The following is a 56436-nucleotide window of genomic DNA, read 5'->3' as shown; positions in this document are numbered from 1 at the left end:
ACGCGTAAGGGGCGCGGCGTGGTCTCGACCAAGCCGGGGGTCAGGCTGACCCACGTGCGCGAAATCGCGCCCGAGCACGACCACGTGGCGGTGATCGGCGACAATCGCAAGCTGGTGATCTTCGCCCTGTCCGAAGTGCCGATCCTAGCCAAGGGGCAGGGCGTGACGCTGCAGCGCTACAAGGATGGCGGGATGGCCGACCTCGTCACGCTGAGGTTTGAGGATGGCCTCATCTGGACGATGGGCGGCGAGAGCGGGCGCGTGCGGGTGGAAAAGGACCTGCTACCTTGGAAGGTGGCGCGCGGTGCGGCCGGGCGGCTGCCACCCAACGGGTTTCCGAGGGACAACAAGTTCTGACTCGACCTTGTTCACAGGTCTGTTAAGCGCCCGCTTAATCGTTCGGTGATGGGAGAGAGATGATGGACAAGCCCCGCTATTCGCTCGAAGGCCGCGTTGCGCTGATCACGGGCGCGTCGTCGGGCCTTGGCGCGCGGTTTGCGCGTCTGTTCGCCGCGGCGGGCGCGGCGGTGGTGATCGGCGCGCGGCGGGCCGATAGGATCGCGGCGCTTGCGGCCGAGATCGAGGCGGGGGGCGGGCGCTGCCTTGCCGTGTCGATGGATGTGACCGATGAAGCCTCGATCATCGCCGCCTTCGATGCCGCCGAAGGGACCTTCGGCGCGCCTGACGTGGTCGTCGCCAACGCCGGTATTGCCGAGGCGGGGCGCTCGGTCGATCTTCCGGCCGACGCCATGCGCCGCGTGGTCGACACCAACTTCAACGGCGTCTGGCTGACCGCGCGCGAGGGCGCGCGGCGGATGATCAAGGCGGGATCGAAGGAAAGCCGGCGCGGGCGGATCATCCTGACCGGATCGATCACCGCCGAAATGACCGGCCAGGGCGATGCCGCCTATGCCGCGAGCAAGGCCGGCGTGGTCCACCTCGGCCGCCAGTTCGCACGCGAATGGGCGCGGCTGGGCATCAACGTCAACACCGTGCAGCCGGGCTACATCCGCACCGAGATCGACGGCGAATGGTTCGACAGCGAAGGCGGCGCCAAGCAGATCGCCAGCTGGCCGCGCCGCCGCCTGACCGACATCAGCGCGCTCGATGACCCGATGCTGTTCTTCGCCTCGGACGCATCGGAATACGTGACCGGTTCGCACATCACGGTGGACGACGGGCAGAGCTTGTAGGTCTGCGTTCTTTCACGACGGGGGCGATGCCAGCTTCTGCTGGCATGACGGTTATTGCCCTCGACCTCCCGCCAGCCCCGGCAGCGTTTCGGGCGTCAGCACTTGCGGCAGTTTCTGCGGCTCGCCCTTGGCCGGATACCACAAGTAAAGCGGAACGCCCGCGACGCCCTGCGCGGTGAGGAAGCGGGTGATCGCTTCGTCGCGGCGGGTCCAGTCTCCGACGAGGACGACGACGCCCGCCTTGGCGAAGGCGTCGCGGGTGGCCTCGCGCTCGATCGAGGTGCTTTCGTTGACCTTGCACGACAGGCACCAGTCGGCGGTGAAGTAGGCGAAGACCGGCTTGCCCGAGGCGCGGGCACGGGCCAGCACCTCCTCGCTGAAGGGCTGGGCGGCGAGCAGGCTGGCTTCGCGCGCGGTGGCCGGCTTGGCGGGCGGCAAGCCGACGATGCCGCCGATCGCGATCAGCGCTGCGATCGCGAACAGCAGGGCGACCGGCTTGCCCTTGCGCTGCGTGACGCCGACGGCGGCGAGCGCGCCCAGCAGCAGCACGGCGGTTCCGGCAAGCACGGCGAGGAAGGTCGGCCCGCCGACGCGCCAGGCGAGCCAGCCAAGGGCGAGGGCGGTGAAGCCCATCGGCACGGCCATGAAGCGGCGGAACTTTTCCATCCAGCCGCCGGGCCGGGGGAGCAGGCGGCGCAAGGGCGGGATGAAGCCGAGCGCGAGGAACGGCAAGGCGAGGCCGAGGCCGAGCGCGGCAAAGACGGCGAGCGCGGCCCAGGTCGGCAGCAGCAGCGCCGCGCCCATCGCCGCGGCCATGAACGGCCCGGTGCAGGGCGTGGCGACGAAGGCCGCAAGGAGCCCTGTGCCGAACGCGCCCATCGCGCCCGCGCCGCGCTCGACCGAGAGGCCCGGCAGTTCGTAGAGCCCGGCGAAGTTGGCGGTAATCGTGGCTGCCAGCAGCAGAAGCACGGCGACGACGCGCGGGTCCTGTAGCTGGAACGCCCAGCCGACCTGTTCGCCCGCCGCGCGCAGGGCCAGCATCGCCGCGCCCAGCGCGAGGCAGGCGAGGACGACGCCGGCGGTATAGGCGAGGCCTTCGCTGCGGGCGTGGGCGGAATTGCCGCGCGCGAGCGCCAAAGCCTTGAGGCTGAGGATCGGGAACACGCAGGGCATCACGTTGAGGATCAGCCCGCCCGCGAGCGCGCCGAGCACCGCGGCGATCAGCGCGGCGGCGGAGAAGGCGGGCGCAGCGGTTCCGGCAAGCGGCGCGCCGCCATCGGGCACCTGCCCTGCTTTGGCGGCGAGCGCGATGCCGCCGCGCCCTTCGCCGAGCGACAGCACGCCCGAAACCATCGTCGGCTGTTCGGCGCTCGGCACTTTGGCGCGGGCGAGGTCGACGATCAGCAGGTCGCCCTTGCGGCGGAAGGCTTGCGGCGCGGCGTAATCGACCAAGCCGTCGCCGTCGATGAAGAAGTGCGGGCGTTCGAGCGCGGCCGAGGCGGGGAAGGGGATGGCGAGACTGAGGCCCTTCGGCGTTACCGCGAAGGTCCCCGCCCGGTCGAGCGGGGCGGGCAGCGCGGCGCGCCAGGCGGAAAAGCGCGGATCGGAGGCGCCTTCGCCGACCGTGACGGCGCCCTGCAGGTCCGCCTGCTCGGGCACGCAGATCGCCTCGGTGCAGGCGAGCCATTGCGCCTTCGCGCTGATCGGCAGGGTGGTGCCCGGCTTTGCGTCGGCGGGAAGGGTCAGCGGCACGAGCACGGCGTAGGCGTGTTCGTAGACGTGGTTCATCAGCCCCTGCACCAGCAGCGTCTGCGGCACGGGATATTGCAGCTCGCCCGCCTTCGCGCCCTTGGGCAGCGTCCACTCGAGCGTCAGGCCGAGGCCGGCATCGCCGGGGTTGACCCAGTAGCCGTGCCAGCCCTTCTCGGGCTGCATCGCGATTGCCAGCAGGACTTCGCCGCCCGGCGCCGCCGGTTTTTCGGCTACGAGCGTTGCGGTGATGTGATTGGCCTGCGCGCTTGCCGGGATCGCCAGCGCGGCGAGCACGGCAAAAAGCGCGGCGAGCAACCGTGCGGTCACATTCGCGGTCAAATTATTGGGGCGCATGGACGAACTGGCCCTTCCGGCTGGTACGGCCCCTTGCGCCGTTCGGCCGGCGAGGCCACACCCCGCGCTTAAGGGTGCATTGAACGCGAGTCCAGTGCCGCCCATAGTGCAAGAGCCATAGGAATGCCTCCACGATGATCCGCTCGAAAGCCCTGCTCCTGCTTGCCGCCGCGATGTTGCCGCTGGGTGCGCACGCCAAGCCTGCGGCGCCCGCCAAGGCCGGTCCCGGCATGAGCCAGCCCGCGCCGCAGGTGCAGCCGATGGGCCCGGTCAAGGGGGCGCCGCGCCTGCTGGTGGCGATCGCGGTCGACCAGTTTTCGGCCGATCTGTTTGCGCAATATCGGAGCCATTTCACCGGCGGGCTCGCGCGGCTGGCTGGCGGCATGGCGTTTCCGGCGGGCTACCAGAGCCATGCCGCGACCGAGACCTGCCCCGGTCATTCGACGATCCTGACCGGCATGCATCCCGCGCGCACCGGGATCATCGCCAATACCTGGATCGACCAGTCGGTCGCACGGGGCAAGAAGGCGGTCTATTGCGCCGAGGACGAGACCAAGCAGGCGGCAGACCCCAAGGACTATGTCGCTTCGGCCGGGCACCTGCTGGTGCCGACGCTGGGCGAGCGGATGAAGGCGGTCTGGCCGACGAGCCGCAACGTCGCGGTCTCGGGCAAGGATCGTGGCGCGCTGATGATGGGCGGGCACGCGATCGACCAGGTCTACTGGTGGAAGGGCAAGGGCTTTGCGACGCTCGAGGGGCGCACGCTTGCGCCCGAGGCCTTGGCCGAGAACAGGAGCCTCGAAGGCGTGCTTGCGCAGGGCGCGCCCGGCTTTGCGCTGCCCGCATGGTGCGGCGCGCACGACCGGGCGATTGCGCTGGGCGGCGGCGCGCCGGCGAGCGGGGGCGTTGGCATCGCCAATTCGCTGACGGCGGCCGCGCCCGCGCCGACGCCGAGCGGGTTCAGCGTGGGCACCGGTCGCTTCGCGATGGCGGCGGGCGACGCCAATGCCTTCCGCGCCTCGCCCCGGCTCGACCGGGCGACGCTCGACCTTGCGACCGAGCTGGTCGACAGCATGAAGCTGGGCAAGGGCGCGGCCCCCGACATGCTTTCGGTGAGTCTGTCGGTGACCGACTTCGTCGGCCACGCCTATGGCACCGAGGGCGCGGAAATGTGCATCCAGATGCAGCAGCTCGACCTGGCGCTGGGCGATTTCTTCAAGGCGCTCGACGATCGCCACGTCGACTATGCGGTGGTGCTGACCGCCGACCATGGCGGCTTCGACCTGCCCGAGCGGCTGCGCGAACAGGCGCTGCCGGCGGCGCAGCGCGCGGCGGCCTCGCTGCTGCCCGACCAGATCTCCGCGGCAGTGGCGGCGAAGCTTGGCATGGAGGCCAAGGACCTGATCCTCGGCGACGGCGCGTTCGGCGACTTCTGGGTCAACAAGGCGGTGCCGGCCGACCAGAAGGCGAAGGTTGTCGAGGCGGCGAAGGCGGTGCTGATGGTGCAGCCGCAGGTCGAGGCGGTGTTCACCGCAAGCGAGCTCGCCGCCGCGCCCGCCCCCAAGGGCAGCCCCGAAACCTGGAGCCTGCTGGACCGCGCGCGCGCCTCGTACTACGCGCCGCTGTCGGGCGACTTCGTGGTGGTACTCAAGCGCGGCGTGGTGCCGGTGGTGCGGCCGATGCCGGGGATCGTGGCGACGCACGGTTCGGCGTGGGACTACGACCGGCGCGTGCCGATCCTGTTTTGGCGGGCCGGGATGACCCCGTTCGAGCAGCCGAACCCGGTCGAGACGGTGGATATCGCGCCGAGCCTTGCCGGATTGATCGGGCTCAAGGTACCCGAGGGTACTTTCGATGGACGGTGCCTCGATCTAGACGCCGGACCCGGCACGACCTGTGGAGCGACCAATTGAACGAACAGAAGGGTGAAGGTGCGGCGCGTGCCGACGTGATCATCCTCGGCGGCGGTCTCGTCGGCATGACGCTGGCGATCGGCCTCGCGCGGCACGGCTTGACCAGCGTAGTGGTCGACAGCTCGGACCCGGCGGCGACGACGGCGCAAGGGTTCGACGGCCGCGCCTCGGCGATCTCGACCGCGAGCTGGAACCTCTACACCAACCTCGGCATCGCCGAGGACCTGCGCGACAAGGGCTGCCCGATCGATGCGATCGCGGTGACCGACGCGATGAAGCCGGGGCGGATCGACTTCCGCCCCGAGGAAGGCGAAGGCTCGCTGGGGCGGATGTACGCGAACCGCGACTTGCGGATCGCGATGTACGCCGCCGCCGCGCGCGAGGAGGCGATCACCTTCATCACCAATGCCCGGGTCGAGACGCGCGAGCGGGGGCCGCACGGGGTGACGGTGACGCTGGCCGACGGCCAGGTGCTCAAGGGGAGCCTGCTGGTCGGCGCCGAAGGGCGGCAATCGCCGACGCGCGACGAGGCGGGCTTTGCCCCGGCGCGCTGGGACTATGGCCACCGCGCGATCATCAGCGGGCTGTGGCACGAAAAGCCGCACGACAACGTCGCCTGGGAAATCTTCTATCCGGCAGGACCGTTCGCGCTGCTGCCGCTGCTCGACGACGAGAACGGACGGCACCGCTCGGCGCTGGTCTGGACGGTGGCGGAGAAGGATGCCGCCGGCGTTTTGGCGCTGCCCGAGGGGGCGTTCCTGTCCGAAGTGGCGCGGCGGATGGACGGGATCTTCGGGCCGATCGAGCTCGCCAGCCCGCGCACGTCCTATCCGCTCAACTTCCACCATACCGCCAAGGTCGTGGCCGATCGGCTGGCGCTGGTCGGCGACGCCGCGCACGGGATGCATCCGATTGCGGGGCAGGGTCTCAATGTCGGCCTGCGCGACGTCGCCGCGCTGGTCGAGGTGCTGAGCGAAGGCGCGCGGCTGGGCCTCGAGCCGGGCGATGCGCAGCTGCTGGCGCGCTACGAGCGCTGGCGCGCACTCGATACCTTCATGGTGGCGGGCGCGACCGACGTGCTGACGCGGCTATTCGGTCTGCCCGGCCGCCTGCCTTCGGCGATCCGCCGCTTCGGCATGGCGGGGGTGCAGCGTAGCCCGACGCTCAAGCGCTTCTTCATGGACGAGGCGCGCGGCATGCGCGGCAAGCTGCCGGCGCTGCTCCAGGCCTGACGACGGACAGGTTTGGCTCAGGGCGTGGCGGTGCCCTGCGGAGCTGATGGTCCGGGCGCCGGCGTGGCAGCGGGGGGCGGCGTGGTCGCGGGCGTCGGCGCGGGCGCGGTGATCTGCACCGGCTCAGGCAGGGTCAGCGCGCTGGTTTCGAGCTGGTCGAGCGCGCGCTGGGTCATCACGTAGTCGCGCGCATGTGCAAGCCAGTCGATCGCGGCGTCGCGGCCCGGCATCCGTTCGACCTCGGCGATGGCGGCGTCGATGCGGCCCCCGGCGATGGCGTAGCGGGCGCGCTCGATGCGGTTTTCGGGCGTGGGCGAAGGGGTTTCGTCGTGGCGGATGACTACGAGCGACCCGATCTGGCGCTTGAGCCAGTCCCAGTTGCCTTCGTTCTGCCGGCCGCCGGAAAGGCGCGGGGCGATGCGTTCGAACTCCTCGTCGAGCGAGGCGAGGGTGACGGGCTTCTGGCTCGCCATCAGCAGGCGGTCGACTGCGCCGGGCTGGCTCTCACCGAAGCGCACGCGCAGCTGATTCTCGAGGTAGCCGAGCGGCGCGCCGCGTTCGACCGCGCGGCGCGCGGCGACGGCGAGCAGCAGCGCCTCGGCATGGCGCGCCTGGCCCGAGGCGGCGATCGCCTGCTGATTGAGTTCGACGAGGCGCTGTTCGAGCGCGGAAACTTTCGCTGCGGCCCCGGCGAGCGCGGCTTCGGTGGCGACGCGATCGGCGACGAGCTGGGCGCTCTGCGTCGGGGTCGGGCTGGTGGTGACGACAGGCCCTTGTCCATCGAGCGAGAGGTGGAGCCAGCCCTGCTTCCAGCCGAGCCACGAAGCGGCGGCGAGCACGCCGAGCAGCATGACCAGAACCAGCACTGCCACGAGCGCGCGGCTGCCGCGTCCCCGGCCGGCCGTCCGGGGCGTGCCCGGTTCGGGATACGTCGTGTCCTGCATGCGCCTTTTTTCTTGTTGGTGGCCCTACGGTCACACTGTCTGGCACATTTGCGCGGCCAGCGCCAGCAACGCATCGTCGGTTCTGGATGGCGCAATTTCAATGCTTTGCCAGCCTTTTCCCGCCTTTGTTGCGATTCGCGGGGCGAGACAGGCGAGCGAAACCCTGTCAGATGATAGTTTTAGGCGCGAGCATTCCGCGGCGAAATGGGCCGCCGCCTCGCCCGAATGGAGCGCGACCACGGCGCCGGCGGCGAGCGAAGCGGCGAGGTCGGGCGGCAGCGGCAGCGCGCGCGCGGCATAGACCACGCGAGTATCGACCTCGACACCCGGCGGGGGCATCAACGGCACGTTGCGCTCGCCCGCCAGCCGCAAGTAGCGCCCCGGCGGCAGCGCGGCGACGAGCGGCTCCATTCCGCCTTCGCCGATGCCGGCAACGGTGAAGCTCGCACCGCGCGCGGCGGCGGCGGTGGCTTCGCCGACGGCGTGGACCGGAAGCGCGCGCAATCCCGCCAGCCCGGCGCCGCCCAGCCGGAACAGCGCCGCGCTGCCTGCGAGCAGGGCGTCGAAGTCCGCCGCGGCCGCCAGCTCCCACGGTACCGGCGCCATCGCGAACAGCGGGTGGGCGTGGACGATCAGGCCCAGCGCGCGCGCCGCGTGCGCCGTCGCGGTGTTGCCCGGTTCGGGCCGCAGCACGACCAGCGGGCGCATCGGCCGATCAGCCCCCGGCCGGGCCGGAAAAATGGACGGTGATTGCGGCCGGCGCCTTGTCGAGCAGCGCGGCGGCGAGCGCGGCGGGTCCGGTGTCGTCGTCGATGGCGAAACGGGCGCTCGCCTCGACGCGTTCGGCGCCGTCGGGGCTGAACAGCGCCGCGCGCAAGCCGACCGCACCGTCCTCGACCCGGCTCAGCACCGCGATCGGGCTGTGGCAATTGCCGCCAAGCGCCGAGAGCAGCGCGCGTTCGGCGCGGATCGCGGCGTGGCTTTCGGCGTGGTCGATCGCTGCGAGCCAGCCGCGCACGTCGGCGCGCGCGGTCAGGCACTCGATCCCGATGGCGCCCTGCGCCGGGGCGGGCAGCCACTCGTCCTCGCCGAGGGGATGGCCGACGCCGGTTTCGCCGAGGCGCTGCAGCCCCGCAGCGGCAAGCAGGGTGACGTCGGCCTCGCCCGCCTGGAGCTTGGCGAGGCGCGTCGCGACATTGCCGCGAAAGGTCACCACCGACAGGTCGGGCCGGGCATGGAGTATCTGCGCGGCGCGGCGCGGCGCGCTGGTGCCGACGCGCGCGCCCGATGGGATCGCGGCGACAGTGGCTGCGCCGACCAGCACGTCGCGCACGTCGGCGCGCGGCAGCACCGCGGCGATGGTCAGCGTATCGGGCCGGATCGTCTCGACGTCCTTCATCGAATGGACCGCAAAGTCGATCGCGCCTTCGTGGAGCCAGGCGTCGAGTTCCTTGGTCCACAGCGCCTTGCCGCCGATTTCGGCGAGCGGGCGGTCCTGCACCTTGTCGCCGCTGGCGGTGAAGGGGACGAGCTCGACCAGCGACCGCTCCCACCCGTGCGCGGCGCAGAGCCGGTCGCGCGCTTCCTCCGCCTGCGCCATCGCCAGCGGCGAGCGGCGCGTGCCGAGCCGGAGCGGGCGTTCGGGGGCACGGGGGTGTGGTATCTGACCGTTCATGCCCGGTTGCCGTAACGCCGATTATCTCTAAGGGGAAGCGCTCCCATGGCACTGATCCTCGGCATCGAATCCTCCTGCGACGAAACCGCCGCCGCGGTGATCGACAGCAACGGCGAAACGCTCGCCGCGCGCATCGTGGCGCAGCGGATCGCCTCGCAGGACGAGATGCACCGGCCCTATGGCGGCGTGGTGCCCGAGATCGCGGCGCGCGCGCACGTCGAGGTGCTGGGGCCGATGATCGAGCAGGTCCTGGCCGATGCCGGACTGGCGCTCGACGACATCGACGCGATCGCCGCCACCGCCGGCCCCGGCCTGATCGGCGGGGTGATGGTCGGCCTGGTCACCGGCAAGGCGCTGGCGATGGCGGCGGACAAGCCGCTGATCGCGATCAACCATCTCGAAGGCCACGCGCTCTCGCCGCGCCTTGCCGAACCCGCGCTCGCCTATCCCTACCTGCTGCTGCTGGTTTCGGGCGGCCACTGCCAGATCCTGGAAGTGCGCGGTCTTGGCGATTATCGCCGGCTCGCCACCACGATCGACGATGCGCTGGGCGAGGCGTTTGACAAGACTGCCAAGATCCTCGGCCTCGGCTATCCCGGTGGCCCGGCGGTCGAACGGCTGGCGCGCGAGGGCGATCCCAAGGCCGTGCCATTGCCGCGCCCGCTGGTGGGCAGCGGCGAGCCGCACTTCTCGTTCGCCGGGCTCAAGAGCGCAGTGATGCGCGCCAAGCAGGCGGGCACGCATCGCGATGCCGACATCGCCGCCTCGTTCCAGCAGGCCGCGCTCGATTGCGTGATCGACCGGACCCGGATCGCGCTTGGCGCCTGCGGGCCAGTGACCGCACTGGTGGTGGCGGGCGGGGTCGCCGCCAATGCCGCGCTGCGCGGGGCGCTGGAGGAGTTGGCGTCAAGCGCAGGCCTGCCGCTGGTCGCGCCGCCGCCCAAGCTGTGCACAGATAATGCGGCCATGATCGGCTGGGCGGGGGCGGAACGCTTCGCAATGGGTTATAGCGAGGCGCTCGACGTGGCGGCGCGGCCGCGCTGGCCGCTCGATGCCAATGCCGCGCCGGTGCGCGGCGCAGGGGTGAAGGGATGAGCGAGGGCGCAGTTTCGGTCGGCGTGGTGGGCGCAGGCGCCTGGGGCACGGCACTTGCGCAGATGCTTGCCAGCGACGGGCGCGACGTGCTGCTCTGGGCGCGCGAGATCGAACTGGTGGCGGAGATCAACGAAGAGCGGCGCAACGGCCTGTTCCTGCCTTCGGCCGAACTCCATCCGACGATCCGCGCGACGGGCGACCTTGCCGAGTTGGCGCAAGTGCCGGTGCTGCTGATGGTGACACCGGCGCAGCATCTGGGCACGGTGCTTTCGGGCATCGGCCATCGCGGCGAGGGCGATCTGGTGCTGTGCTCGAAGGGGATCGAGGCGGCGACCGGGCGGCTGATGGCCGATGTCGCGCGCGATGCGGCGCCGGGCGCGAGCCTTGCCGTGCTGTCCGGCCCGACGTTCGCGCACGAGGTCGCCGCCGGGCTGCCGACGGCGGTGACGCTCGCCTGCGCCGGCGGCGAGGCGCAGTGGCGCAGGCTTTCGGCGGCGATCGCGCGGCCGACCTTCCGGCCCTATTATTCCGACGACGTTGCCGGGGCCGAGATCGGCGGCGCGGTCAAGAACGTGCTGGCGATCGCCTGCGGCGTGGTCGAAGGCCTGCGGCTGGGGCAGAACGCGCGCGCGGCGCTGATCAGCCGCGGCTTTGCCGAAATGCAGCGCTTCGGCCTTGCCATGGGCGCGCAGGCCGAGACGCTTTCGGGGCTGTCGGGTCTGGGGGACCTTGTGCTGACCTGTTCCTCGACCTCGAGCCGCAACTTCTCGCTCGGCAAGGCGCTGGGCGAAGGCGCGAGCGCGGCGGCGATCCTCGCCGACCGTGCGACCGTGGCCGAAGGCGCCTTCACCGCGCCGGTGCTCGCCGAGATCGCCCGCGCGCGCGGCGTGTCGATGCCGATCGTCGAAGCGGTGACGGCCTTGCTTGCGGGCAAGGCGCCGGCGCACGCGGTGGTGGCGCAGCTGCTGGCGCGACCGCTCAAGGCAGAAGCGCTGCTTGGCTGACGCCGCCGCCTTGCCATCGTCGCGCACCGCGGAGCAGCGGGATGCCGAGCAGCAGGACATCGCCGCGCTCGCCAAGGGCGGGCGCACGAACTTCTTCGGCTTCCTGCTGCGGCTGGGCGGTACCGCGCCGTTCCTGTTCATCGCCGGGCGGTTCTATGGGGTCGAGGCGCTGGGCCGCTATGCCTCGGCATTGGTGATCGTCGAACTGGTCAGCCAGGTCTGCAGCCTCGGCCAGCGGCGCGGGCTCGCCCAGCGCCTGGCCGAGGACGCGCGCGAGGAGACGCACAGCGTGGCCGACGCGATGACGCTGTCGCTGGTCGTCTCGCTGCTGGCGGCGGGGGCGCTCTATGCCTTCCCCGCGCCGATGTTCCCGAGCGGCGAATTCAACGCCTTCGACCGGCTGCTGCCTTTCGCGATCGTCACCAACACGCTGACCGACGTCGCCCTGGCGGCGCTCGCCTATCGCTACAACGTCGGCGCGACGGTGCGCGCGCGCTCGGTGGTCGAGCCGTGGACGCAGACGCTGGCGGCGGTGGGCTTCCTGTTCGTGCTGCCGGCGGGTGGCCTCGCGCTGTCCTATATTCTCGCCAAGCTCTGCGCGCTGGTCGTGGCGCTGGTGCCGCTGTTCCGCAGCTATGGCCGCCCGCGGCTGTGGAAGCCGAACATGCAGCGGCTGGCGCGCCTTGCCCTGACCTCGGCACCGCTCGCCGGAGCGGACATGATCGAATGGGGCACGCGCAAGCTCGACATCGCGCTGCTCGGCTTCTTCACTTCGCCGGTGGCGGTGGGGATCTACTACGCCGCGCAGCAGGTCGCGACGCTGCCGCAGAAGCTTAAGACCAGCTTCGAGCCGATCCTGGGGCCGGTGATCACGCGTAACCTCAAGGAGCGCAACTATGCCGCGATCGCCCAGCAGGTGTGCCAGGTGGGGTACTGGATCACTGCCGCGCAGGCGGGGATCGCGCTGGCGCTGGGAATTCCGGGCAAGGGCGTGATGGGCCTCGTCGGGCCGCAGTTCGTGGCGGGGACGGGCGCGCTCGCGCTGCTGCTCACCGCCGAAGTGGTCGCCGCGCCCGCCGTGGTGAGCGAGGCGGCGCTGATCTACATGGCGCGGATGAGGAACCTCTACATCAGCCTCGGCGCGATCGCTCTGCAAGGCGCGCTGACGGTGGCGCTGATGCTGCTGGCGCGCCAGGCGCAGGCAGGGCCGCTGCAGCAGGCCGAGGCGGCGGCGTTCGCTCTCGCGGTGGCGCTGGCGCTGTCCTCGCTGGTCAAGTCGAAGCTCCTCGCGCGCATTCTCGGCGCGAAGATCACCAACTTGCGCTGGCCGCTGGTCTGGGCGGCGGCGCCGGCGGCGCTGGTCGGCTTTGCCGTCAAGCTGCTGCCCGAATGGCTTGAACTGTCTCTCGGCATTCCTGCGATCCTGGGCGTCTACGGCTTCGTCATCTGGCGCTTCGGGTTCGGGCCGGAAGACCGGCTGTTGTTCCGCAAGCAGCGCGCTGTAGAGTGACGCGCTGAGCATTCTTTCGAGGGGCCTGCTGGCATGTTGCAGATGATCGAAGCCAACTGGATTGCCGTGACCGCGCTGGTGGTGCTGGTGCTGCTGGTCGCGTGGGCGGTGTGGGGGCGCAAGAAGCCTGCGCCCGAGAAGCGCGAGTATCGCGACGTGCTGTCCGAAGGTGCAGGCCCGGCGCAGCGCAACGCGGCGCTGATCGATGCGCCGCCCGCCGCCGCGATCCCGCCGATCGTGCCGACGCCCGCGGCCGGGCTCATGGCCGGCGTGGGCGAGATCGTGGCGCATGCCGCCGAAGAGGAAGTCGAGGCCGCGCCGGTCGCAGGGGCAATGCCGGCGGCGGGCGAGGCCGACGACCTCACGCGGATCAAGGGCATCGGTCCCAAGCTCAACGCGCGTCTCAAGGAACTGGGCGTGACCCGCTTTGCGCAGATCGCGGCGTGGAGCGAGGCGGACCTGGCGGGGATCGACGCGCAACTGGGCGCCTTCGCCGGTCGGCCCAAGCGCGACGCCTGGGTCGAGCAGGCGGCGCTGCTCGCAGGCGGCGACACCGGCGCCTACGAAGCGAAGTTCGGCAAGCTCTGACCTATTCGGCCGTTGGCGCGCCTGCCCCGGCGACCGGGGTTACAGGCGCGGCGGCGGCGGGGCTTGCCTTGCAGCGGCGCAGCACTTCGCGCATCGGCTCGCCTGCGGACACCTTGATCATGCCGCCGCCCGGCAGCGTGCCGTTGAAGGCGCTCTGGAACACGCCCGCGCCAGGATCACCGGGCGCTAGCGAGCCTTGCCAGAGATAGCCGCGCTGACCGGGGATGGCGGTCGCATCGACCGGAAGCCGCAGGATGCGCCCGCCGCCCTGCAGCGCGAACAGCGCCTGGGCGCCGACTTCGGCTGGCGAATGGCGCGTTACCAAGAGCAGGCCCGAACGGCACGCGACGGAGAGCAGCGGGGCCTCCCCGGTATAGCCGAAGGCGGCGGAGGCGCCGTCCGGCGTGGCGGCCCAGACGGGCTTCGCCTTGTCGTCGGCGCTGTGCAGCGGCGCGGTCTCGGCCTGCGGCATGGCAAGGCGCACGGCGGCGAGCGGAGCACTGTCGGCCGCGGGCGACGCGGCGGAACTGGAGCAACCGGCGAGGGCGAGGGCGGCGAGGGATGCCGCCGCCGGGCTCAGGAAGGTGACCGTGTGTCTCATCAAGCGGCTGCAGGGCGCTTCTGGACCGTGAGTTCAAAGCCGAGTGCATCAAGCACGGCGGTCAGAGTCTCAAGCGTGGGGTTACCTGTCTCTGACAGCGCTGCATAAAGCGCTTGGCGCCCAAGGCCGGTCTTGCGAGCGATTTCTGTCATGCCTCTGGAACGCGCCACGTCGCCGAGCGCGCTGGCAATGTGCCGCGCGTCGTTTCCCTCCATCGCGGCTTCCAGATAGCAGAGGATATCGTCCTCGGTTTCAAGGTGTCGGGCTGGATCAAACGGAACAACCTTCAATGCCATTGCCTGCTTCCCTAGCCAGTTCCTTCGCCATCGCGATGTCGCGCGCCTGCGAGGTCTTATCGCCGCCGTTCAGCAGGACGATGAGAATATCGCCCTGCCACATGTAATAAACCCTGTAGCCGGGGCCGAAATGCAGGCGCAACTCCTGCACGCCATCGCCAACAGATTTGCTGTCCCCTGGGTTTCCAGAAGCCAGCCGCTTTAGCCGGTCATCGATCCGAATCCGCGCCCTGCGATCGCGAAGTCCGTCGAGCCAATCGCGAAATCGTTCGGTCTGGAGGATTGTTGTATGTCCCTTATAAAGGACATTCGGAAATTCGTCAACCATCCGCGGCACTTCATGATGAGAGGCCCAACAGTGACGCCAATCCGCCTGACTGAAGAGGCCATTTGGATAGCCTCACCGCCCCCACTTGGTCTTCTGGCTTTTCCCGAACCGCGTCTTCCTTGTTCCCGGCTTGCCTTCGTTGCTGCGGCCCACGATCGGCGCCTTGCGGTCATCCTCGGGCAGGCCGAGTTCGGTCGCTTCGAGCTTGCGGATTTCGTCGCGCAGGCGGCCGGCTTCCTCGAATTCGAGGTCGGCGGCGGCGGCGCGCATCTTGCGTTCGAGTTCCTCAATGTAGGCGCGCAGGTTGTGACCGACGAGGTTGTTCGATCCTTCGGCGTCGATGTCGACCAGCACGCCGTCGCGGCTGGCGGTGTCGGCGACGATGTCGTGGATGTTGCGCTTGATGGTTTGCGGCGTGATGCCGTGGAGTTCGTTGTATTCCTGCTGCTTGGCGCGGCGGCGGTCGGTTTCGGCGATGGCGCGTTCCATGCTGCCGGTCATGCGGTCGGCATAGAGGATCACGCGGCCATCGACGTTGCGCGCGGCGCGGCCGATGGTCTGGATCAGCGAGGTTTCCGAGCGGAGGAAGCCTTCCTTGTCGGCATCGAGGATGCAGACGAGGCCGCATTCGGGAATGTCGAGCCCTTCGCGCAGCAGGTTGATGCCGACCAGCACGTCATAGACGCCAAGGCGCAGGTCGCGGATCAGTTCGATGCGCTCCAGCGTCTCGACGTCCGAATGCATGTAGCGGACCTTCAGCCCCGCTTCGTGCATGAACTCGGTCAGGTCCTCGGCCATGCGCTTGGTCAGCGTGGTGACGAGCGTGCGGTAGCCGTTCTGCGCAGTGAGGCGGCATTCGTTGATGCAGTCCTGTACCTGGTCCTCGACCGGGCGGATGAGAACCGGCGGATCGATCAGGCCGGTGGGGCGGATCACCTGTTCGGCGAAAACGCCGCCCGCCTGCTCCATCTCCCACTGCGCGGGCGTTGCCGAGACCGCGATGGTCTGCGGGCGCATCGCGTCCCATTCGTTGAAGCGCAGCGGGCGGTTGTCGATGCAGCTGGGCAGGCGGAAGCCATATTCGGCCAGCGTCAATTTGCGGCGGTGGTCGCCGCGCGCCATCGCGCCGACCTGCGGCACGGTCTGGTGGCTTTCGTCGATGAACAGCAGGCAGTTGTCGGGCAGGTATTCGAACAGCGTCGGCGGCGGCTCGCCCGGCAGGCGGCCGGTGAGGAAGCGGCTGTAGTTCTCGATCCCCGCGCACGACCCGGTGGCAGCGATCATCTCGAGGTCGAAGTTGGTGCGCTGTTCGAGCCGCTGGGCTTCGAGCAGGCGGCCTTCCTCGGTCAGTTCCTTCAATCGCTCGGTCAGTTCGAAGCGGATCGCCTCGGCCGCCTGCTTCATCGTGGGGCCGGGGGTGACATAGTGCGAATTGGCGTAGACGCGCACGTTCGACAGGCTGGTGCCGGCCTGGCCGGTCAAGGGATCGAATTCGACGATGCTCTCGATCTCGTCGCCGAAGAAGCTCACGCGCCAGGCGGTGTCGTCGTAGTGCGAAGGGAAGATTTCGAGGTTGTCGCCGCGCACGCGGAAGGTGCCGCGCTGGAAGGCGGCGTCGTTGCGCTTGTACTGCAGCGCGACGAGCTTGCGGACGATCTCGCCCTGGTCGACGCTGGTGCCGACTTTCAGGTCGAAGATCATCGCCGAATAGGTCTCGACCGAGCCGATGCCGTAGATGCACGAGACCGAGGCGACGATGATCACGTCGTCGCGTTCGAGCAGCGCGCGCGTGGCCGAATGGCGCATCCGGTCGATCGCCTCGTTGGTCGAGGATTCCTTCTCGATGTAGGTGTCCGAGCGGGGGACGTAGGCTTCGGGCTGGTAGTAGTCGTAGTACGAGACGAAGTACTCGACTGCGTTCTCGGGGAAGAAGCTCTTCATCTCGCCGTAGAGCTGCGCGGCGAGGATCTTGTTGGGGGCGAGGATCAGCGCCGGGCGCTGCAGTTCCTCGATCACCTTGGCCATCGTGAACGTCTTGCCCGAGCCGGTGACGCCGAGGAGCACCTGGGTCTTTTCCCCTTCGCGTGCCGAGGCGACGAGATCGGCGATGGCGGTCGGCTGGTCGCCCGCCGGCTGATAATCCGAAACGACCTTGAACGGCCGCCCGCCGTCCGATTTCTCGGGCCGCTGCGGCTTGTGGGGAACGAAGGTGCCGGAGGTGTCGGGCTCTTCCAGCCCGCGGCGGATGACGAGTTCGGCCATGCCACCGAGTATGGGTGTTCGGCTTGCGTTCCGCAATGGCGCTGCGCCGGTTCGCACCGCGCCCTGTCGGGCATCTTCGCATCCGAACCGGTAGCCGAGCGTTGAGGGAACTTGGGGACGGCGGCCCCGCGCCCGCCACGTCAGTCTCCGCAAGGATCCGGGAAGATGCGTGGCGAATTGAAGACGAATGCAGTGTTTTTGACACAAATATGAAACGAGATAGCGAATCTGGCGTTTCCCCCGCACCGAACCTACCAGCGGACCGATCATGGCACTGACGCAGCAACAGACCCCCTCGCTCAAGGCACCGTTCGACTGGCGTTCGCTGGGCGATCGCTTTTCGGTGCTGCGCGACGAGGCGCTGCGTCGGCGCGCGCTGGCGTTCGAACCCCGGCCGACCGATGCGCGCGGTCCGGCGCTTGCCCGTCTGCTGGCGGAACTCAAGACCCCGGTCGAACTGTGGCAGGCGCATCGCGCCGCGCGCGCGCAGCGCAAGCGCAGCGCGGCCGTGGCCGCCGCGGCCCGGCTGTCGCACCCGGTCATGCTGCTGCCGGGGTTCGGCACCCATGCCGCGCGGATGAAGACGCTGCGTCGCGCGCTCGAGGATTCCGGTCACCGCGTTTCCGACTGGGGGCTCGGCTTCAACTTCGGGCCGAGCGAGGAAAGCTTCGAGCGCCTGTGCGAACGGGTCTGCGCGATGGCGCGCAAGGAGGGCCAGCCGCTGGTGCTGGTGGGCTGGAGCCTGGGCGGCCTGTTCGCCCGCGAACTGGCGCATCGCCACCCCGAGGCGGTGGCGATGGTGGTGACGATGGGCTCGCCGTTCTCGGGGGATCGCCGCGCCAACAACGCCTGGCGCGCCTACCAGGCCATCGCCGGGCACAGCGTCGATGAGCCGCCGGTGGGCCATGCCTTCGCCGACAAGCCGCCGGTGCCGACGGTAGCGCTTTGGAGCGCGCGCGACGGCATCGTCTCGCCGCGCTCGGCCTGCGGGCGCAAGGGCGAGCGGGACATCGCCATCCCGCTTCGCTGCACGCACCTGGGCTTCGCCAGCCATCCCGACGTGGCGCGCACGCTGTGCGCGCTGGTCGACTGCATCTGAAGGCACCGCGCCGACTCGAAATCGTAAAATATCTCGCAGGTGCAGCATAGGCGCTTGCGGGACGCGGGAAGCTATGCAAGCTTCGGCGCCAATACGGGATGCGCCGATGAACAACTCCTCACCCTCGTCATACGACGAGATGGTCGATGCCGATGGGGCGGTGCGCCCCGCCTACGCCGGTTACCGCCAGTGGTTCGAGGAGCAGCCCCCCGATCTCCTGCGCCGCAAGGGCAGCGAAGCCGAAGCCTTCTTCCGGCGGACCGGCATCACCTTCAACGTCTATGGCAGCGAGGATGCCGAGGAGCGGCTGATTCCGTTCGACATGGTGCCGCGGATCATCACCGCGCAGCAATGGCGGAAGCTGTCGCGCGGGATCGAGCAGCGGGTGCGGGCGCTCAACGCGTTCCTCCACGATCTCTATCACCGGCAGGAAATCGTCAGGTCGGGCCGGCTGCCCGAGCGCCTGCTCAAGGGCAACGAGGCGTTCCTCGCGCAGATGGCGGGCTTCACCCCGCCGGGCGGGGTCTATACCCACATCGTCGGCATCGACCTTGTCCGCACCGGCGAGGACGAGTTCATGGTGCTCGAGGACAATGCGCGCACGCCGAGCGGGGTCTCGTACATGCTCGAGAACCGCGAGACGATGATGGCGATGTTCCCGGAGCTGTTCACCCGGGTGCGGGTGCGCGAGGTCTCGGACTATCCGCGTCGTTTGGCCCGCAGCCTTGCCGCCTGCGCACCGCCGGCGGCGCGCGGGCACAAGCCGGTGGTCGCGGTGCTGACGCCCGGCAGCTACAACTCGGCCTATTTCGAGCATGCCTTCCTCGCCGACCAGATGGGCGCCGAACTGGTCGAAGGGAGCGACCTGCGCGTCGAGAACGGGCGCATCGCGATGCGCACGACGCGCGGCTGGCAGCCGATCGACGTGATCTACCGGCGGGTCGACGACGAATATCTCGACCCGCTGACGTTCAACCCTTCGAGCGTGCTCGGCGTCGCCGGGATCATCGACGTCTATCGTGCGGGCGGCGTCACCATCGCCAACGCGCCGGGCACGGGCATCGCCGACGACAAGGCGATCTACAGCTTTATGCCCGAGATCGTCGAGTTCTACACCGGCGAAAAGCCGATCCTCAAGAACGTGCCCACCTGGCGCTGCAGCGAGCCCGAGGCGCTTAGATACGTGCTCGACAACCTCGCCGAGCTCGTCGTCAAGGAAGTCCATGGTTCGGGCGGCTATGGCATGCTGATCGGCCCGACCTCGTCACGCAAGGAGATCGCCGCCTTCGAGGCCAAGTTGCGTGCGCGGCCCGAGAACTACATCGCACAGCCGACGCTCGCGCTGTCGACGGTGCCGATCCTGACCAAGGCCGGCCTTGCGCCGCGCCATGTCGACCTCAGGCCCTTCGTGCTGGTCAGCCCGAATGGAATCGACATCACGCCCGGCGGGCTGACCCGCGTGGCGCTCAAGAAGGGATCGCTGGTGGTCAATTCCTCGCAGGGCGGCGGGACCAAGGACAGCTGGGTGCTGGACGACTGATATGCTGGGACGCTCCGCAAACGGCATCTTCTGGCTGTTCCGCTACCTCGAGCGCGCGGAGAACACCGCGCGGCTGATCGAGGCAGGCTTCCGCATGGCGCTGACGCGCGACACCCGCGACGCGCGAGATGAATGGCGTTCGGTCATCGTCACCTTGGGGCTTCAAGGCGCCTACGAGGCCAAGTTCGGCTTGGATTACGCAGGACCGCAGGTGTTCAACTTCGTGCTGCGCGACAAGGACAATCCCGGCAACGTGCTCGCGATGATCGAGCAGGCGCGGCACAATGCGAGGATGGTCCGCACCGGCATCACCCGCGAGGTGTGGGAGACCGTCAACGAAAGCTGGATGAAGCTCAAGGAACTGCTGGCGCGGCCGGTCACCGACGCGCGCCTGGGACTCGTCATCGACACCATTCGCCGCCAGTCGACCGAGGTGCGCGGCGCGATGGAAGGGACCATGCTGCGCAACGACATCTACAACTTCGCGCGCATGGGCACCTTCATCGAACGCGCCGACAACACCGCGCGCATCCTCGACGTGAAGTACTACGTGCTGCTGCCCTCGCTGTCCTATGTCGGCTCGAGCCTCGACAACGTGCAGTGGGAGAACGTGCTGCGCTCGCTCGCCGGCGAGCGCGCCTATCGCTGGCTCAACGCCGGCCGCATGGAAGCGCGCGGCATCGCCGAGTTCCTGATCCTCGACGGGCGCTTCCCGCGCAGCCTCGCGTTCTGTTACGCCAAGCTGCAGTCAAACCTTGCGCACCTCGCGCGCGAATACGGCGCGCACACGCCCGCGCACGACATCCTCGGCGCCGCGGTGGCGCGGCTCCAGGACGCCACGATCGAGGCGATCTTCGAGCAGGGCCTGCACCAATTCATCGGCGAGTTCATCGCCACGAACGGGCGGCTGGGCGCGCAGATCCAGCGCGACTACCGGTTCACCGAATAGGGGAAGGGGCCGCAACGATGCGCATCGCGATCGAGCACACCACGCACTACCACTTCTCGCACCCGCTCCAGAACGGGCTGCAGCGGCTGCGTCTGACCCCGCGCACGGGGGCAGGGCAAGTGGTCGACGCGTGGGCGGTCACCGCCGAGGGCGCGCGCGTCCAGCTCGAATACGACGACCACAACGCCAACCGCGTGACGCTGATCGCGTTCGAGCCGGGCACGCGCGAAGTCGCGATCCGTTGCACCGGCACGGTCGAGACCACCGACCAGGCCGGCATCGTCGGGCGCACTGCTGGCTATCTGCCGCGCTGGCACTTCCTCGAGCCGACGCCGCTGACCCAGGTCGGGCCGAAGGTCCGGGCGCTGGTGGCGCGGCTGGCGCCAGGCGACGACATGCTCGCGCGGCTCCACGCGCTGTCCGATCTCGTCGCCGACGCGGTAACCTACGAGCTGGGCCATACCGACGCGGCGACGAGCGCCGAGGCGGTGCTGGCAGCCGGGCACGGGGTGTGCCAGGACCACGCACACGTGTTCATCGCCGCCGCGCGTGCGCTCGGCGTGCCCGCGCGCTACGTTTCGGGCTACCTCCTGATGGACGACCGGGTCGACCAGGACGCGGGCCACGCCTGGGCCGAAGCCGAGGTCGAGGGGCTGGGCTGGGTCGGCTTCGACATCTCCAACCGCATCTGCCCCGATGCACGCTATGTCCGGGTGGCGACCGGGGCGGACTATCGCGACGCCGCGCCCGTGACCGGGATCCGGGTCGGCAGCAGCGACGAAACGTTGCAGGTCAGGCTTGCAGTCCAGCAGCAGCGTATGGAACAGTAAGTCCGAACGATGACAGCGCAGGCGGGAATCGGGCGAAAGCTCGGCCGCGCGCGTTTCGGACGACAGGGAACATCCGGGGAAAACAATGACCTATTGCGTGGGCATGGTGCTCGACAAGGGCCTCGTCCTGATGAGCGACACCCGCACCAATTCGGGCGTCGACAACATCTCGGTGTTCCGCAAGATGCATTCCTGGCAGGTCCCGGGCGAGCGCATCGTGACGATCCTGACCGCGGGCAACCTCGCCACCACGCAGGCGGTGATCAGCCAGCTCGAGGAACGCAACAAGGCGCCGAGCGAGCGGCGCCCGTCGATCCTCGAGGCGCCCACGATGTTTCAGGTGGCGACCCAGGTCGGTCGCCTGCTGCGCGACGTGATCGAGGGGCGGCAGGATTCGGGGATGCAGTCGGAAGGACCGCGCTTCACCGCCTCGATGATCGTCGCAGGCCAGATCCGCGACATGGAGCCGCGGCTGTTCCTGATCTACCCGGAAGGCAACTTCATCGAGGCGAGCTTCGACACGCCGTTCTTCCAGATCGGGGAGACCAAGTACGGCCGCCCGATCCTGCTGCGCGGCTACGACCCGGCGATGAGCTTCGAGGATGCGGTCAAGCTGCTGATGGTGAGCTTCGATTCCACGCTCGCGGCCAACCTCTCGGTGGGCTTGCCGCTCGACCTGATGGTGATCGAGCGGGATCGGTTCGAACCGCTCCACCAAAAGCGCATCCTGGCGAGCGATCCGTACTTCAAGTCGATCTCGTCAAGCTGGAGCGAGGCGCTGCGCAAGGCGTTCCATTCGCTGCCCGACTACACCTTCGCCGACGAGGCGGCAGCGGTCCGAACAATCGAATAAGTAGAATACCTTAGCCGAATCACTGAGCCCGATTGGTTAAGGGCCAAACCATACTTGGTAACCGCCGCGAGACCCGCCAAGGCGCATATCGGGGGTCATGGACCACGATCTTGCACCCTCGTCGCAAACGATAGCCGGGAACACAATCCGTTCCGGAGGAAAACCAGCTAAGGGAAAGCCTGTAGGAGCGACCGATAGGCTGCTGAATTCGTTTCGGAACGAAGCTAACACAAATGGCGCTTCGCGTCCGGACGGGGTCTTACTCTCGGGCATGGTCGAACGTGTCACACTCCACATCCTCGATAGCGACAGCGCCCGGCGTGCGCAGCTCGCCCGTCTCGCCTTTGCCGCGGGGCATCACGCCGAAATCTACGCCAACGCGGAGGAGCTGCTCGCGCACGCGCCGTCGAACGGCCTGGTGCTCGCGCACGACGAGCCGACGGGGCAGGGCATCGCCGCGCTGATCGCCGCGATGATGCGCGCCGGCCACTGGCTTCCGGTGATCGCGGTGGCCGAGACGCCCGAGACGCACGCGGTGGTCACCGCGATCAAGGCGGGGGCGCTCGATTACCTCGCGGTGCCGCAACAGATCGGGCCACTCAACGAAGCGGTTGCCCACGCCACCCGCGAGGCCGAGGCGCACCGCGCCCAGCGGGCCCGCGCCGCCGAAGCGCGCCAGCGCATCGCGCGCCTCAGCTTGCGCGAACGCGAAGTGCTCGATCGCCTGGCCGAAGGCTGCAGCAACAAGGCCATCGCCCGCGATCTCGATATCAGCCCGCGCACCGTCGAAATCCATCGCATGAAGATGATGGGCAAGCTCGGCGCGCGCCACGCGGCGGAGGCGGTTCGCCTGCGCATCGAGGCCGCGGGCCTGGGAGACGTCGCGGCGTGACGAAAGGACGAAGGCAGGCCGTATCGCAAAGCCGGTAACGCCCAGGAGGGTTGGGGCGCGGCAAGGCGCACAGGGGGTGCGCAACGGCCTGTTCGACCATACGTCACGCCGCGGCCCACCCGCCGCTGCGCCCGCCGACAGCGTGGTGCACGCAATGCCTTACCCCGTGCCCCCCGGGGTCGCAGGGAGCGGGTCGTCCGGATCGTCAGCCGGGCGGCCCGTTTCCGTTGCCGTTTCGGCATTGCCCTCGGCATTCGGCAGTGCCCACGGCTTTCGGGGTTGGCCGCAGCTTCCGGATTGGCCCACGGCTTGCGGGGTGCCAGGCGCCTTCGGCGTAGTCGCCGACATGCTGCGTGGCCTTACGGCCTACGGCGCTGCCCACAGGCATTAGAGGTCGCCTACGCCCCTTGGTTTGAGCTCGGCCTTTCGGACCTGCCTTTGGCTCGAGCCCTTGCCCTCGGGGTTGGACGTCGACCGCGGCCTTCGGCATCGACCCCAGGCCCTCGATAACCTTCTCCGCCTGCGCACTCCTGTCGGTTTTCCCGGTCGTCGGGAAATCGGATCGTTGCCGGGAGACCTGTCCACGCGGCCCTGCTTGCTGCGCTGTCGCCGCTCCTCCGCCAGCGGCGTCTTGCCGTTTGCACCTCGCGCCCCCGCGATCGCACGGCGGACGCGATGGTCGGATCCTTGCAGAGCCCGGGTGGTCGCATGGTGGGCCCGCCCGCTGCGTACCGGCCTTGCGGTCGCGTCGACGGCGGAGGCGCGCCGCGGCCAGCGCCGCGCCCCGCTCGGGGCTAGACGACGAAATCGTCGGCGTGGAGCACGTGCTGGCCGGTCAGGGTCAGCGTGATGTCCGCGACCCTGTCGCCATCGATGTCGACCTGGACTTGCGTGTCGGCGCCAGCCGCCTGGTATCGAAGTGCACCGACGATGCCGTTGAATCCCTGCGTGCCGATGAAGAGATAGTCGTCGCGCAAGCTCGCATCGTAAAGGTATTGGCTCGCGAACGCGATCTTGTCGGTGCCTTCGGTGAAGTCGCTGATGCGGATCGCGCTGGGCGACTTCACGCTGGTGATGATGAAGGTGTCCGCACCGGCGCCACCGATCAAGGTGTCGTTGCCGTAGATCTCGACCAGCTGGTCGTTCCCGGCCGCGCCCGACAGCGTCTCCTTGCCTGAGCTGCCGACGATCAGGTTGTCGAGCGCGTTGCCGGTAAGCGTGATTGCGGCGGCGGTGCTCGACATCAGCACCTCGATGTTGTCCGGCAAAGTCATCGACACTTCAGCGTAGACGACGTCCGTCCCGCCATCCTTGCCCTCGACCAACGTGTCGTCGCTCGAAGCGACGATGTAGGTGTCGTCGCCGCGGCCGCCGATCAGCGTGTCCTTGCCACCCTGTCCGTCGAGGTAGTCGTTGCCCGCGCCGCCGACGAGCCGATCGTCGCCGCCGCCGCCAAGCAGGCTGGTGCCGCTGTCGTTGGCGCTGAGCACGTTGCTCGCATCGTTGCCCGAAATGACGGTGTGGGCGGTTCCGGTGGCGCGCGCGTTCTCGACATTGGCGTAGAGGCCGAGGTCGAGGTCGAAGGCGGAGCGGATCGTGTCGATGCCGCCACCGGCCGCCTCGACGATCGTGGTCGTGCCGTATTGCCCGACCACGTAGGTGTCGTTCCCCGCGCCGCCTTCGAGCGTATCGTACCCGCCACCGCCGTCGAGGACGTTGGCTGCCGCATTGCCGGTGATGTGATTGTTCCCGGCATTGCCGGTGCCGTTGAGCGCCCTCGAGCCCACCAGCACAAGGTTCTCGACATTGGCGGCGAGCGTGGCCGAGACATTGGCGCGGACGGTGTCCATGCCGCCGTCGACGTTCTCGACCACCACATCGCCGAGCGAATCGACGATGTAGGTATCGTTGCCGGCCCCGCCGGTCATCGTGTCGGCGCCCGCCTTGCCGTCGAGCACGTTGTTGAAGGCGTTCCCCGTCAGCGAATTTGCTTTGTCGTTGCCGGTCGCCTTTAGCGCGTCGGCCGAATTGAGCAGCACGAGCTGCTCGACGTTGGCCGACAGCGTGTAGCTGATCCGCGCCGTAACCACGTCGACGCCTTCGCCCGCGGCTTCGGTGACGACATCGCCCAGGCTGTCGACGACGTAGGTATCGTTGCCGGCGCCGCCGCTCATCGCGTCGCGACCGGTCCCACCGTCGAGCCGGTCGTCGCCGGCCCCCCCAAGCAGCACGTCCGCGCCGGCGCCGCCCTCGAGTGTGTCGTTGCCGTCGAGACCGCTTAACGTGTTGACGCCGGCGTTGCCGACAAGGCGGTTGTTCCCGGCGTTGCCGGTGGCGTTGATGTTCGCCGAACCGGCGAGCGTGACATTCTCGATGAAGGCGGCGGTCAACACGTAGCTGGTGCGCAGCACGACGGTGTCGGTGCCGTCGCCGGCCGAAGTTTCCTCGACGACGTCGCCGGCATTGTCGATGACATAAGTGTCGTCGCCCGGGCCGCCGCGCATCACGTCCGCGCCCGCGCCGCCATCGAGCAGGTCGTTGCCCGCGCCGCCGTCGAGCGTGTCATTGCCTTCGTTGCCGAACAGCCGGTCGGCGCCGCCGCGCCCGGTCAGCACGTTGGCGGCAACGTTGCCGACAAGGTCGTTGGCGGCGCTGTTGCCACCGGCGTCGATCGCGGCGTGGCCGCGCAGCACGATCCGCTCGACATTGGCGGGCAGCGTCGTCAGCGAAGTCGCGGTGACGATCGTGTCGAAGCCCGCGTTGGCGTCTTCGATCACCGTGTCGCCCGCGGTGACGTAATAGGTGTCGTCGCCGAGCTTGCCGGCGAAGCGGTCGGCTCCGGCAGTGCCCTTGAACACCTCGTCGCGCAGGCTGAGGTCGATCAGCGTGAGATCGTAGGCGGCATTGGGCGACTGATCGAGCGTGGTGAGATACTTGCCATCGGGAGAGACCAGCAGGTTGCTGCCAAGCGAGCCGTAGAACGATTCGCCGGTCTGAACCGTGAAGTGCTCGACCAGCGACCAGTCGGCGAGCGAATATTCGCTGATCGTGCCGTCGGTGAAATAGACGAAGGCGTTCTTGCCGGCGCTGTCGACGTCGATGCCGGCGATCGGTTGGCCCAGGTAGACGTCCTTCTGCCACTTAAGGTCGAGCCCGTAGACCTTGACCGTGCCGTAGTAGATGAACTGCAGCGCCAAGCCGGCCGCCTCGCTCACCGCGACCGAGCCCCAGTTGAAGCCGGAGATGCCGCCCTGATAGTTGTCGCCTGCGGCTACAACGGCGCCGCGCCGGGCATCGTAGAGGAACAGCGGTCCATCGCTGATGCCGGGTTCGGCAAGGAGCGTCAGGTTGCCGTCGCGCACCATCGTGGCGCTGTTGCTGTAAGAGACGGCGCCCTTCACGTCGGAGAATGTCCCGGTGGCGAGATCGAGCAACTGAGCGTTCTGCTTGTTTCCGCCCGTGACTAGCACATGCCCGGCATCGACCACCTGAATGTCGCTGAAGTCGCCGCCGTTTTCGATCGCGTAGGTCTTGATTGCGCCGGTCGCGACAGTGATGGCGTCGACCATGCCGTCGGAGCTGGCGGGATAGCCCTTGAAGGCGAACAGCGTCTTGCCATCGTCGCTGACGGTGATCGCCTTGTAGTTGCGGCCGGCATCGATCGACTTGACCAGGCTATGCGTCGCAAGATCGTAGATCTGGATCGTGCCGTCGGTGGTGGTTGCAAATGCGCGCGATCCGTCGGCGCTCATTGCCACGTCACGGACGTTATTGCCGCCGAGCTGAAACGTCCCGACTGCGTCCTTACCCACATAATTTGCCATTAACTTGCCCCCAGATCGCGAAATTTGGCCGCGGAGGACGAGGGGTAAAGCGTTATACGCGGAATTAAAGGCGAATTCTCAGGTCGGCGTCGGAAGGGTGTCCAGTTCGAGCGATGCCGCCGTCGTCATTCATCGAAGGGGCATCCCCCCAGCAGCGGGCTGGGGAGGGGGCTAACGACAAAACGCCTTCGTCCCGCCCACTTCCAGATGCAGGTGGTCATGGTGCGCGGCGTTGTAGTCCGGGCTGAGCACGGTGCCGAAGCGCTTGCAGCCGCTGTCGCGCACGGTGCGCAGGAAGGCGCGGATCTGGGGCGAGGGGCTGTTCCAGTCGCGCAGCACGGTGATCCGGCGGCCGTCGGCCAGCAGGAAGCCGCCGATGTCGATCGCGTTGGCGGTGGCGTGGGCGGACATGCGCGTGGTGCCGGCGACGGTGCGGCAGCTGTAGCTGCCCATCGTCTCGATCCGGGCGAGCGGGCTGCCGAGGATCTGCCGGGCGGCGCGGTCGACCCCGAAGCGCGCCCAGCCCGACAGCGTGTTGGCCGCCGTGCAGGTGACCGGTCCGAGGTTCGAGAGCGGCAGCCGTGCCGTGTCGCTGCGAAGGTAGGTGAGCCGCACGGTGCCGAGTGTTGCGCAGCCGGCGCCGTAGTACTGGTCGGGCAGCGGCGTGAAGGCGGCGTCGCTGCGGCCGAGGTTGGCGAGGCACTGGCGCTGGTCGGGGCTGGGGGCGATCGTCTCCATCGCGCTGCGCGAAGGGCGGCGCTGCGGCGCCTCCGGCGCGCCGACGCAGCCGGCAAGGCCGAACGCGAGCGACAGTGCGGCGAGCGGGTGCAGAGGACGCAACCTGACCGTCGCGCAAGCGGCGCGGTCGATCCGGGGTGCGCGTCGCGACGAGCCGTCCATGGCGATTCGCTGGCCTCTCCCTGCCGTTCCTGTCCACCCCGATCCGCCGGGCGAAAATAAACTCGCGACGAGGCGAAGCGCGGCGCGCTGCGGCTTTGCGTGCCGCCGCGCGTAGAATCGCACATGCCCTTGCGGTTGACAACGCCGGCGTCGCCGTTAGGGCGGCCGACGGGCCACGCGGTCCCAACGCCGCGCGTGCTCTCTGCAAGGAGAGACTACATGACTGAGCTTACCGCCGCCAAGCCGGCCACGACGCCCCTGCGTCCCTTCTTCTCGTCCGGTCCCTGCGCTAAGCCGCCGGGCTACGCTCCCGAAAAACTCGCCACCGAATCGCTCGGCCGCTCGCATCGCGCCAAGATCGGCAAGGCGCGCCTGCAGTACTGCATCGATCTGATGCGCGAAGTGCTCCAGCTGCCCGACACGCACCGCATCGGTATCGTGCCGGGCTCCGACACCGGCGCCTTTGAAATGGCGATGTGGACGATGCTCGGCGCCCGCGGCGTCACTGCGCTCGCCTGGGAAAGCTTCGGCGAGGGCTGGGTCACCGACGCGGTAAAGCAGCTCAAGCTCGAACCCACCGTGGTGCGCGCCGACTACGGCCAGCTTCCCGATCTCGACAAGGTCGACTGGTCGGACGACGTGCTGTTTACCTGGAACGGCACAACCTCGGGCGTGCGCGTTCCCGATGGCGAATGGATCCCGGCCGACCGCCAGGGCCTGTCGTTCGCCGACGCGACCAGCGCCGTGTTCGCCTACGATATTCCGTGGGACAAGATCGATGTCGCCACCTTCTCCTGGCAGAAGGTGCTGGGCGGCGAAGGCGGCCACGGCGTGCTGATCCTCGGTCCCCGCGCGGTCGAGCGGCTTGAAAGCTACACGCCCGCCTGGCCGCTGCCCAAGGTGTTCCGCCTCGTTTCCAAGGGCAAGCTCGCCGAGGGCGTGTTCAAGGGCGAGACGATCAACACCCCCTCGATGCTGGCGGTGGAAGACGCGATCTTCGCGCTCGAATGGGCCAAGGGCCTCGGCGGTCTCGAAGGCCTCAAGGCGCGCTGCACCGCCAACGCCCACGCGCTCGACAAAATCGTCGCCGAACGCGCCTGGCTCGGCCACCTCGCGCAGGACAGCGGCACCCGCTCGAAGACCTCGGTCTGCCTCACCGTCGAAGGCGCGGATGCCGACTTCATCAAGAAGTTCGCCGCCCTGCTCGAGAAGGAAGGGGCCGCGTTCGACGTCGCCGGCTACCGCGATGCCCCGCCGGGCCTGCGTATCTGGTGCGGTGCGACGGTCAACGTCGAGGACATCGAGGCCCTCGGCCCCTGGCTCGACTGGGCCTACGCCGAGACCAAGACCGCGCTCGCGGCTGCCTGATCCAGCTTATCACTTGGCGTCACCCCGGACTGGATCCGGGGTCCCGCTTCCTTTTCTCCACCCGCGCAAGCAAGCGGGATCCCGGGTCAAGCCCGGGATGACGAAGGACACATGACATGACCAAGACCCCCCAGAAGCCTCGGGTTCTCATTTCCGACAAGATGGACCCCAACGCCGCCCGCATCTTCACCGAGATGGGCTGCGACGTCGACGTGATCACCGGCGAAACGCCGGAACAGCTCGCCGCACGCATTGGCGAATACGATGGCCTTGCTATCCGTTCGTCGACCAAGGTGACCAAGGACATCCTCGCCGCCGCCAAGAACCTCAAGGTGATCGGCCGCGCCGGCATCGGTGTCGACAACGTCGATATCCCGGCGGCTTCGGCGCAGGGCGTGGTGGTGATGAACACCCCGTTCGGCAATTCCATCACCACCGCCGAACATGCCATCGCCATGATCTTCGCCCTCGCGCGCCAGATCCCCGAAGCCAACGCGCAGACCCAGGCGGGGCTGTGGCCGAAGAACGGCTTCATGGGCGTCGAGGTCACCGGCAAGACGCTGGGCCTGATCGGCGCGGGCAATATCGGCTCGATCGTCGCCACCCGCGCGCTCGGCCTCAAGATGAAGGTCGTCGCCTACGATCCGTTCCTCACCCCCGAACGCGCGATCGAGATGGGCGTCGAAAAGGCCGATCTCGACACGCTGCTGGCCAAGGCCGACTTCATCACGCTGCACACCCCGCTGACGGCGGAAACGCGCAACATCCTCAGCCGCGAAAACATCGCCAAGACCAAGAAGGGCGTGCGCATCGTCAACTGCGCGCGTGGCGGCCTGATCGATGAAGCCGCGTTGAAGGATGCGCTGGATTCGGGCCAGGTGGCCGGGGCCGCGCTCGACGTGTTCGAAACCGAACCCGCCAAGGAATCGCCGCTGTTCGGCACGCCGAACTTCATCTGCACGCCGCACCTGGGCGCGTCGACCACCGAAGCGCAGGTCAACGTTGCGCTGCAGGTGGCTGAGCAGATGGCCGAATACCTGACCACCGGCGGCGTGACTAACGCGCTCAACATGCCGAGCCTGTCGGCCGAGGAAGCGCCCAAGCTCAAGCCGTACATGGCGCTCGCCGAAAAGCTCGGCAAGCTGGTCGGCCAGCTGGCGCACGACAACCTGACCAAGATCGCGATCGAGGTCGAAGGCGCCGCCGCGCAGCTCAACCAGAAGCCGATCACCGCCGCCGTGCTTGCAGGGCTGATGAGCCAGTATTCGCAGTCGGTGAACATGGTCAACGCACCGTTCCTCGCCAAGGAGCGCGGGCTCGACGTCCGTGAAGTGCGCCACGACCGCGAAGGCGAGTACCGCACGCTGGTGCGCGTCACCGTCGGCACCGCCGCGGGCGACCGCTCGGTTGCGGGCACGCTGTTCGGCAACGGCCAGCCGCGCCTCGTCGAGATCTTCGGCATCGGCATCGAGGCCGACCTCGACGGTGACATGCTCTACATCGTCAACACCGACGCGCCCGGCTTCATCGGCCGCATCGGCACGCTGCTGGGGCAGAACGGCACCAACATCGGCACCTTCCACCTCGGCCGTCGCACCGCCGGCGGCGAGGCGGTGCTGCTGCTCTCGCTCGACAGCCCGGTCGCGCCCGAGGTGCTCAAGCAGGCTGCCGAGATCGAGGGCGTGCGCACGGTCAAGGCGCTGAAGTTCGTCTGAGCGCAGCCAAGTCCCGATCCGCTCGCATCCGCCTTCGACTTTGGCGGGGCGAGCGGGTAGGGGGCGATTCGCGATGACCGACGATACCGACCTGCTGCCCGAGGGGCTCGAGGACCGCCTGCCGCGCGAAGCGGCGACGACGACGCGGGCGATGCGCGCGATCCAGGACGTGATGCACGGCTACGGCTACGACCGCGTGCTGCCGCCGATGATCGAGTTCGAGAAAAGCCTCGCTTCGCGCATGGCGGGCATCCAGAGCCGGCGCATGTTCCGCTTCGTCGATCCGTCGAGCCTGCGGATGATGGCGCTGCGCAGCGACTTTACCCCGCAGATCGGCCGCATCGCGCAAGGACGCCTTGCCGGCGCGGCGCGGCCGCTGCGGCTGATGTATGCAGGCCAGGTGCTGACGATCAAGGGCGACGGGCTGGACCCGGCGCGCGAGAAGCTGCAGTGCGGGGCCGAACTGGTCGGCAGCGACAATGTCGCGGCGGCCATCGAGATCCTGACCGTGGCGATCGAGGCGCTGCAGGCGGCGGGCGCGAGGGGGGTCAGCGTCGATTTCACGCTGCCCGATCTGGTCGACACGCTGGCCGAGAAAGCCTTTCCGCTCGCGCCCGCGCACGTCGAGGCGGTGCGGCGCGAGCTCGATACCAAGGATGCCGGCGGTCTGCGCGATGCAGGCGGCGAGGCCTACGTTCCGCTGATCTATGCGACCGGCGACTTCGACAGCGCGATCGAGAAGCTGGCCGCCATCGACGCCGGCGGCGCGCTGGCGAGCCGCATCGCCGCGCTGCGTGAAATCGCCGCCGCCATCGCTCCGACCGGCGCGCGCCTGACGCTCGATCCGAGCGAGCGCCATGGCTTTGAATACCAGAGCTGGTTCGGCTTCACGCTCTATGCCGACGGCGTGCGCGGACTGTTGGGCCGGGGCGGCACCTACCGCATCGGCGCCGATGGTCGTGGCGGCGAGGTCGCGACCGGCTTCTCGCTCTATCCCGATCCGCTGATCGGACTCCTCGCCGAAAGCGAAGAACAGGGCGACAAGGTGTTCCTCCCGCTCGGCCACGATCGCGCGGCAGCGGCGCGACTGCGCGGCATCGGCTGGCGCACGGCGGCGGCGCTGAGCGACGCGGACAGCGCCGAAGCGATGGGCTGCACCCACGTGCTCGACGGCAGCGAGGTCGTGCCGCTCGGTTGAGGGGCGCCGCATCGTTCGATTTTTCCGTAGGCTTTCCCGCGATTTGTCCGACTGGCGACAAGGTCGATGCGCTGGCATCACCTTCGTCGACCGGCGGGCATCCATCCGCTGCGGGGAAGACCAAGGAAATCGAGACATGACCGATCTTGCCGACAAGAAAGTCCTCGTGCTCGGCGGCAGCCGGGGCATCGGTGCCGCCATCGTCCGCCGCTTCGTCGCAGGGGGGGCGAAAGTGTCGTTCACCTACTCCGGCTCCGAAGCCGCCGCGCTCGCTGTTGCGGCCGAGACCGGCACGCAAGCGATCAAGGCCGACAGCGCCGACCGCGACGCGCTGGTCGCGACCGTGGCGGCTGCGGGCGCGCTCGACGTGATCGTGATCAACGCAGGCGTCGCGCTGATGGGCGATCCGCTGACGCTCGATCCCGATGCGGTCGACCGGATGATCGACATCAACGTGCGCGCGCCCTACCACGCCGCGGTCGAAGCGGCGCGGCAGATGAACGACGGCGGCCGGATCATCGTGATCGGCTCGGTCAACGGCGACCGCATCCCGTTCCCGGGCGTGACCGCCTACACCATGACCAAGTCGGCGATGCAGGGCATGGTCCGCGGCCTTGCCCGCGACTTCGGTCCGCGCGGCATCACCGTGAACGTGATCCAGCCGGGGCCGACAGACAGCGACATGAACCCCGCCGACGGTCCGATGGCCGACTTCATGCACACGACGATGGCGATCAAGCGCCACGCCCGCGCCGACGAGATCGCGGAATACGCGGCCTATCTCGCCGGCCCCCACGCCGACATGATCACCGGCGCGCTGCAGACCATCGACGGCGGCTTCGGCGCCTGACCCTTCGCGCGGCGGATGTCGGCCAATCGGCATCCGCCGCGCGTCGCGCCTCATTGGCGCAGCGCATCGACGGTCGGTTCGATGCGCCGGCTGGCGGACAAGCACAGCCACGCCTTGACTTGTGCCTCCCTCTCACCCTAACGCGCGCACCGCACATCGGGTGCGCCGCTTGCGTGCCCTGTATCCCGTCCGTACCGCCGAGTCCTGTCGAAGGGCGCTACCGGAACCACCTTGGCAGGGTGGAGGAGTATATTCATGGCCAGCGTTACCGTGATCGGCGCCCAGTGGGGCGATGAGGGCAAGGGCAAGATCGTCGACTGGCTGGCAAGCCGCGCCGACGCGGTGGTCCGCTTCCAGGGCGGGCACAATGCCGGCCACACGCTGGTGGTGGGCGAGCAGGTCTACAAGCTCTCCCTCCTGCCGTCGGGCATCGTTACCGGCACGCTGTCGATCATCGGCAACGGCGTGGTGCTCGATCCCTGGGCGCTCAAGGCCGAGTTCGACAAGCTCACCGGCCAGGGCGTGACGATCAACGCCGACAATTTCGCGATCGCCGACAACTGCCCGCTGATCCTGCCGCTGCACCGCGATCTGGACGGTCTGCGCGAACAGGCGGCGGGTTCGGGCAAGATCGGCACGACCGGCCGCGGCATCGGCCCGGCTTACGAAGACAAGGTCGGCCGCCGCGCGATCCGCGTGTGCGACCTCGCGCACCTCGATGCGCTGGACAGCCAACTCGACCGCCTGTGCGCGCACCACGACGCGCTGCGCGCAGGCTTCGGCCAGCCGCCGGTCGACCGCGCGGCGCTGCTCGCCGATCTGGCCGAGATCGCACCCTTCGTGCTGCAGTTCGCCCAGCCGGTGTGGAAGCGGCTGAACAAGGTGCGCAAGGCCGGCGCGCGCATCTTGTTCGAAGGCGCGCAGGGCGTGCTGCTCGATGTCGACCACGGCACCTATCCGTTCGTCACCAGCTCGAACACCGTCTCGGGCACCGCAGCCTCGGGTTCGGGCCTTGGCCCCAACGCCACCGGTTTCGTGCTCGGCATCGTCAAGGCCTATACCACCCGCGTGGGCTCAGGCCCGTTCCCGACCGAGCTGGAGGACGAAACCGGCCAGCGCCTCGGCGAACGCGGGCACGAGTTCGGCACCGTGACCGGGCGCAAGCGCCGGTGCGGCTGGTTCGATGCGGTGCTGGTCCGTCAGTCCTGCGCGATTTCCGGCGTGACCGGCATTGCCCTCACCAAGCTCGACGTGCTCGACGGGTTCGACAAAGTGAAGATCTGCACCGGCTACCGCCTGCGCGGAAAGGTGCTCGACTATTTCCCGAGCCACGCCGCCGACCAGGCCGCTGTCGAGCCGATCTACGAGGAAATGGACGGCTGGCAGGGCACCACCGCCGGCGCGCGCTCGTGGGCGGACCTTCCGGCGCAGGCGATCAAGTACATCCAGCGCGTGCAGGAACTGATCGAAACGCCGGTCGCGCTGGTCTCGACCAGCCCCGAGCGCGAGGATACCATCCTCGTGCGCGATCCTTTCGTCGACTGAGACGCGCCATGCGCCGCGGCCTGGTCCTGATCGGGTCGGCGGCGGCATGGCTTGCCGCGATTGCCCCCGGCTGCGCCGCGCAGGACGGCGATGCCCCTGTCGCCGCCTCGATCCTCGTCGAGAAGGCGGCGCGGCGGCTGACGCTGTTCGATGCCGCGGGAAGGACCTTGCGCGTCTATCGCGGGATCGCGCTCGGCGGCGCACCGGTGGGGCCGAAGCGCTTCGAGGGCGACAGGCGCACGCCCGAGGGGCGCTATGTGATCGACTATGGCAATCCCGACAGCGCCTATCACCTCTCGCTGCGCCTGTCCTATCCCGATTCGGCCGACGAGGCCCGCGCCGCGGCTGCGGGACGAAGTGCGGGCGGCCTCGTCTTCCTGCATGGCCAGCCCAATGGCTACGGAAAGACCCGTATCGCGGGCGACTGGACCGATGGCTGCATCGCCTTAAGTAACGCCGAAATCGACGAAATATGGAGCATGGTGGCTGACGGAACGCCGATCGAAATCCGACCTTGATCCATTATCGAGATATCGCCGATTGAACCCGGCCCCGTGTTCCCGTGATGTTCGCTTAAGGGGTACTACGGAGGGACTGCGTTCATGGGAGATTCGGCCGCACCGTTCGATCATAGTTTCGCGGCCGGGTCCGGTCCGGAGCGACGCGCCGGGGCGCCGGCGGTATCGATCTTCGCCGACCGCGGCTACCTGCGCGCCGAAATGGCCGAGGACGCGGCCGCGGCAGGATTGCGCGTGGCGCAAACCGGACCGCTCGAGCGGTTGCTGGCTGACGCGCCGGGCGGCGGGGGCGGGACGGGCGCGGTGGCGTCCGCCGAACTGGTACTGGTCGACTGTCCGATGGCCGAAGGTGCGCAGCTCGCTGCGTTGTCGAAGCTCGATCTCGATGCGGCGCGGACCGGCGCGGCGCTGGTGGTGTCGACCAGCATGGGCTCGCTTGACGATGTGTTCGGCTGCCTCGACCAGTCCGACGCACAGATCCTCGTCAGTCCGAGCCGGGCGGAGCGGGTCATCGCGCTGGGTCAGGTGCTCGCGCGCGCCGGGGCGCGGGTGCGCGAACTGTCCGAGGAGGACCGGCTTTCGCTGCTGCGGCTGACCGACCAGGTGACGCAGATCGCCCAGAAGCTTGAGGCGCTGTCCTCGGGCCAGCACGTGCTGTCGCCGAGTTCGACCGTCTTCCGCTTCGACGCGGCGGGTGATTTGGGCGAGGGCGGTGCCGAGCGGCTTGGCGATCGCCTGGTCAAGCCGCCGCGCCCGCCGATGCCCGATCCGCGCCTGGTGCGCCGGATCATCCGTCATCGCCAGGCGCGGGCGCGGTTCCTGCCGGCCGACCTCTTCGCCGATCCGGCATGGGACATGCTGCTCGACCTAACTGCCGCGCGCGAGGAACATACCCGTGTCTCGGTCACGTCGCTGTGCATCGCCTCGGGGGTGCCGCCCACGACCGCGCTGCGCTGGATCGGACAGATGACCGAAGCTGGGCTGCTGCAGCGCCTGGAAGACGAAACCGACCGTCGCCGCGCGTTCATCACACTTACCGAAAAGGCGGCCGATGCGATCGCGCGCTACTTCGCCGAAGTGCTCTCGCCGGCATCGGCGGCGGCGGCAGTGGTCTGAAGGGGCGAGAGACGAACGACGCGCGCTGCCGGAGGCGGGTCGACGAGCCGAGGTTCAGACCGGCGGCACGAGGACGTTGCGTTGGCCCTTTGACCTCGGCCTTGGATCTTGGCCTTGAACCCTGGCTTCGAAAACGTGGCGGTTCAAGGTCCGGTGGTCGAGTCGCTGACACGGGGATGCTGCAGCTTCATCGCCGTACTGCCGCAGCAAGGACGGCTCCTGCCGGGGGGACCGGCGCGGGCGCTTGCAAGGGCGGAGCACACCCGGGGGGGGGGCCGGACTTGGTGGGCGGTGACGGGCTCGAACCGCCGACCCTCTCGGTGTAAACGAGATGCTCTACCAACTGAGCTAACCGCCCGGACGCCCGGGAGGCGCGGTATTGCGCGGTTTTCCGGCGCGGGTCAAGGGTTCGTAAGGTGAGAACAGAGGCAGAAATTAGCAAGGAAATGGCATCTGGAGTGCGTGGAGTCCCGAAATAGTCCCGAACCTCAAAACGGGTTGGAACCAAGGAATTCCGCAGAGTTGGGGACGGAGAGCGTTGCAACTAGCGGCTTGATTGTCAGCCCAGCCTTCGCCGGGCATCTTACGCTGCTAGGCTCTCTCAAGGGGGCGGGATTTGTGCCAGGCAAAAAGTGTTTTGGTTGCATGGTGTTGCGCAAGCGCATGCGATGAAGCGTTTTCGCGCTCGAAGCGCTTGCTACACGATGTCGCAGAATGAAGCGTCCCAGGTTGGCGGGCCGGCGACCTGGCTGTTTATCTTCTTAATTGGGTCAAGGCTTGCTCGGCGCCTTCAAAACGGGCTTTGTCTGTGAACAGCTGCTTCGCTACCACGACGCAATTCTCTTCCATTGCATCCATGTGGTCGGCCATGCATATGACAACAGTCAGGCCGAGGAACGCTTCGGTTGAAGTCATTCTGGGGCCTTAGGGGTGGCCTGTGCCAACACCAGAGCAGATAGCGCGTCAGACGATTGATCGTCTCCTGTCGGCTGCCGGCTGGATATTGCAGGATCGCGACGCCTTTGACCGCACCGCATCTCTCGGTGTGGCGGTGCGTGAGTTTCCGCTGACCTCGGGTTACTGCGATTATCTACTCTTTGTGGATGGCAAGGCGGCTGGTGTCATCGAAGCCAAGCCGTCTGGCGTGACGCTGAGCGGCGTTGCCGAGCAATCGGACAAATACATGGGCGCTCTCCCGCAGCACCTGGCGCGGTGGGATGATATGTTGCTTTACGACTACGAGAGCACCGGGGACGAGACCTTCTTCCGCAACCTGCGCGATCCGAAGCCTCGCTCGCGTCGGTTGTTCGCGTTCCATCGCCCGGAGACACTGCGCGAATGGCTGATGCAGCCGAAGACGTTGCGGGCGGCCTTGCGCGACATGCCGGTGCTCGACAAGACCGGCCTGCGTGACTGCCAGGTTGAAGCTATCGAGGGGCTGGAGAAGTCGCTTGCCGAAGATAAGCCGCGCGCGCTGATCCAGCTTGCGACGGGCGCCGGCAAGACCTTCACCGCGTGTTCCTTCTCCTACCGCCTGATCAAGGAAGCCGGGGCGAAGCGCATCCTGTTCCTGGTCGATCGCAACAACCTCGGCGATCAGACGCTGAAGGAGTTCCAGAACTTCCATCCTCCTGGTGCTGCCAACCGCTTTACCGACACCTATATCGTGCAGCACCTTCATTCCTCCCGGCTCGATCCCGACGCGAAGGTTGTGATCACCACGATCCAGCGGCTCTACGCGATGCTACGCGGGAAGGAGCTTGCGCCCGAGGACGAAGAGCAATCGGGCTTCGAGAAGTGGTCGGCGGACGCCGCAAGTCAGCCCCCGATCGAATACAACCCCGACATCCCGATCGAGACCTTCGACTTCATCGTCACCGACGAATGCCATCGCTCCATCTACGGTCTTTGGCGGCAGGTGCTGGAATACTTCGACGCCTCGATCATCGGCCTCACCGCCACGCCGTCCAAGCACACGCTCGGCTTCTTCAACCAGAACCTCGTCGCCGAATACCCCTACGAGCGCTCGGTCGCCGACGGCGTCAACGTGGGCTACGAGGTCTACCGCATCCGCACCCGCGTGACCGAGCAGGGCGGGACGGTTGAGGGCGACGGCGAGTTCCAGGTGCCGGTCCGGGACAAGCGCACGCGCAAGGTGCGTTACGAGAGCCTCGACGCAGACATGGACTATACCGGGCAGGACCTGGACCGATCTGTGGTCAACCCGAACCAGATCCGCACCGTGTTGCAGACCTACCGGGACCGGGTGTTCACCGAGCTGTTCACCGACCGCAGCGGCGATTGGCTACCCAAGACGCTGATCTTCGCCAAGGACGACGCCCACGCCGAGGAGATCGTCACGATCGCGCGCGAGGTGTTCGGCGAGGGCAACGACTTCGCCAAGAAGATCACCTACCGCAACACCGGCGAGGACCCGAAGGCGCTGATCAAGGCGTTCCGCGTCGATCCTTTCCCGCGTATCGCAGTGACGGTCGACATGATCGCTACCGGCACCGACATCAAGCCGGTCGAAGTGCTGATCTTCATGCGCGACGTGAAATCTGAAGGCTACTACGAGCAGATGAAGGGCCGCGGGGTGCGCACCATCCCCGATGCGGACCTGCGCGCGGTGACGCCGGACGCCAAGACCAAGACCCGCTTCGTGCTGATCGACGCCGTGGGCGTGTCGGAAACCAAGAAGAATGTCAGCCAGCCGCTGGAGCGAAAGCGCACGGTCAGCTTCGAGGCGCTGCTCGAACAGATCGCCATGGGCCGGCGCGACGAGGATGCGCTGTCCTCGCTTGCGGCGCGCCTCGCCGCGCTCGATCGCAAGCTGGGCGATGCCGACCGCATGCGCGTTGCGGAACTGACGGGCGGCAGGACGCCGCGCGATCTCGCCAATGCCCTGCTCGATGCGATCGATGTCGACAAGCAGCAGGCGAGGGTGCGCGAGGAGCATGGTCCCTTCGCCACGGCCGAGCAGGAAGCCGCTGTGGTTTCGGCGATGACGGAGTCTGCCTGTGTGCCGTTCGACAAGCCTGCGGTGCGCACGGCGCTGAAGGACATCAAGGCCAGGACCGACGTGGTGATCGACGAGGTGACCACCGACGAAGTGCTGAGCGCAGGGTTCGACGCCAAGCGGGCGCAGGAGACGGTGACCAGCTTCAGGACTTTCATCGAGGAGCACCGGGACGAGCTGACCGCCTTGCAGATCCTCTACAACCAGCCGGTCGGCAGGCAGCGGTTGACCTATGCCCAGATTCGCGAGCTGGTGCAGCGGATGACCGACGCGCCGCCTTACCTGACGACGGCGACGGTGTGGCAGGCTTACAAGCGGCTCGATGCAGCCAAAGTGCGTGGCGCGCCTGTGGATGAACAGCTTACCGAGGTTGTCAGCCTCGTGCGTTTCGCGTTGGGGCAGGCGGATGCGCTGGAGCCTTTCGCCAGCGTGGTGGAACAGCGCTTCAACCTGTGGCTGGGGCGCGAGAAGAAGGCGGGGCGCGACTATACGGCCGAGCAGGAAGGCTGGCTGCGAGCCATCGCCGCCTTCATCGCCGCCAACGCCGAGATTGCGCCCGCAGATTTTCAGGAGGTGCCGAGCTTGGCCGACCAGGGTGGATTGCTGAAGGCGCGACCGCTGTTCGCGCCGCGCTTCGACGAGATGCTGGACGACTTGCAGACGGCGCTGGTGGCGTGATGACGGCTATTGCGCGGGAGTTACCTAAAGGCTGGATTGCAGTAACTTTGGAGGACGTGTGCCTTAAGATCACTGACGGCTCTCACAATCCTCCCGCTAAACAGCCCCACGGTCGCGCCATGTTGAGCGCGGTGAATATCTTCAACAACCAGATCAGTTTCGATCAGGTGCGCCTCATAACGCCCGATGATTTCGAGCGCGAAGATCGTCGGACAGAGGTCTCACCAGGCGATGTTCTCCTGACCATCGTTGGGTCGATAGGTCGGGTGGCTACCGTCCCCGCGACGGTGGAGAGATTCACGCTTCAGCGGAGCGTGGCGGTTTTGAAGCCTCATCACATACATTCTCGATTCCTAATGTATCAGATCGAGAGCAGCAGGCCGCAGGGATACCTCCGCGACAATGCGAAAGGGACCGCCCAAAAGGGGGTCTATCTTCGCACACTGGCGGCGATGCCCGTCGATCTGCCCCCCCTCGCCGAGCAGGAGCGCATCGTCGAGAAGATCGAGACGCTGTTCGCCGAGATCGACAAGGGCGAAGAGGCGCTGCGCGCGGTGCGCAAGCTGCTGGCACGCTATCGCCAGTCGGTGCTGAAAGCCGCCGTCACTGGCGCCCTCACCGCCGACTGGCGCGCCGCCAACGGCCAGCCCGCCGAAACCGGCCAGGACCTCCTTACCCGCATCCTCAAGCACCGCCGCGTAACGTGGCAAGGCCGTGGACGCTATGTGGAGCCGGTCGAGCCTGACACCCGCGATTTGCCTGAACTGCCCGACGGATGGGTCTGGGCGAGCCTCGCGCAGCTCACGCACATCAAGGGCGGCGTGACCGTGGACAAGAAGCATGAGCCGAACGATCCGGTCACGCTACCCTACCTGCGCGTTGCCAATGTGCAGAATGGCTATCTAGATCTCACCGAGATCAAGGACATCACGGTTGAGCGCGACCGGGCCGAGCAATGCCGTTTGAAGCCCGGCGATATCCTGATGAACGAGGGCGGTGACCGCGATAAACTGGGGCGAGGCTGGGTCTGGTCGGGCGAACTTGACCCCTGCATCCATCAAAATCACGTTTTTCGCGCCCGCCCAGTGCTGACCGAACTGAACTCGCGCTTCATCTCATATTACGCGAACGCATTTGGACAGCCGTTCTTCATGACCAAAGGCAAGCAGTCGGTGAATCTGGCGTCTATTAGCCTCACGGCGATTTCGGGTTTGCCGATCCCCTTGCCACCCATCGACGAGCAGAATGAACTGGTCGCCCGAATTGAGGAGGTCATCGACCAGATCGTCCACGGGACCGAAGCATGCAGCATGGAACTCGCCCGCTCCGCCGCCCTGCGCCAATCCATCCTCAGGCAAGCCTTCGCGGGCAAGCTCGTGCCGCAGGACCCGGCCGACGAACCCGCTGCAGACCTCCTCGCGCGCATCCGCGCGTCGCAAGCCGCCGCGCCCAAGCGCGCCCGCACGAAAGTCTTGGCATGAGCGACCTGAAACTGTTTCACACACGGGGCGGCGTGCTGTGCGAGCTGGAAAGCTCGTCCGCGCCGCTGGAAAAGGCGCTCCAGACGCGGTTCGAGACCAACCTCGAAACGCTGCTCGGCGTGCGCTTCCTCGCCAGTGAATATGTGACCAGTCACGGCGGGCGCATGGACACGCTGGGGATCGACGAGAACGGCTATCCCGTGATCATCGAATACTGGCTGATGGACCACCGCGGTGATTTCGAACTGCTGGTGCGCGACCGCTATGGCAAGGAAGTCGCCGACCAGATCGAATGGAGCGCCCCGCGCCTGATCTGCATCGCCGCCGACTTCACCAAATACGACGAGCACGCGGTCAAGCAGATGGGCCGCAACATCGAGCTGATCCGCTACCGCAAGTTCGGCGAGGATCTTCTGCTGCTGGAACTGCTGACGGCCGTCTCGGCAGCGTCGGGCGCCAAGGCTCCTAACGCGCCTTCGAAGGCGCTCAGCGGCGCTGGGAACGGCTATAAGACGGTAACCGAATATCTGGCCGACGCGGCGCCCGCGCTCGCCAACCTCCATGCCGATGTCGAGACCTATCTGCTGGGGCTGGCCGACGACGTGACCAAGAAGGTGACGCGGTTCTACCTCGCCTACCGTCGGATCAAGAATTTCGCCTGCGTCGAGGTGCGGCCGACGCTGGGGCAGCTCAAGGTGTTCCTCAAAATCGATCCCGATAGCGTCGAACTGCACGAAGGGTTCTCGCGCGATGTGCGCAAGATCGGCCATTTCGGCACCGGCGACCTCGAGCTGACGCTTGGCTCCTACGACGACTTCGAGCGCGCCAAGCCGTTGATCCTGCGCTCGTATGAGGAATCCTGATGAGCAACGAACAACTCGTCGCCAAGGTCTGGAACTATGCGCACGTGCTGCGCGACCAGGGCATCTCGTATGGCGACTATGTCGAGCAGATCACCTTCCTGCTGTTCCTCAAGATGGATCAGGAGCGGGCCGACCTGCTGGGCGAGGGCTCGTCGATCCCAGCGGAATGGAGCTGGTCGCGGCTCGCCGGCAAGGACGGTGACGCGCTTGAACTGCATTATCGCCACACGCTCGAGGCGCTGGCCAAGGCCGACGGCCTGATCGGAACGATCTTCCGCAAGGCGCAGAACAAGCTTTCTGACCCCGCAAAGCTCAAGCGCGTGGTCAGCCTGATCGACAAGGAAGGTCCGTGGATCGGCCACAGCGTCGACGTGAAGGGCGAGATCTACGAGGGCCTGCTCGAGCGCAACGCTTCGGAGGTGAAGTCCGGCGCGGGGCAATACTTCACGCCGCGCCCCGTCATCAATGCGATCGTGCGCTGCGTCGATCCCAGGATCGGCGAGACGGTGTGCGACCCCGCGTGTGGCACCGGCGGCTTCCTGCTCAGCGCCTATGACCACATGAAGAGCCAGAGCCAGGATCGCGATCGGCTGCGCCACCTGCGGCACCACTCGCTGCGCGGCTTCGACATTGTCGACGAGGTTGTGCGGCTGTGCGCGATGAACCTCTACCTTCATGGCGTGGGCAACGAGAGCAGTCCGGTCGAGCAGGCGGATGCTCTGGCGGGCGACAACGGCGAGCGTTTCGACGTCGTGATCGCCAACCCGCCGTTCGGCAAGAAGTCGAGCTACCGGGTGGTCGGCGAGGATGGTTCGGTCGAGACCGAGCGCGAGACCTACGAGCGCGAGGACTTCAAGTTCACCACCTCGAACAAGCAACTCAACTTCCTCCAGCACATCATGACGATCCTGGAGACAAATGGTCGCGCAGGTGTGGTGCTGCCCGACAACGTGCTGTTCGAGGCCAATCGCGCTGGCGAGGGCATCCGCAAGCGCCTGCTCGAGGGGTTCAATTTCCACACGCTGCTGCGCCTGCCGACGGGGATCTGGTATAGCCCCGGCGTGAAGGCGAACGTGCTCTTCTTCGACAAGCGCCCCGCATCGCGGGAAGCGCAGACGAAGGAGCTGTGGGTCTATGACTATCGCACCAACGTCCACAAGACGCTCAAGACCAAACGCCTGACCGCAACCGACCTCGATGACTTCGTTGCGTGCTACCACAAGCGCGAAGAGACCGATCGCTTCCGGCGCTTCAGCTATGACGAGCTTGTCGCGCGCGACAAGCTTAACCTCGACATCTTCTGGCTAAAGGACGACAGCCTTGAGGACATCGACAGCCTGCCGGAACCCGAGATCCTTGCGCAGGAGATCGCCGACAACCTCGCCGCTGCGCTGGAGCACTTTCGGGGGGTGAGCGAGGAACTGGCACCGATGGACGGGGAGGGCTGACGGGCCGGCGGGGTAGCGCCTGAACGGCAGCCGCCCCACAAGCCACGTGAAGGCAAGGGCTGCAAGACGTCTGGTGCGACAGCCTCGTCCTGCGTGGCTGTTGATCTTGATCGCGGCGACCACACACATGTGCTTACAGTCACGGCCATCTTGACCTCCTACCAGCTATCCGCGGCTTCGCGATGGTATAGAAATTCGATAAACTGCCCAAACGTCCCTATACATTCGGCGGTCGGTCAGTTTGCGGGAAAGAGGGCCACCCGCTTTGCATCGAGAATCGCGCCGAAGGCATCGGCAACGGCGCGGCGATCGATCAGATCGACCTTCCACGGCAGTGCGGATTCATCGAAAGCTTCCGCCAGCGCAGCCATCAGTTCGAGCGAGAGCGCAGCCGGCCCCTCCAGCACGAGATCGAGGTCCGACCAAGGCTTGGGCGTGCCGCCGGCACGGCTGCCGAATACGTCGACACGGACGCCGGGAGGCAGGTGCGCCTTCAAGATCGTGCGGACTTGCTCCAGCTCGCTTTCGGAGAGCGCCAGAGTGGAGGTCACGCCTGCGCCTCGAGCCGTTCCAGCAAGCCTCGCGCCTCGTTGAGGAACGCCGGGATCCCTTCGACGACCTGCACCGCCTTTGCCTCGTCATAGGTGTGCGAGGTGATGTTGCGCATTTCACGGAAGGTGCGCCAATCGGCCCATTCGCCTGCGACAAGCCCTTGTTCGACGCCGGTGCGGATCAGCGCGGGGAAGGTCATCCGGTCGACCTCCTCGGGGTTCGCAGCGCCCTGCTCGAGGGCCCGGCGCAGCATCTTGTGTGCCAGATCGTAGGTGAACTCGAACCGCTGGATCAGCCCGTCACGGATCTGCCCGTCGGAGACGTCCATGCGATAGCGAGAAAGACCTTCGTCCAACCGCGCAACGGCATTGGCAAGCGGGGTAAAGTCCAGCGGCATGGACCGCTGTTGCCACCATTGCACCTGCACTGGCAAGCACTGCGCGATCGTGGTTTCGTCGGACGTCACCCGTCTGGCATGCCGAGCAACACCCAGAGGCGCGCGATGCGTCCATCGACGATCTCGGCCGTATCGAAGCCGTGGACCATGGCTGGGTTCTCCGGCGTTCCGGCGTGCCAGCGCAGGGTGGCCATGCCGTGATGTCCAAGCGCTGCTCCATCCGGCACGAAAGCGAAGTCTGGGCCAAACCTGTCGAGGAGCTGGCCCGCGACATTTGCGATCGCCGCGCGGCCTTCGACGATCGTTCCCGGCTCGAACATCAAGGGGTTGTCGATATAGAGCCGCGCCACAGCCTCTGCGCGCAGCCTAGCGTTGCGCTGGTTGAAGACGTCCTGCAGGTTTACGCGGAGCAGGCGGTCGTAGTCGGGCTCGGCGATCGGTTGCTTGGTCATCGGTTCGTTCCTTCTGAAGAACAATGGTCGTCAGCCGAAGCGGACGAGGTTCTGGGCAGGCAGCGGACCGCCGGGGAACTCGGCAAGGCGCGCGCCGACCGCGAGCGCACCGAGATCGATACCGGCAAAGCCGAGACGCTCGATGGTCGCCGCGACGTCGGCCTTTGCTCCGGCATCGTCGCCCGAATAGAACAGCACGCGCCTCCCGCCTTCGGCTTGCGGGTCGCCAGCAAGGAGTTCGGCCTGGAGATGGTTGAACGCCTTCACGAGACGGGCGCCACGCGCCAGGCCGGCGACGATCTCGGAGGACGGCACGCCGCCGAGGTCGAACGGCTTGAACAGCGGCGCCTCGATGGGATTGTTGGTGTCGACGACGATGCGTCCGTTGAAGTCGGGGAGCGTTGCGAACAGCTCGGCCAGGCGCGACCAGTTGACCGCGACGAACACGATCTTCTTTTGCGCCGCTTCGGCGACCGTTCCTGCAGCGATGGTGTCGCCGAGCTCTGCGACGAGCGGCTCAAGGCTCTCGGGCCCGCGGCTGTTGGCGATGGTTGCGGAGATGCCGCTCCTTGCGAGCGCGCGTGCGATGGCAGTGCCGATCTGGCCTGCGCCGATGATGCCAATGCTGGTCATGGATCTTCTCCTCGTCTCGAGCCGGAATGGCTTGGTGACGAGGGATATGCGCTTGTCGGTCATCGACGATTAGACGCAAATTGCTTGCTTCATCTTCAACTGTGAGTTGAAGATGAAGCTATGGAGACGCTGGCTAATCTTGAATCGTTCGTGCGCAGCGCAGAGCTCGGCAGCTTCTCCGCAGCGGCCCGCAGGCTCGCGTTGACGCCTGCTGCGGTCAGCCGCAACGTGGCGATGCTCGAGCGCAACCTTGGCGTGCGACTGTTCCAGCGTTCGACCCGCAAGCTGACGCTGACTGAAACAGGCGAGGCGTTCCACCTGTCGATTGCCGAGAACCTCGCCGAACTGAAGGATGCGATCGCCGCCGCGGCATCTTCGGATAGCGAACCGGCAGGAGTGCTTCGGGTTAGCCTGCCGCCGACGTTCGGCATGCTGCACATCCTGCCGCTGCTGCCCGCCTTCATCGCTCGTTATCCCCGTGTGCAGCCCGAATGGCACTTCGAGAGCCGGCCGGCCGACATCATCGCAGAGGGATACGATGCGGCGATCGGGGGAGGCTTCGACCTTGCGCCGGGGATCGTCGCGCGCAGCCTTGCGCCCGCCCACATCATCGCCGTGGCATCGCCTGCCTACATGAAGGGCCGCCGCATCCCGGATCGGCCGGAACACCTTGGCGAGCTCGATGGCATCGTCATGCGCTCGCTGCAATCGGGCAGGACCCGGCACTGGGCGATGCGCAATGTCCGGGGAGAGGAGATGCCGGCGCCGCTTCGGGAGACGGTCGTATTCAACGATCCTGCCGCCATGCGACAGGGCGCGCTGCTGGGGCTTGGCGTGGCGATGCTGGCGGTGCCCGATGTCGTAGCCGATCTCGAGGCCGGCGCTCTGGTGCGGCTGGTCCCGCGCTGGTATGCCGACGCCGGAGCGATCTCGATCTACTTCGCGTCCCGGACACTGCTACCCGCCAAGACGCGCGTCTTCGTCGACTGGGTGGCAGACGCCTTCCGCACCGCGCGCCTTGCCGAACGCTTCGCCGGCAGCCTGGGTTGATGCGTGAGGGCGGCCCCGGACAGGGGTGGGAAGCCGATGGAGCCTCTGGGTGACGGCGGCATCGCCCGGAGGCACGGAACGCCGTAAGCCATTGACGATGCAAAATTTCAGCCAACGGGGGAGTATGCTCTAAAATGCCCTCAGAGCCTCGCTGAACGCCGCTGCAAGGTTCTGGCTACCCGAGTTCCCCTCGGCCCCGCATTGTCGCTCTGGGTGCCCTTCCAGGGCATTCTGGGAAGTTTGCAGCCGCGAAGTCCACTCGAGCTCCGATCAGGGCGCGCTTCTCCAGCGCATGCCGGAATCAGCGCGCTTCGCTTGAACGCCGCGGACTTCTCTTTTCCGGGGTCCGAACTTTACTGAACCGAGCGCAGCTCTGTTTCTCGAACGAAGTGAGAGAAACCAAGATTATAGAATCTATAAATAATATATATAAATAACAAGATTCTAACGCGTGCGGGCGTAGCGTGCGCCTGCGGGCATGCCTGCGCGTTGCATGTCTTGTAGGATCACGTCAAGCATCATTCCGCGGCGGGCAGCCCGAAGGGCCTGAGGGGGGCGAGAACGCCATCAGCGGTCGTCCAGTTGGTCGCGCGAGAGTTGTCGAGTGGGCGGTGGTCCTTGCGCACCGTTTCGACCTAGAAGTGCGCCGCCAGGTTGGGCCGCCAACGCAGTCGAGGGTGGCTGCGCTCCAGAGTGATTTCCGACCTCGGCGGATAGGCAGCATCGGGATGGAGTTACGCGCCGACCCTTGGACTTCTCGGTTCTGGCGCGTGAAGTTATGCGGCTGATTTTCTTGAATTATCGGATAACTTCCCACCCGACATGCATGCACATCGCTGTCATGGTGACCGCATCAACAATCACTAGAGGTCACCATGAACACCAAGATCTTCGAATTCAACACGCGATCGCTGCCAAAGCCGCTCACGGTCTGCGCGAGCAACTTCGATCAGGCATCGGAATTGTATGGTTTGTGGTCGCAGACGCATGCCCCGTTCCTCGAGCTCGGCGAGGCGGAGGCAAAGGTCTCGACGTGGCAGGCGATGATGGACGTGAACCCGCAGCTTGCTGACGCAGCGCGGTCGGGGCTTGTCGGGGTCGCATATTGGGTTGGTCATCGCGAGGGCTGGCGCATTGCACCGGCAGACGCGGAGCCCGCCGGGATCATCTTCCCGCTCGAACCACCCATGAAATGCTTCGTCTTCCAGGACGACGACATGGGTGAACTGCTGATCATCGCCGAGGCTCGCCGGGGAGCGTTGCTCGCCTACGAGTTTTACATCGACGACCTTCCGGGATGGAAGAACGCGATGTGCGCGATCACTGAGATCTCGCCGTGGCTGCTCACCGGCCCGAAGGTCCGTCTGCGCGAGCTGATGGACGCAGGTTGGGATGGCGTCGGCGTTCCGGGTGAGAACGGCGAGTGGACCATCATCCCGTTCGAGGAGTTCGCTAAGCGCAGCGGGGGCTGACGCAGCTTCACGTGGCGCGGTGGATGGCTGGACTGCACCCCTGCGCCACGTGCCTGCCGGCGGCCTTCTAGTGTCCATTTATGGCGCCGCAGCCGTATCACCCCGCGATTCGCGAGCATAAACGCTTGGCCAACACGGCCTGCGCTTCGCTTAGCCGGTCTCCCGCGACAAGATCGTCCCAATATTCTCGACCTTGCCGACGCAAACTGCAGGCTGCGCCTAGCACGCAATCTACCGCCTCAGCAGGATGTAGAGCGCCACGGCAATAATCATGGCGGCGAAGATCGTGCGTCCGGTGCGGGGATCACGGGCGAGACGCCGGGCGAGCGGTGTCGCAATCAGGGTGCCGAGCGCTCCGCCGACAACAAGCGCGCCGAACAGCGGCCAGGAGACATCCCCAGATGCACCATAATAGGCGCTCGTCGCCGCGCCGAAAAGCGCGACCGACAACAGGGATGATGCGCCAGCGTTTGCGAGCGTCATTCCCGTCGCAGCCATGAGGCCGGGTGCGATGAGGAAGCCGCCGCCGATCCCGAAGAACCCGGCAGCGAGGCCGGTCAGGAAGCCGAGCGGCGCGAGTTTTGGCACCATCGCGCCTGTCAGGTGGACCGCAGGATCGCCGTTGGACCGTTTTGGTCGCAACATCGAAAGTGCGATGGCGATCATTGCGGCGGCGAACCAGGTGAGCAGCGCGCGCCCGTCGACCTGCTTGGCCAGGTGCGCGCCCACCAGCGAACCCGTCACGCCGGTAAGCGCGAAGACGACGGCGCAAGGCCATTTGACCCGTCCTGCGCGCGCCTGAGCGGCGAGGCCGGTCGCGGCGTTTACGGCAACGGCCGCAGCCGAAGTCCCGATGGCGAGGTGAATATCGGTCAGCCCCACGACATAGATCAGCCATGGCGTCGCCAGCACCGACCCGCCCCCGCCGAACAGGGTCAGCAGCAGCCCGACGATTGCACCACCTGCGCTGGCCAGCAGAAGCGTCGCCGTGTCCATGGCTCAGGACGCCACGCTGCGATTCCACGGCGCGAGGCTGAGCACACGCGCCATGCCGCAGGTTCCGGTTGCTCCGGCAACGGTCAGTCCCGCGCCGACGAAGGCGGACAAGCCGATCCAGGCCGGGGCGACGAGCAAGCTCAGCCCAACACCGGCGAGTATCAGCAGACCTGCGGCCATCTGGACCTGCCGGTTGAGCTCGAGCGGCGCTTTCCGATCCCGTTCGACCGGCAACCCTTCGCGCATCCAGGCGTCGAGCCCTCCGTCGAGGACATAGGCCGGGCCATCGACCCGAACCGCGAGCCGGTCGCAGGCATTGGCCGTGCGCATGCCGGAACGGCAGGTGAAGATGACGTCGGCGCCGGGTTCGATCGCGAGATGGGCGTGCTCTAGGGCAGAGAGCGGCACCGACCGCGCGCCGGCAATGTGGACCCGGGCGAACTCGTCGCTTTCACGAATGTCGATCAGCACCGCCTTGCCGGAAGCAAGGCGGTTGCGGACGTCGGCGGGCGCAAGCTTGTGCAGAATAGCGGTCATCAGTTGTCCTCCGGGTCGCGCGGGCAGAATAGTTCCGCCAGCGTCTGCATCACCCGCAGCGCCGAAGGATCGGCGATGCGGTAGTGGATGGTCTGACCTTCGCGCCGCGTCGCCACCACGCCCTGCTCGCGCAGGAGCGCAAGGTGCTGCGAAAGCGCAGATTGCGACAACGCCACCCGTTCCTGCAGAGCACCTACCGAGCGTTCCCCATCGACGAGCTGGCAAAGCACCAGCAGCCGCTTCTCGTTGCCAAGCAGCTTGAGCAGCCCTGCAGCTTCGGTGGCGGCAGCTTCGAAGGCGGCGCGGTCGAACTTGGTCAGATCCATCATGGTGCTCCATATATTCATTGAATCTAATTTAGCAATGACTAATATGATGGTTCAAAGGAGAGTCGCCATGACCGCATCCCTCGCCGTTCAGGCCTTTTTCGACCCCGCCACGTTCACTGTAACCTATCTGGTCCACGATCCCTCGACCAAGGTCGCGGCGATCGTTGACCCGGTGCTCGACTACGATCCGCGTAACGCTCGCACCTCGACCAGCTCGGCTGATGCGGTCCTCGCGGAGATCGAGGCGCAGGGTCTCGAACTTGCCTGGCTGCTCGAGACGCATGCCCATGCCGACCATTTATCGGCGGCGCACTACCTGCGCGCGAAGACAGGCGCACCAGTGGTGATCGGCTCGCGCATCGTCGACGTCCTGCGCACATTCGTCCCCCTTTTCGCAGCGAACGACGCACCGCTCGATGGCGTGCAGTTCGACCGGCTTGTGAGCGATGGCGAAACCCTGCCACTGGGCTCGATGGAGATCCGCGTGCTGCACACCCCGGGGCACACGCCGGCCTGCGTCACCTACCATGTCGGCGATGCCGCGTTCGTGGGCGACACACTGTTCATGCCTGACTACGGCACCGCCCGCAGCGATTTTCCCGGCGGCTCGGCCGAGCAGCTCTATCGTTCGATCCGCCGAATCCTCGAACTGCCTGCAGCGACACGAATCTTCGTCGGGCACGACTACCTCCCTGCAGGCCGCAGCGAATACCGCTGGGAGACGACCGTTGGGGAGCAGCGTGCCGAGAACGTCCACATCCACGACGGGATCTGCGAGGAAGCGTTCGTGGCCCTACGCAACGAGCGTGACGCCAAGTTGGCGCCGCCGGTGCTGATCCTGCCGGCGCTGCAGGTGAACGTCCGCGCTGGGGCCCTGCCGCCAGCCGAGGAGAATGGGATACGCTACCTCAGGCTGCCGCTCAACATGCTCTAGGCATGCGCGGCAAGCCTCGCGAATATCGGTCGGCACCCGAGCGATTTCCGACCTCGGCGGATAGGCAGCATCGGGGTGGCGATCGGCGTTCCAGCTAGGACATCTCGATCCTCACGGGCCCAGTCATGCGGCTGATTTTGCTGAATTATCGGCAGATTTCCCACCCGACATGCGTGCATATCGCTGTCATGGTGACCGTATCGACAACGACACGAGGTCATCATGAAGACCAAGATCTTCGAATTCAACACGCGATCTCTGCCTAAGCCGCTTATCGTCTGTGCGCAGGACTTCGATCAGGCATCCGAGTTGTATGGCTTGTGGTGCCTGACCCATGCCCCGTTCCTCGAGCTCGGCGAGGCGGAGGCAAAGGTCTCGACCTGGCAGGCGATGATGGACGTGAACCCGCAGCTCGCCGATGCAGCGCGTTCGGGGCTCGTCGGGGTCGCTTATTGGGTCGGTCACCGCGAGGGCTGGCGTATTGCACCGGCAGACGCGGAGGCTGCCGGGATCATCTTCCCGCTCGACCCGCCGATGAAGTGCTTCGTCTTCCAGGACGACGACATGGGCGAGCTGCTGATCATCGCCGAGGCTCGGCGCGGCGCGTTGCTCGCCTACGAGTTCTACGTCGACGATCTTCCCGGCTGGAAGGACGCAATGTGCGCGATCACCGAACTCTCGCCGTGGTTGCTCACCGGCCCGAAGGTTAGGCTGCGCGAGCTGATGGACGCAGGCTGGGATGGCGTCGGCGTTCCGGGTGAGAACGGCGAGTGGACGATCATCCCGTTCGAGGAGTTCGCCAGGCGCAGCAGGGGCTGACGCATCCTCACGCGGCGCGGCGGGCGCCTGGACGGCGTTCTCGCGCCAGGTGCCTGCCGGCGGCCTCGTAGTGTCCATTTATGGCGCCGCAGCCGTATCCCGCGCGGGTGTGCAGGCTGGCGCGAACAATCCACAGCGGCGGCGTGAGAACCACCTCCTGGAGCCCTTCTCCGCCTCGCCGAGCAAGCCGGGACAGCCGGCGCACGAAGATTGCCACCTACAACGTCAACGGCGTGTAAGGCTGCTTGCCCAGGCCGGCCTCGCTTACTCTGCAGGCTCGTGCACTGGCTCTTCGAGCATTGCGATGCGAGGGTCGTTTGGCCAGACCCAATCGTCGCCGATCACCTGGTCCACGCGCAGCTCAGGGGGGATCGCATCGATGCCGATCATCCGGTCGCAATGCTGGTGGAACCAATAAATCCGAGATTCCTGGTAGCTGAGCGGCACGCTCTTGAACCCGCGGCTTTCCATCGAGCGCTGGATCGCCTCTCCAAACTGCGTGTCTTCCTGGATGAGCTTGGCCATCGCACGCCCATTGGGAGAGGTCGCGTCGGGGACGGTCCAAAGGTCTGGCGCCTCGCCGTCTCCCCAGTCAGGAGCCATCGTGATGAGCTCCAGCCGAGTGGTGTTGAGCGAGGTCGGCCAGAAGATCAGCGGCGGGACAAAATAGTTGGAGAGTGGCGAAACCCAGTTGGGGAAGATCGTGTAGCTCTGCGTGTGAGTGCGCCCCAACTCGCCCACGGTATCGATGGTGGCCCAGTTCGGCGCGTTCTCGAGCGCGCGGACATGCGTGCCCTTGAGGGTGCGTGGGGGCGGGGCGAGCATGCGGCCGTGTCCGCCTGCATAAAGGTGATTCACGTTGCGTTTGGCATCCACCAGCGGCGCGACCGTGTCGGGGTGGATGAAAGGCACATGGTAGACCTCCATGTTCGCTTCCATCGCCACCTTCCAATTGCATGCCAGGTCGAAGGAGTGCCGCGCGGCGAGGCGCAGCTTGTCGAAGCCGAACTCCTCCCACTCCTGCGCAATCGGGCCGAGAAAATCGCGCAACGAGGGCGCGTGATCGTCGAAATTCACGAAGATCAGATTGCCGAACATCTCGCAGCGGACCGGGATGAGGCCGCGCGTTGCCAAGTCGAGATCGACAAAGTCCTGACGTTCGGGCACGCCGATCAAGGTGCCATCGGTCTTGTAGGTCCAGGCGTGGTAAGGGCACACCAGCCGCCGCGTGCAGCCCTTGTCTTCGGTCACCACTGGCGCGCCGCGGTGCCGGCAGGTGTTGTAGAAGGCGCGCACCACCCCGTCGGTGCCGTGGACGATGATGATCGGATCGCCAGCGTTGTTCCAGCGCATGAAGCTGCCCGGCTCGGGCACCTCGTCCAGATGCGCAGCGAACAGCCATGTGGCGCGGAAGATATGCTCCTGCTCCAGCGCGTAATAGTCGGCGCTGGTGTAACGCGCAGCGGGCACGTCGGGCAGACGCGGGAAGCCCGGCGGAGGCGCCTTACGCTGGCCTTCCCATTCCATTAGCGCCTTCATCGTGGCGATCGTGGCCGTGTTCATTTGCGCATCTCCCTATGCGAACCGCTAGTTTATATGAAACGTGTGTTGCATAAAGATGGCCGCAGGATCACCTCGCAAAAGCGAGAGGTGACAGGAGAGAGGCCGCCCGATGCAAATGACCGACATTGATCGCGAAGTCGACGCCCGCGAGGCACCGATAAGCGGCGCAGCGCGATCGACGCTCGAAAAGCATGCCGCAGCATTGCTGCGACACACTGCGGACGGCACTTTTCCGCTCGCGGCTGGTGTGATGCCGCTCGAAGCGGACCATTACACCTCGGCCGAGCGTTTCGCAGCCGAGAAGCGGTTTGTCTTCCAGCGCGTGCCGCTGACGCTCGCCGCTTCGTGCGAGATACCCGAGGCCGGCGACTACAAGACGCTCGAAGTCGCCGGCATTCCCGTGCTGCTGGTGCGCGACAGGCAAGGCAAAGCGCATGTGCTTCTCAACGCCTGCACGCATCGCGGCGCGGCCGTGGCGAGCGGTTGCGGAACGGCAGCACGGTTCACCTGTCCCTATCATGGCTGGACCTTCAGCCAGGACGGAGCGCTCATCGGTATCGCGAGCGCCGACGATTTTGGCCGCGTCTATAAGGCGCTGCTCTCCATGAAACGTTTCCCGGTCGCGGAGCGCGCTGGGTTGATCTGGGCAATTCTCGATCCCGCTAGTCCGCATAATCCAGCGAAAATGCTCAGCGGGATCGATGATCTGATCTCGGGCTTTGGCTTGGCCGACTGGTCCGTGATCGAGAGCCGCATCCTCACCGGCCCTAACTGGAAGCTCGCCTTCGACGCGCATCTCGAGTTCTATCACCTGCCAGTCCTGCACCGCGAGACCTTCGGCCCGCAGCGGAGCAACCGCGCCTTCTATTTCGCGCAGGGCCCACATCAACGGGTGATCGCGCCGCAGGGACCCGCAAGCGAGCGCGCGCCCGACGATCTCTATGCCTTCGGTCGCGTGCCCACACGGGATGAGCCGCTCGATCCGCTTTTGATGGGTGAATGGATCCTCTTCCCTGGCACCTCGATCAACACCTTCTACATCGCAGGGATCCGCTGCGTCCTGTTGTCGATCGTCGTGCCGGGTGCCGAGGTCGACACCTCCACCACAACGCAGACCTTCCTCGCTGAGACTCCCCCCCAGGATGATACAGCGCGGTCTGCGATGGCCGACATGACGGCCTTCCTGGCCCACGTGGTGGGTGACGAGGACATGCCGACCTCAGCCTTCCAGCAGCAGGTGATGGGAACCGGCCTGCTGGGCGAGGTGCGGTTTGGGCGCAACGAGGGCGGCTTGCAGCACTTTCACATGTGGCTAGATCGGGTGATCGCGGCCGATGACGCTGCGCTGATGGAGCTGTTATGCCAGCCGTGATCGACCACGATGCCCGCCGCAACACGCTTGCCGAAATCGCAGCGGACCTCGTCGCGACCGGAGGCGCAGAGGCTGCCACCGTGCGTGCTGTTGCCGCGGCAGCCGGCTTCAGCACCAAGGCAGTCACGCACTACTTCCCTGACAAGCGCGCGCTGATGCTGCTTACCTATCGTCACGCGGCCCTGACCTCGAAGGCGCGCACCGATGCTTCCCAGCCCAAGGATCGTGGAGACCTCGGCGCGTTGTTTCGCGCCTTGCTGCCGATCGATCCCAGAGTGACTCGCGATTGGCGGGTCTGGTTTTGCTTCTGGGGCATGGCGATCGCCGATCCAGAATACGCCGCCGAGCAGCGCGAGCGGATGCGCGCTTTCGTGGCGCAGATCGAAGCGGTGCTCGCTGCCGACCCGGACTTTGCGCACATTGCCCCAGGAAATCGACCGGCAATCGCCAGCGCACTCTTCGCCCAGTTGGTCGGGATTGTCACGCAAGCGACCTTCGACGCGGAACACTGGCCCCCACTTCGGCAGGTGGAAGCAATCGACGGAGCAATCTCGCGCGTGCGCGGCTGGGAGAAGACCAGCAATCAAGCGCCGGTGTGTGGCGAGCTGGCGGGTAACTGAGAGCGGATCGATTTGCTGCGCCACACTATCATCTGGCCAACCGTTAGCACTTAATTGAACCGAGGATTTCTGCTGCGGCGACCGGCCGATCCTGCTCCACACGTTCGGAATAGCGGTCCACGAGCCGGTTGGCGTGGGGGCGCAGCAGAACGGTAAAGCGCACGAGCTCCTCCATCACATCGACGATGCGGTCGTAATAGCTCGAGGGCTTCATCCGGCCTGCCGCGTCGAACTCGTCGTAAGCCTTGGCCACGCTCGACTGGTTGGGGATCGTGAACATCCGCATCCACCGGCCGAGCACGCGCAAGGTGTTGACCGAGTTGAAGGACTGCGAGCCGGCGCTGACCTGCATCACGGCGAGAGTGCGCCCCTGCGTCGGACGCAGGCCCTTGTAGGCGAGCGGCAGGTGGTCAATCTGCGTCTTCATGATCCCGGTGATCTGGCCGTGCCGTTCTGGGCTGCACCACACCTGGCCCTCGGACCACAGCGAATGTTCGCGCAGTTCGTGGACGGCCGGATGATCGTCGCCCGCCATCTGGTCGGGCAACGGCAGGTCGGAAGGATCGAAGATGCGCGTCTCGCAGCCGAAATACTGGAGCAGCCGGGCCGCTTCCTCGACCACCAGTCGCGAATAGGAGCGTTCGCGCAGCGAGCCGTAGAGCAACAGGATGCGCGGCGGGTGGTCCATCGGGCCGAGACCAAGCGCGGGGCTGGCGTCGCAATAGGCCGGCTTGAGCGCCGGCAGGTGCCCGGGGGAATCGAGCCTGCGCAGCCGGACGTGGCGCATCTCGCTCATCTTACCCGATTGCCGGCGGCGTCGATCACCTGTTCCCCGTCCTCCTTGGCGAAGGCGCCCTGCTGCGGCGTGGGGATCAGGTCGAGCACCTGCTCGGACGGGCGGCACAGCCGGACCCCGAGCGGCGAGACCACAAGCGGACGGTTGATCAGCGCCGGGTGCGCCATCATCGCATCGAGCAGGGTATCGTCGGACAGGCTCTCGTCGCCAAGGCCGAGCTCGGCATAAGGCGTGCCCTTTTCACGCAGCAGTTCGCGCGGCGTGATCCCGGCCCGTGCGATCAGGCTCGCCAGCAGCGCGCGGCTGGGCGGGGTCTTGAGGTATTCGACCACGTGGGGTTCGATCCCGGCATTGCGGATCATCGCGATGGTGTTGCGCGAGGTGCCGCAGGCCGGGTTGTGGTAGACGACGATGTCGATCGGGGCGGTGTTGGTCGCGGTGTTGATGACGGTGTTGGTCGCGCGGGCGGCTTCAGGCATCG

52 protein-coding genes and 1 tRNA gene (1 of these 53 only partly in view) are annotated in these 56436 nt (G+C 66.9%); 31 read left to right on the top strand and 22 right to left on the bottom strand.

Features of this window, described 5'->3' with window-relative positions; genetic code table 11:
- Both parC and K3A85_RS00260 read left to right on the top strand, forming a co-directional pair.
- Nucleotides 1-357 carry the final stretch of a DNA topoisomerase IV subunit A gene (gene parC, locus K3A85_RS00265; protein ID WP_225204494.1) on the top strand. The gene continues 1929 nt to the left of window position 1, outside the view, so the window shows 357 of its 2286 coding nt (coding positions 1930-2286); its start codon lies off the left edge, out of view; it ends in the stop codon at nucleotides 355-357.
- Between the two features lie 62 nt (nucleotides 358-419).
- Nucleotides 420-1193: an SDR family NAD(P)-dependent oxidoreductase gene (locus tag K3A85_RS00260; protein ID WP_225204493.1), complete on the top strand. Its 774-nt coding sequence runs from the start codon at nucleotides 420-422 to the stop codon at nucleotides 1191-1193.
- Between the two features lie 51 nt (nucleotides 1194-1244).
- Here K3A85_RS00260 and K3A85_RS00255 read toward each other — a convergent pair whose 3' ends face one another.
- Entirely contained in the window at nucleotides 1245-3299 is a 2055-nt protein-coding gene (locus K3A85_RS00255) for a protein-disulfide reductase DsbD family protein (RefSeq protein WP_404822870.1), read from the bottom strand.
- A gap of 134 nt (nucleotides 3300-3433) precedes the next feature.
- On the opposite strand from K3A85_RS00255, the gene K3A85_RS00250 reads away from it, so the two are divergent.
- Entirely contained in the window at nucleotides 3434-5212 is a 1779-nt protein-coding gene (locus K3A85_RS00250) for an alkaline phosphatase family protein (RefSeq protein WP_225204491.1), read from the top strand.
- Nucleotides 5209-6444: a UbiH/UbiF/VisC/COQ6 family ubiquinone biosynthesis hydroxylase gene (locus K3A85_RS00245; protein ID WP_225204490.1), complete on the top strand. Its 1236-nt coding sequence runs from the start codon at nucleotides 5209-5211 to the stop codon at nucleotides 6442-6444. Before K3A85_RS00250 ends, K3A85_RS00245 begins: the two co-directional genes overlap by 4 nt.
- A gap of 17 nt (nucleotides 6445-6461) precedes the next feature.
- Here K3A85_RS00245 and K3A85_RS00240 read toward each other — a convergent pair whose 3' ends face one another.
- From K3A85_RS00240 to hemC, 3 genes are read right to left on the bottom strand one after another with little or no spacing between them, the layout of a single operon-like run.
- On the bottom strand, nucleotides 6462-7388 hold the full coding sequence (locus tag K3A85_RS00240; RefSeq protein ID WP_225204489.1) for an MICOS complex subunit MIC60: 927 nt from the start codon (nucleotides 7386-7388) through the stop codon (nucleotides 6462-6464).
- A gap of 30 nt (nucleotides 7389-7418) precedes the next feature.
- A complete protein-coding gene (locus K3A85_RS00235; RefSeq protein WP_225204488.1) occupies nucleotides 7419-8096 on the bottom strand; it encodes a uroporphyrinogen-III synthase in 678 nt (225 codons plus the stop codon).
- Between the two features lie 7 nt (nucleotides 8097-8103).
- Nucleotides 8104-9063, bottom strand: a complete 960-nt coding sequence (gene hemC / locus K3A85_RS00230) for a hydroxymethylbilane synthase (protein ID WP_225204487.1) — start codon at nucleotides 9061-9063, stop codon at nucleotides 8104-8106.
- A gap of 45 nt (nucleotides 9064-9108) precedes the next feature.
- Here hemC and tsaD point away from each other — a divergent pair, with 45 nt between their 5' ends.
- From tsaD to K3A85_RS00210, 4 genes are read left to right on the top strand one after another with little or no spacing between them, the layout of a single operon-like run.
- A complete protein-coding gene (gene tsaD, locus K3A85_RS00225) occupies nucleotides 9109-10158 on the top strand; it encodes a tRNA (adenosine(37)-N6)-threonylcarbamoyltransferase complex transferase subunit TsaD (protein ID WP_225204486.1) in 1050 nt (349 codons plus the stop codon).
- Nucleotides 10155-11162, top strand: coding sequence for an NAD(P)H-dependent glycerol-3-phosphate dehydrogenase (locus K3A85_RS00220; protein WP_225204485.1), 1008 nt, complete (start codon nucleotides 10155-10157; stop codon nucleotides 11160-11162). The genes tsaD and K3A85_RS00220 overlap by 4 nt, the downstream gene beginning before the upstream one ends.
- Nucleotides 11155-12672: a lipopolysaccharide biosynthesis protein gene (locus K3A85_RS00215; RefSeq protein ID WP_225204484.1), complete on the top strand. Its 1518-nt coding sequence runs from the start codon at nucleotides 11155-11157 to the stop codon at nucleotides 12670-12672. Before K3A85_RS00220 ends, K3A85_RS00215 begins: the two co-directional genes overlap by 8 nt.
- 33 nt (nucleotides 12673-12705) lie before the next feature.
- On the top strand, nucleotides 12706-13260 hold the full coding sequence (locus K3A85_RS00210; RefSeq protein ID WP_225204483.1) for a hypothetical protein: 555 nt from the start codon (nucleotides 12706-12708) through the stop codon (nucleotides 13258-13260).
- A 1-nt stretch (nucleotide 13261) separates the two neighbouring features.
- On the opposite strand, the gene K3A85_RS00205 is transcribed toward K3A85_RS00210, so the two are convergent.
- From K3A85_RS00205 to uvrB, 4 genes are all read right to left on the bottom strand, one after another.
- On the bottom strand, nucleotides 13262-13861 hold the full coding sequence (locus K3A85_RS00205) for a hypothetical protein (RefSeq protein WP_225204482.1): 600 nt from the start codon (nucleotides 13859-13861) through the stop codon (nucleotides 13262-13264).
- On the bottom strand, nucleotides 13861-14157 hold the full coding sequence (locus tag K3A85_RS00200) for an addiction module antidote protein (protein ID WP_225204481.1): 297 nt from the start codon (nucleotides 14155-14157) through the stop codon (nucleotides 13861-13863). The genes K3A85_RS00205 and K3A85_RS00200 overlap by 1 nt, the downstream gene beginning before the upstream one ends.
- The gene (locus K3A85_RS00195) at nucleotides 14132-14485 is read right to left on the bottom strand and encodes a type II toxin-antitoxin system RelE/ParE family toxin (protein WP_225204480.1); all 354 of its coding nucleotides are present in this window, start codon (nucleotides 14483-14485) and stop codon (nucleotides 14132-14134) included. The genes K3A85_RS00200 and K3A85_RS00195 overlap by 26 nt, the downstream gene beginning before the upstream one ends.
- 72 nt (nucleotides 14486-14557) lie before the next feature.
- The gene (uvrB, locus tag K3A85_RS00190; protein ID WP_225204479.1) at nucleotides 14558-16747 is read right to left on the bottom strand and encodes an excinuclease ABC subunit UvrB; all 2190 of its coding nucleotides are present in this window, start codon (nucleotides 16745-16747) and stop codon (nucleotides 14558-14560) included.
- A gap of 268 nt (nucleotides 16748-17015) precedes the next feature.
- Here uvrB and K3A85_RS00185 point away from each other — a divergent pair, with 268 nt between their 5' ends.
- The 6 genes from K3A85_RS00185 (at nucleotide 17016) to K3A85_RS00160 (ending at nucleotide 22910) form a co-directional block, all read left to right on the top strand.
- Nucleotides 17016-17846: an alpha/beta hydrolase family protein gene (locus tag K3A85_RS00185; RefSeq protein WP_225204478.1), complete on the top strand. Its 831-nt coding sequence runs from the start codon at nucleotides 17016-17018 to the stop codon at nucleotides 17844-17846.
- 106 nt (nucleotides 17847-17952) lie between these two features.
- On the top strand, nucleotides 17953-19386 hold the full coding sequence (locus K3A85_RS00180) for a circularly permuted type 2 ATP-grasp protein (protein ID WP_225204477.1): 1434 nt from the start codon (nucleotides 17953-17955) through the stop codon (nucleotides 19384-19386).
- Nucleotide 19387: 1 nt separating this feature from the next.
- On the top strand, nucleotides 19388-20335 hold the full coding sequence (locus tag K3A85_RS00175) for an alpha-E domain-containing protein (RefSeq protein ID WP_225204476.1): 948 nt from the start codon (nucleotides 19388-19390) through the stop codon (nucleotides 20333-20335).
- A 17-nt stretch (nucleotides 20336-20352) separates the two neighbouring features.
- Complete coding sequence (locus K3A85_RS00170) at nucleotides 20353-21165, top strand: transglutaminase family protein (RefSeq protein ID WP_225204475.1); 813 nt, start codon at nucleotides 20353-20355, stop codon at nucleotides 21163-21165.
- Between the two features lie 85 nt (nucleotides 21166-21250).
- Entirely contained in the window at nucleotides 21251-22018 is a 768-nt protein-coding gene (locus tag K3A85_RS00165; RefSeq protein WP_225204474.1) for a proteasome-type protease, read from the top strand.
- Nucleotides 22019-22289: 271 nt separating this feature from the next.
- A complete protein-coding gene (locus K3A85_RS00160; RefSeq protein ID WP_225204473.1) occupies nucleotides 22290-22910 on the top strand; it encodes a response regulator transcription factor in 621 nt (206 codons plus the stop codon).
- Between the two features lie 794 nt (nucleotides 22911-23704).
- On the opposite strand, the gene K3A85_RS18090 is transcribed toward K3A85_RS00160, so the two are convergent.
- Nucleotides 23705-26722 carry a hypothetical protein gene (locus K3A85_RS18090; protein WP_318248052.1) on the bottom strand — a complete coding sequence of 1006 codons (3018 nt, stop codon included), beginning with the start codon at nucleotides 26720-26722 and terminating at the stop codon, nucleotides 23705-23707.
- Nucleotides 26723-26905: 183 nt separating this feature from the next.
- A complete protein-coding gene (locus K3A85_RS00150; protein WP_225204472.1) occupies nucleotides 26906-27574 on the bottom strand; it encodes an extensin family protein in 669 nt (222 codons plus the stop codon).
- Between the two features lie 279 nt (nucleotides 27575-27853).
- On the opposite strand from K3A85_RS00150, the gene K3A85_RS00145 reads away from it, so the two are divergent.
- The 7 genes from K3A85_RS00145 (at nucleotide 27854) to K3A85_RS00115 (ending at nucleotide 35944) form a co-directional block, all read left to right on the top strand.
- Complete coding sequence (locus K3A85_RS00145) at nucleotides 27854-29002, top strand: phosphoserine transaminase (protein ID WP_225204471.1); 1149 nt, start codon at nucleotides 27854-27856, stop codon at nucleotides 29000-29002.
- A gap of 116 nt (nucleotides 29003-29118) precedes the next feature.
- The gene (gene serA, locus K3A85_RS00140) at nucleotides 29119-30717 is read left to right on the top strand and encodes a phosphoglycerate dehydrogenase (protein ID WP_225204470.1); all 1599 of its coding nucleotides are present in this window, start codon (nucleotides 29119-29121) and stop codon (nucleotides 30715-30717) included.
- A gap of 73 nt (nucleotides 30718-30790) precedes the next feature.
- Entirely contained in the window at nucleotides 30791-31915 is a 1125-nt protein-coding gene (locus K3A85_RS00135) for an ATP phosphoribosyltransferase regulatory subunit (RefSeq protein WP_225204469.1), read from the top strand.
- 136 nt (nucleotides 31916-32051) lie between these two features.
- On the top strand, nucleotides 32052-32765 hold the full coding sequence (gene bdcA / locus K3A85_RS00130) for an SDR family oxidoreductase (protein ID WP_225204468.1): 714 nt from the start codon (nucleotides 32052-32054) through the stop codon (nucleotides 32763-32765).
- A 255-nt stretch (nucleotides 32766-33020) separates the two neighbouring features.
- Nucleotides 33021-34310: an adenylosuccinate synthase gene (locus K3A85_RS00125; RefSeq protein WP_225204467.1), complete on the top strand. Its 1290-nt coding sequence runs from the start codon at nucleotides 33021-33023 to the stop codon at nucleotides 34308-34310.
- An 8-nt stretch (nucleotides 34311-34318) separates the two neighbouring features.
- Nucleotides 34319-34828: a L,D-transpeptidase family protein gene (locus K3A85_RS00120; protein ID WP_225204466.1), complete on the top strand. Its 510-nt coding sequence runs from the start codon at nucleotides 34319-34321 to the stop codon at nucleotides 34826-34828.
- A gap of 84 nt (nucleotides 34829-34912) precedes the next feature.
- Nucleotides 34913-35944, top strand: a complete 1032-nt coding sequence (locus tag K3A85_RS00115; protein WP_225204465.1) for a winged helix DNA-binding protein — start codon at nucleotides 34913-34915, stop codon at nucleotides 35942-35944.
- 282 nt (nucleotides 35945-36226) lie between these two features.
- Here the strand turns inward: K3A85_RS00115 and K3A85_RS00110 are convergent.
- A tRNA-Val gene (locus K3A85_RS00110) sits at nucleotides 36227-36302 on the bottom strand.
- 395 nt (nucleotides 36303-36697) lie between these two features.
- Nucleotides 36698-36859: a hypothetical protein gene (locus K3A85_RS00105; protein ID WP_225204464.1), complete on the bottom strand. Its 162-nt coding sequence runs from the start codon at nucleotides 36857-36859 to the stop codon at nucleotides 36698-36700.
- A gap of 22 nt (nucleotides 36860-36881) precedes the next feature.
- Between K3A85_RS00105 and K3A85_RS00100 the strand changes: the two genes are divergently transcribed.
- The 4 genes from K3A85_RS00100 to K3A85_RS00085 are packed head-to-tail and all read left to right on the top strand — an operon-like array spanning nucleotide 36882 to nucleotide 43433.
- Entirely contained in the window at nucleotides 36882-39641 is a 2760-nt protein-coding gene (locus K3A85_RS00100; RefSeq protein WP_225204463.1) for a type I restriction endonuclease subunit R, read from the top strand.
- Entirely contained in the window at nucleotides 39641-41122 is a 1482-nt protein-coding gene (locus K3A85_RS00095) for a restriction endonuclease subunit S (protein ID WP_225204462.1), read from the top strand. Before K3A85_RS00100 ends, K3A85_RS00095 begins: the two co-directional genes overlap by 1 nt.
- The gene (locus tag K3A85_RS00090) at nucleotides 41119-41985 is read left to right on the top strand and encodes a DUF5655 domain-containing protein (RefSeq protein WP_225204461.1); all 867 of its coding nucleotides are present in this window, start codon (nucleotides 41119-41121) and stop codon (nucleotides 41983-41985) included. The genes K3A85_RS00095 and K3A85_RS00090 overlap by 4 nt, the downstream gene beginning before the upstream one ends.
- The gene (locus K3A85_RS00085) at nucleotides 41985-43433 is read left to right on the top strand and encodes a type I restriction-modification system subunit M (RefSeq protein WP_225204460.1); all 1449 of its coding nucleotides are present in this window, start codon (nucleotides 41985-41987) and stop codon (nucleotides 43431-43433) included. The genes K3A85_RS00090 and K3A85_RS00085 overlap by 1 nt, the downstream gene beginning before the upstream one ends.
- A 236-nt stretch (nucleotides 43434-43669) precedes the next feature.
- On the opposite strand, the gene K3A85_RS00080 is transcribed toward K3A85_RS00085, so the two are convergent.
- The 4 genes from K3A85_RS00080 to K3A85_RS00065 form a co-directional block, all read right to left on the bottom strand.
- On the bottom strand, nucleotides 43670-43984 hold the full coding sequence (locus K3A85_RS00080) for a nucleotidyltransferase domain-containing protein (RefSeq protein ID WP_225204459.1): 315 nt from the start codon (nucleotides 43982-43984) through the stop codon (nucleotides 43670-43672).
- Nucleotides 43981-44382 (bottom strand): nucleotidyltransferase substrate binding protein, encoded by a 402-nt coding sequence (locus tag K3A85_RS00075; RefSeq protein ID WP_225204458.1) that lies wholly within the window; start codon nucleotides 44380-44382, stop codon nucleotides 43981-43983. The genes K3A85_RS00080 and K3A85_RS00075 overlap by 4 nt, the downstream gene beginning before the upstream one ends.
- Nucleotides 44383-44447: 65 nt before the next feature.
- Entirely contained in the window at nucleotides 44448-44834 is a 387-nt protein-coding gene (locus tag K3A85_RS00070) for a nuclear transport factor 2 family protein (protein ID WP_225204457.1), read from the bottom strand.
- 30 nt (nucleotides 44835-44864) lie between these two features.
- Nucleotides 44865-45467 (bottom strand): NADPH-dependent F420 reductase, encoded by a 603-nt coding sequence (locus K3A85_RS00065; protein WP_225204456.1) that lies wholly within the window; start codon nucleotides 45465-45467, stop codon nucleotides 44865-44867.
- 120 nt (nucleotides 45468-45587) lie between these two features.
- Here K3A85_RS00065 and K3A85_RS00060 point away from each other — a divergent pair, with 120 nt between their 5' ends.
- Both K3A85_RS00060 and K3A85_RS00055 read left to right on the top strand, forming a co-directional pair.
- Complete coding sequence (locus K3A85_RS00060; RefSeq protein WP_225204455.1) at nucleotides 45588-46517, top strand: LysR family transcriptional regulator; 930 nt, start codon at nucleotides 45588-45590, stop codon at nucleotides 46515-46517.
- An 875-nt stretch (nucleotides 46518-47392) separates the two neighbouring features.
- On the top strand, nucleotides 47393-47989 hold the full coding sequence (locus K3A85_RS00055; RefSeq protein WP_225204454.1) for a hypothetical protein: 597 nt from the start codon (nucleotides 47393-47395) through the stop codon (nucleotides 47987-47989).
- 231 nt (nucleotides 47990-48220) lie between these two features.
- Here the strand turns inward: K3A85_RS00055 and K3A85_RS00050 are convergent, their stop codons facing one another.
- The 3 genes from K3A85_RS00050 to K3A85_RS00040 are packed head-to-tail and all read right to left on the bottom strand — an operon-like array spanning nucleotide 48221 to nucleotide 49851.
- Complete coding sequence (locus K3A85_RS00050; protein WP_225204453.1) at nucleotides 48221-48985, bottom strand: sulfite exporter TauE/SafE family protein; 765 nt, start codon at nucleotides 48983-48985, stop codon at nucleotides 48221-48223.
- Between the two features lie 3 nt (nucleotides 48986-48988).
- Nucleotides 48989-49522 carry a rhodanese family protein gene (locus tag K3A85_RS00045; RefSeq protein WP_225204452.1) on the bottom strand — a complete coding sequence of 178 codons (534 nt, stop codon included), beginning with the start codon at nucleotides 49520-49522 and terminating at the stop codon, nucleotides 48989-48991.
- A complete protein-coding gene (locus tag K3A85_RS00040; protein WP_404822869.1) occupies nucleotides 49522-49851 on the bottom strand; it encodes an ArsR/SmtB family transcription factor in 330 nt (109 codons plus the stop codon). The genes K3A85_RS00045 and K3A85_RS00040 overlap by 1 nt, the downstream gene beginning before the upstream one ends.
- 67 nt (nucleotides 49852-49918) lie before the next feature.
- On the opposite strand from K3A85_RS00040, the gene K3A85_RS00035 reads away from it, so the two are divergent.
- Nucleotides 49919-50785: an MBL fold metallo-hydrolase gene (locus tag K3A85_RS00035; protein WP_225204451.1), complete on the top strand. Its 867-nt coding sequence runs from the start codon at nucleotides 49919-49921 to the stop codon at nucleotides 50783-50785.
- Between the two features lie 222 nt (nucleotides 50786-51007).
- Nucleotides 51008-51604 (top strand): hypothetical protein, encoded by a 597-nt coding sequence (locus K3A85_RS00030; protein ID WP_225204450.1) that lies wholly within the window; start codon nucleotides 51008-51010, stop codon nucleotides 51602-51604.
- 264 nt (nucleotides 51605-51868) lie between these two features.
- Here K3A85_RS00030 and K3A85_RS00025 read toward each other — a convergent pair whose 3' ends face one another.
- Nucleotides 51869-53167 (bottom strand): aromatic ring-hydroxylating oxygenase subunit alpha, encoded by a 1299-nt coding sequence (locus K3A85_RS00025; RefSeq protein WP_225204449.1) that lies wholly within the window; start codon nucleotides 53165-53167, stop codon nucleotides 51869-51871.
- 115 nt (nucleotides 53168-53282) lie between these two features.
- Here K3A85_RS00025 and K3A85_RS00020 point away from each other — a divergent pair, with 115 nt between their 5' ends.
- Together K3A85_RS00020 and K3A85_RS00015 are read left to right on the top strand one after the other, a co-directional pair.
- Nucleotides 53283-54539, top strand: a complete 1257-nt coding sequence (locus tag K3A85_RS00020) for an aromatic ring-hydroxylating oxygenase subunit alpha (RefSeq protein WP_225204448.1) — start codon at nucleotides 53283-53285, stop codon at nucleotides 54537-54539.
- Nucleotides 54536-55159 (top strand): TetR family transcriptional regulator C-terminal domain-containing protein, encoded by a 624-nt coding sequence (locus K3A85_RS00015; RefSeq protein WP_225204447.1) that lies wholly within the window; start codon nucleotides 54536-54538, stop codon nucleotides 55157-55159. The genes K3A85_RS00020 and K3A85_RS00015 overlap by 4 nt, the downstream gene beginning before the upstream one ends.
- A 43-nt stretch (nucleotides 55160-55202) precedes the next feature.
- Here the strand turns inward: K3A85_RS00015 and arsH are convergent, their stop codons facing one another.
- Both arsH and arsC read right to left on the bottom strand, forming a co-directional pair.
- Complete coding sequence (arsH, locus tag K3A85_RS00010; protein WP_225204446.1) at nucleotides 55203-55955, bottom strand: arsenical resistance protein ArsH; 753 nt, start codon at nucleotides 55953-55955, stop codon at nucleotides 55203-55205.
- Nucleotides 55952-56317, bottom strand: coding sequence for an arsenate reductase (glutaredoxin) (arsC, locus tag K3A85_RS00005; protein WP_263624633.1), 366 nt, complete (start codon nucleotides 56315-56317; stop codon nucleotides 55952-55954). The genes arsH and arsC overlap by 4 nt, the downstream gene beginning before the upstream one ends.
- Nucleotides 56318-56436 lie beyond the last annotated feature (119 nt).

The organism is Novosphingobium huizhouense (assembly GCF_020179475.1).
Lineage (GTDB): Bacteria > Pseudomonadota > Alphaproteobacteria > Sphingomonadales > Sphingomonadaceae > Novosphingobium > Novosphingobium huizhouense.
This window is presented reverse-complemented; position numbering and strand designations above follow the sequence as displayed.

Coding starts and splice junctions, on each gene's coding strand:
- K3A85_RS00260 (WP_225204493.1), top strand. CDS start 420: ATGGACAAGCCCCGCTATTCGCTCGAAGGCCGCGTTGCGCTGATCACG.
- K3A85_RS00255 (WP_404822870.1), bottom strand. CDS start 3,299: ATGCGCCCCAATAATTTGACCGCGAATGTGACCGCACGGTTGCTCGCC.
- K3A85_RS00250 (WP_225204491.1), top strand. CDS start 3,434: ATGATCCGCTCGAAAGCCCTGCTCCTGCTTGCCGCCGCGATGTTGCCG.
- K3A85_RS00240 (WP_225204489.1), bottom strand. CDS start 7,388: ATGCAGGACACGACGTATCCCGAACCGGGCACGCCCCGGACGGCCGGC.
- K3A85_RS00235 (WP_225204488.1), bottom strand. CDS start 8,096: ATGCGCCCGCTGGTCGTGCTGCGGCCCGAACCGGGCAACACCGCGACG.
- hemC (WP_225204487.1), bottom strand. CDS start 9,063: ATGAACGGTCAGATACCACACCCCCGTGCCCCCGAACGCCCGCTCCGG.
- tsaD (WP_225204486.1), top strand. CDS start 9,109: ATGGCACTGATCCTCGGCATCGAATCCTCCTGCGACGAAACCGCCGCC.
- K3A85_RS00220 (WP_225204485.1), top strand. CDS start 10,155: ATGAGCGAGGGCGCAGTTTCGGTCGGCGTGGTGGGCGCAGGCGCCTGG.
- K3A85_RS00210 (WP_225204483.1), top strand. CDS start 12,706: ATGTTGCAGATGATCGAAGCCAACTGGATTGCCGTGACCGCGCTGGTG.
- K3A85_RS00205 (WP_225204482.1), bottom strand. CDS start 13,861: ATGAGACACACGGTCACCTTCCTGAGCCCGGCGGCGGCATCCCTCGCC.
- K3A85_RS00200 (WP_225204481.1), bottom strand. CDS start 14,157: ATGGCATTGAAGGTTGTTCCGTTTGATCCAGCCCGACACCTTGAAACC.
- K3A85_RS00195 (WP_225204480.1), bottom strand. CDS start 14,485: ATGGTTGACGAATTTCCGAATGTCCTTTATAAGGGACATACAACAATC.
- uvrB (WP_225204479.1), bottom strand. CDS start 16,747: ATGGCCGAACTCGTCATCCGCCGCGGGCTGGAAGAGCCCGACACCTCC.
- K3A85_RS00185 (WP_225204478.1), top strand. CDS start 17,016: ATGGCACTGACGCAGCAACAGACCCCCTCGCTCAAGGCACCGTTCGAC.
- K3A85_RS00180 (WP_225204477.1), top strand. CDS start 17,953: ATGAACAACTCCTCACCCTCGTCATACGACGAGATGGTCGATGCCGAT.
- K3A85_RS00175 (WP_225204476.1), top strand. CDS start 19,388: ATGCTGGGACGCTCCGCAAACGGCATCTTCTGGCTGTTCCGCTACCTC.
- K3A85_RS00170 (WP_225204475.1), top strand. CDS start 20,353: ATGCGCATCGCGATCGAGCACACCACGCACTACCACTTCTCGCACCCG.
- K3A85_RS00165 (WP_225204474.1), top strand. CDS start 21,251: ATGACCTATTGCGTGGGCATGGTGCTCGACAAGGGCCTCGTCCTGATG.
- K3A85_RS00160 (WP_225204473.1), top strand. CDS start 22,290: ATGGTCGAACGTGTCACACTCCACATCCTCGATAGCGACAGCGCCCGG.
- K3A85_RS00145 (WP_225204471.1), top strand. CDS start 27,854: ATGACTGAGCTTACCGCCGCCAAGCCGGCCACGACGCCCCTGCGTCCC.
- serA (WP_225204470.1), top strand. CDS start 29,119: ATGACCAAGACCCCCCAGAAGCCTCGGGTTCTCATTTCCGACAAGATG.
- K3A85_RS00135 (WP_225204469.1), top strand. CDS start 30,791: ATGACCGACGATACCGACCTGCTGCCCGAGGGGCTCGAGGACCGCCTG.
- bdcA (WP_225204468.1), top strand. CDS start 32,052: ATGACCGATCTTGCCGACAAGAAAGTCCTCGTGCTCGGCGGCAGCCGG.
- K3A85_RS00125 (WP_225204467.1), top strand. CDS start 33,021: ATGGCCAGCGTTACCGTGATCGGCGCCCAGTGGGGCGATGAGGGCAAG.
- K3A85_RS00120 (WP_225204466.1), top strand. CDS start 34,319: ATGCGCCGCGGCCTGGTCCTGATCGGGTCGGCGGCGGCATGGCTTGCC.
- K3A85_RS00115 (WP_225204465.1), top strand. CDS start 34,913: ATGGGAGATTCGGCCGCACCGTTCGATCATAGTTTCGCGGCCGGGTCC.
- K3A85_RS00105 (WP_225204464.1), bottom strand. CDS start 36,859: ATGACTTCAACCGAAGCGTTCCTCGGCCTGACTGTTGTCATATGCATG.
- K3A85_RS00095 (WP_225204462.1), top strand. CDS start 39,641: ATGACGGCTATTGCGCGGGAGTTACCTAAAGGCTGGATTGCAGTAACT.
- K3A85_RS00090 (WP_225204461.1), top strand. CDS start 41,119: ATGAGCGACCTGAAACTGTTTCACACACGGGGCGGCGTGCTGTGCGAG.
- K3A85_RS00085 (WP_225204460.1), top strand. CDS start 41,985: ATGAGCAACGAACAACTCGTCGCCAAGGTCTGGAACTATGCGCACGTG.
- K3A85_RS00075 (WP_225204458.1), bottom strand. CDS start 44,382: ATGCCGCTGGACTTTACCCCGCTTGCCAATGCCGTTGCGCGGTTGGAC.
- K3A85_RS00070 (WP_225204457.1), bottom strand. CDS start 44,834: ATGACCAAGCAACCGATCGCCGAGCCCGACTACGACCGCCTGCTCCGC.
- K3A85_RS00065 (WP_225204456.1), bottom strand. CDS start 45,467: ATGACCAGCATTGGCATCATCGGCGCAGGCCAGATCGGCACTGCCATC.
- K3A85_RS00060 (WP_225204455.1), top strand. CDS start 45,588: ATGGAGACGCTGGCTAATCTTGAATCGTTCGTGCGCAGCGCAGAGCTC.
- K3A85_RS00055 (WP_225204454.1), top strand. CDS start 47,393: ATGAACACCAAGATCTTCGAATTCAACACGCGATCGCTGCCAAAGCCG.
- K3A85_RS00050 (WP_225204453.1), bottom strand. CDS start 48,985: ATGGACACGGCGACGCTTCTGCTGGCCAGCGCAGGTGGTGCAATCGTC.
- K3A85_RS00045 (WP_225204452.1), bottom strand. CDS start 49,522: ATGACCGCTATTCTGCACAAGCTTGCGCCCGCCGACGTCCGCAACCGC.
- K3A85_RS00040 (WP_404822869.1), bottom strand. CDS start 49,851: ATGATGGATCTGACCAAGTTCGACCGCGCCGCCTTCGAAGCTGCCGCC.
- K3A85_RS00035 (WP_225204451.1), top strand. CDS start 49,919: ATGACCGCATCCCTCGCCGTTCAGGCCTTTTTCGACCCCGCCACGTTC.
- K3A85_RS00030 (WP_225204450.1), top strand. CDS start 51,008: ATGAAGACCAAGATCTTCGAATTCAACACGCGATCTCTGCCTAAGCCG.
- K3A85_RS00025 (WP_225204449.1), bottom strand. CDS start 53,167: ATGAACACGGCCACGATCGCCACGATGAAGGCGCTAATGGAATGGGAA.
- K3A85_RS00020 (WP_225204448.1), top strand. CDS start 53,283: ATGACCGACATTGATCGCGAAGTCGACGCCCGCGAGGCACCGATAAGC.
- arsH (WP_225204446.1), bottom strand. CDS start 55,955: ATGAGCGAGATGCGCCACGTCCGGCTGCGCAGGCTCGATTCCCCCGGG.
- arsC (WP_263624633.1), bottom strand. CDS start 56,317: ATGATCCGCAATGCCGGGATCGAACCCCACGTGGTCGAATACCTCAAG.